This is a genomic window from Streptomyces sp. NPDC001135 (assembly GCF_053598395.1).
Genome location: NZ_JBSFKD010000004.1, coordinates 1 through 54,786, shown reverse-complemented (window position 1 = coordinate 54,786; position 54,786 = coordinate 1). Strand labels below are relative to the sequence as shown.

At 72.3% G+C, this 54,786-nt stretch carries 55 protein-coding genes, 2 pseudogenes and 1 riboswitch (1 of these 58 only partly in view); of the genes and pseudogenes, 24 read left to right on the top strand and 33 right to left on the bottom strand.

All coding sequences use genetic code 11. The features are described 5' to 3' along the window. The 14 genes and pseudogenes from ACWC94_RS07285 to ACWC94_RS07220 form a co-directional block, all read right to left on the bottom strand. Positions 1-202, bottom strand: partial view of an NtaA/DmoA family FMN-dependent monooxygenase gene (locus ACWC94_RS07285; protein WP_450795403.1) — the beginning only. It extends 1,211 nt beyond the left edge of the window; 202 of the gene's 1,413 nt are visible here — the first part of the coding sequence; it begins with the start codon at positions 200-202; the stop codon falls past the left edge of the window. 26 nt (positions 203-228) lie between these two features. Further along, a complete protein-coding gene (locus tag ACWC94_RS07280; RefSeq protein WP_450795402.1) occupies positions 229-1,473 on the bottom strand; it encodes an LLM class flavin-dependent oxidoreductase in 1,245 nt (414 codons plus the stop codon). Positions 1,474-1,551: 78 nt separating this feature from the next. Continuing rightward, complete coding sequence (locus ACWC94_RS07275) at positions 1,552-1,638, bottom strand: putative leader peptide (protein WP_450795653.1); 87 nt, start codon at positions 1,636-1,638, stop codon at positions 1,552-1,554. A 59-nt stretch (positions 1,639-1,697) separates the two neighbouring features. Then, positions 1,698-2,456 (bottom strand): GNAT family N-acetyltransferase, encoded by a 759-nt coding sequence (locus tag ACWC94_RS07270; RefSeq protein WP_450795401.1) that lies wholly within the window; start codon positions 2,454-2,456, stop codon positions 1,698-1,700. A gap of 89 nt (positions 2,457-2,545) precedes the next feature. Next, positions 2,546-3,571, bottom strand: a complete 1,026-nt coding sequence (locus ACWC94_RS07265; protein WP_450795400.1) for a transporter substrate-binding domain-containing protein — start codon at positions 3,569-3,571, stop codon at positions 2,546-2,548. Positions 3,572-3,636: 65 nt separating this feature from the next. After that, positions 3,637-4,434: an amino acid ABC transporter ATP-binding protein gene (locus ACWC94_RS07260; protein WP_450795399.1), complete on the bottom strand. Its 798-nt coding sequence runs from the start codon at positions 4,432-4,434 to the stop codon at positions 3,637-3,639. Continuing rightward, positions 4,431-5,411 carry an amino acid ABC transporter permease gene (locus tag ACWC94_RS07255; RefSeq protein WP_450795398.1) on the bottom strand — a complete coding sequence of 327 codons (981 nt, stop codon included), beginning with the start codon at positions 5,409-5,411 and terminating at the stop codon, positions 4,431-4,433. Before ACWC94_RS07255 ends, ACWC94_RS07260 begins: the two co-directional genes overlap by 4 nt. Positions 5,412-5,739: 328 nt before the next feature. Further along, a riboswitch (SAM riboswitch) is annotated at positions 5,740-5,848 on the bottom strand. Positions 5,849-5,959: 111 nt separating this feature from the next. Then, positions 5,960-6,193, bottom strand: coding sequence for a hypothetical protein (locus ACWC94_RS07250; RefSeq protein ID WP_450795668.1), 234 nt, complete (start codon positions 6,191-6,193; stop codon positions 5,960-5,962). A 49-nt stretch (positions 6,194-6,242) separates the two neighbouring features. Then, a pseudogene (locus tag ACWC94_RS07245) lies at positions 6,243-6,290 on the bottom strand (hypothetical protein); the annotation flags it as partial. Between the two features lie 115 nt (positions 6,291-6,405). Beyond that, on the bottom strand, positions 6,406-7,164 hold the full coding sequence (locus ACWC94_RS07240) for a hypothetical protein (protein ID WP_450795667.1): 759 nt from the start codon (positions 7,162-7,164) through the stop codon (positions 6,406-6,408). Positions 7,165-7,534: 370 nt separating this feature from the next. After that, positions 7,535-9,022, bottom strand: a complete 1,488-nt coding sequence (locus ACWC94_RS07235) for a vanadium-dependent haloperoxidase (protein ID WP_450795396.1) — start codon at positions 9,020-9,022, stop codon at positions 7,535-7,537. A gap of 433 nt (positions 9,023-9,455) precedes the next feature. After that, positions 9,456-9,884: an ATP-binding protein gene (locus ACWC94_RS07230; RefSeq protein ID WP_450795395.1), complete on the bottom strand. Its 429-nt coding sequence runs from the start codon at positions 9,882-9,884 to the stop codon at positions 9,456-9,458. A gap of 1,001 nt (positions 9,885-10,885) precedes the next feature. Beyond that, positions 10,886-11,677 carry an anti-sigma factor family protein gene (locus ACWC94_RS07225; protein WP_450795394.1) on the bottom strand — a complete coding sequence of 264 codons (792 nt, stop codon included), beginning with the start codon at positions 11,675-11,677 and terminating at the stop codon, positions 10,886-10,888. A gap of 25 nt (positions 11,678-11,702) precedes the next feature. Continuing rightward, entirely contained in the window at positions 11,703-12,305 is a 603-nt protein-coding gene (locus ACWC94_RS07220) for a sigma-70 family RNA polymerase sigma factor (RefSeq protein ID WP_450795393.1), read from the bottom strand. Positions 12,306-13,312: 1,007 nt separating this feature from the next. On the opposite strand from ACWC94_RS07220, the gene ACWC94_RS07215 reads away from it, so the two are divergent. The 5 genes from ACWC94_RS07215 (at position 13,313) to ACWC94_RS07195 (ending at position 17,038) form a co-directional block, all read left to right on the top strand. Further along, positions 13,313-13,609, top strand: a complete 297-nt coding sequence (locus tag ACWC94_RS07215) for a plastocyanin/azurin family copper-binding protein (protein ID WP_450795392.1) — start codon at positions 13,313-13,315, stop codon at positions 13,607-13,609. Positions 13,610-13,695: 86 nt separating this feature from the next. After that, entirely contained in the window at positions 13,696-14,607 is a 912-nt protein-coding gene (locus tag ACWC94_RS07210) for a metallophosphoesterase family protein (RefSeq protein ID WP_450795391.1), read from the top strand. Then, positions 14,604-15,059: a hypothetical protein gene (locus ACWC94_RS07205; protein ID WP_450795390.1), complete on the top strand. Its 456-nt coding sequence runs from the start codon at positions 14,604-14,606 to the stop codon at positions 15,057-15,059. Before ACWC94_RS07210 ends, ACWC94_RS07205 begins: the two co-directional genes overlap by 4 nt. 148 nt (positions 15,060-15,207) lie before the next feature. Continuing rightward, entirely contained in the window at positions 15,208-15,357 is a 150-nt protein-coding gene (locus tag ACWC94_RS07200; protein WP_450795389.1) for a hypothetical protein, read from the top strand. Positions 15,358-15,658: 301 nt separating this feature from the next. Continuing rightward, positions 15,659-17,038 carry an MFS transporter gene (locus ACWC94_RS07195; RefSeq protein WP_450795388.1) on the top strand — a complete coding sequence of 460 codons (1,380 nt, stop codon included), beginning with the start codon at positions 15,659-15,661 and terminating at the stop codon, positions 17,036-17,038. 47 nt (positions 17,039-17,085) lie between these two features. Here the strand turns inward: ACWC94_RS07195 and ACWC94_RS07190 are convergent, their stop codons facing one another. The 4 genes from ACWC94_RS07190 to lnt form a co-directional block, all read right to left on the bottom strand. Then, positions 17,086-19,002, bottom strand: a complete 1,917-nt coding sequence (locus tag ACWC94_RS07190; protein WP_450795387.1) for a helix-turn-helix domain-containing protein — start codon at positions 19,000-19,002, stop codon at positions 17,086-17,088. Between the two features lie 76 nt (positions 19,003-19,078). Continuing rightward, positions 19,079-19,894 carry a 3-hydroxybutyrate dehydrogenase gene (locus ACWC94_RS07185; protein WP_450795386.1) on the bottom strand — a complete coding sequence of 272 codons (816 nt, stop codon included), beginning with the start codon at positions 19,892-19,894 and terminating at the stop codon, positions 19,079-19,081. A 54-nt stretch (positions 19,895-19,948) separates the two neighbouring features. After that, positions 19,949-20,428, bottom strand: a complete 480-nt coding sequence (locus ACWC94_RS07180; RefSeq protein WP_450795385.1) for an NUDIX hydrolase — start codon at positions 20,426-20,428, stop codon at positions 19,949-19,951. An 89-nt stretch (positions 20,429-20,517) separates the two neighbouring features. Next, complete coding sequence (gene lnt / locus ACWC94_RS07175; protein ID WP_450795384.1) at positions 20,518-22,128, bottom strand: apolipoprotein N-acyltransferase; 1,611 nt, start codon at positions 22,126-22,128, stop codon at positions 20,518-20,520. Positions 22,129-22,530: 402 nt separating this feature from the next. Here lnt and ACWC94_RS07170 point away from each other — a divergent pair, with 402 nt between their 5' ends. Beyond that, a complete protein-coding gene (locus ACWC94_RS07170) occupies positions 22,531-23,490 on the top strand; it encodes an O-antigen ligase family protein (RefSeq protein ID WP_450795383.1) in 960 nt (319 codons plus the stop codon). Between the two features lie 35 nt (positions 23,491-23,525). Here ACWC94_RS07170 and ACWC94_RS07165 read toward each other — a convergent pair whose 3' ends face one another. Next, the gene (locus ACWC94_RS07165; protein ID WP_450795382.1) at positions 23,526-24,071 is read right to left on the bottom strand and encodes a hypothetical protein; all 546 of its coding nucleotides are present in this window, start codon (positions 24,069-24,071) and stop codon (positions 23,526-23,528) included. 107 nt (positions 24,072-24,178) lie between these two features. Further along, the gene (locus ACWC94_RS07160) at positions 24,179-24,964 is read right to left on the bottom strand and encodes a glutamate racemase (protein ID WP_450795381.1); all 786 of its coding nucleotides are present in this window, start codon (positions 24,962-24,964) and stop codon (positions 24,179-24,181) included. A gap of 39 nt (positions 24,965-25,003) precedes the next feature. On the opposite strand from ACWC94_RS07160, the gene ACWC94_RS07155 reads away from it, so the two are divergent. Beyond that, complete coding sequence (locus ACWC94_RS07155) at positions 25,004-26,197, top strand: glycosyltransferase (RefSeq protein WP_450795380.1); 1,194 nt, start codon at positions 25,004-25,006, stop codon at positions 26,195-26,197. Positions 26,198-26,203: 6 nt separating this feature from the next. Here the strand turns inward: ACWC94_RS07155 and ACWC94_RS07150 are convergent, their stop codons facing one another. Beyond that, positions 26,204-27,505: a TerD family protein gene (locus ACWC94_RS07150; RefSeq protein ID WP_450795652.1), complete on the bottom strand. Its 1,302-nt coding sequence runs from the start codon at positions 27,503-27,505 to the stop codon at positions 26,204-26,206. 292 nt (positions 27,506-27,797) lie between these two features. On the opposite strand from ACWC94_RS07150, the gene ACWC94_RS07145 reads away from it, so the two are divergent. The 4 genes from ACWC94_RS07145 (at position 27,798) to ACWC94_RS07130 (ending at position 32,556) form a co-directional block, all read left to right on the top strand. Then, entirely contained in the window at positions 27,798-28,235 is a 438-nt protein-coding gene (locus tag ACWC94_RS07145) for a DUF6643 family protein (RefSeq protein WP_450795379.1), read from the top strand. A 43-nt stretch (positions 28,236-28,278) separates the two neighbouring features. Beyond that, positions 28,279-29,103: an MOSC domain-containing protein gene (locus ACWC94_RS07140; protein WP_450795378.1), complete on the top strand. Its 825-nt coding sequence runs from the start codon at positions 28,279-28,281 to the stop codon at positions 29,101-29,103. Between the two features lie 183 nt (positions 29,104-29,286). Then, positions 29,287-29,892 carry an Rv1733c family protein gene (locus ACWC94_RS07135; RefSeq protein ID WP_450795377.1) on the top strand — a complete coding sequence of 202 codons (606 nt, stop codon included), beginning with the start codon at positions 29,287-29,289 and terminating at the stop codon, positions 29,890-29,892. A gap of 228 nt (positions 29,893-30,120) precedes the next feature. Beyond that, complete coding sequence (locus tag ACWC94_RS07130) at positions 30,121-32,556, top strand: right-handed parallel beta-helix repeat-containing protein (RefSeq protein WP_450795376.1); 2,436 nt, start codon at positions 30,121-30,123, stop codon at positions 32,554-32,556. A gap of 61 nt (positions 32,557-32,617) precedes the next feature. Here the strand turns inward: ACWC94_RS07130 and ACWC94_RS07125 are convergent, their stop codons facing one another. After that, complete coding sequence (locus tag ACWC94_RS07125) at positions 32,618-34,963, bottom strand: hypothetical protein (protein ID WP_450795375.1); 2,346 nt, start codon at positions 34,961-34,963, stop codon at positions 32,618-32,620. 307 nt (positions 34,964-35,270) lie between these two features. Between ACWC94_RS07125 and ACWC94_RS07120 the strand changes: the two genes are divergently transcribed. Both ACWC94_RS07120 and ACWC94_RS07115 read left to right on the top strand, forming a co-directional pair. Further along, a complete protein-coding gene (locus ACWC94_RS07120; protein WP_450795374.1) occupies positions 35,271-36,113 on the top strand; it encodes a DeoR/GlpR family DNA-binding transcription regulator in 843 nt (280 codons plus the stop codon). A 70-nt stretch (positions 36,114-36,183) separates the two neighbouring features. Next, positions 36,184-36,645, top strand: coding sequence for an SRPBCC family protein (locus ACWC94_RS07115; protein WP_450795373.1), 462 nt, complete (start codon positions 36,184-36,186; stop codon positions 36,643-36,645). 13 nt (positions 36,646-36,658) lie between these two features. Here the strand turns inward: ACWC94_RS07115 and ACWC94_RS07110 are convergent, their stop codons facing one another. Further along, entirely contained in the window at positions 36,659-37,783 is a 1,125-nt protein-coding gene (locus ACWC94_RS07110; RefSeq protein ID WP_450795372.1) for a PLP-dependent cysteine synthase family protein, read from the bottom strand. A gap of 319 nt (positions 37,784-38,102) precedes the next feature. Here ACWC94_RS07110 and ACWC94_RS07105 point away from each other — a divergent pair, with 319 nt between their 5' ends. Together ACWC94_RS07105 and ACWC94_RS07100 are read left to right on the top strand one after the other, a co-directional pair. Further along, positions 38,103-38,426, top strand: a complete 324-nt coding sequence (locus ACWC94_RS07105; protein ID WP_450795371.1) for a hypothetical protein — start codon at positions 38,103-38,105, stop codon at positions 38,424-38,426. A 275-nt stretch (positions 38,427-38,701) separates the two neighbouring features. Continuing rightward, a complete protein-coding gene (locus ACWC94_RS07100; RefSeq protein WP_450795370.1) occupies positions 38,702-39,370 on the top strand; it encodes an ATP-binding protein in 669 nt (222 codons plus the stop codon). 283 nt (positions 39,371-39,653) lie between these two features. Here the strand turns inward: ACWC94_RS07100 and ACWC94_RS07095 are convergent, their stop codons facing one another. The 3 genes and pseudogenes from ACWC94_RS07095 to ACWC94_RS07085 form a co-directional block, all read right to left on the bottom strand. Then, on the bottom strand, positions 39,654-39,788 hold the full coding sequence (locus ACWC94_RS07095) for a hypothetical protein (protein ID WP_450795666.1): 135 nt from the start codon (positions 39,786-39,788) through the stop codon (positions 39,654-39,656). A gap of 4 nt (positions 39,789-39,792) precedes the next feature. Then, positions 39,793-39,983, bottom strand: a pseudogene (locus tag ACWC94_RS07090) (ABC transporter ATP-binding protein); the annotation flags it as partial. Then, on the bottom strand, positions 39,980-40,270 hold the full coding sequence (locus ACWC94_RS07085) for an SHOCT domain-containing protein (RefSeq protein ID WP_450795369.1): 291 nt from the start codon (positions 40,268-40,270) through the stop codon (positions 39,980-39,982). The gene ACWC94_RS07085 and the pseudogene ACWC94_RS07090, both read right to left, overlap by 4 nt. Before the next feature lie 175 nt (positions 40,271-40,445). Here ACWC94_RS07085 and ACWC94_RS07080 point away from each other — a divergent pair, with 175 nt between their 5' ends. The 4 genes from ACWC94_RS07080 to ACWC94_RS07065 are packed head-to-tail and all read left to right on the top strand — an operon-like array spanning position 40,446 to position 42,939. Further along, on the top strand, positions 40,446-41,036 hold the full coding sequence (locus tag ACWC94_RS07080; RefSeq protein WP_450795368.1) for a TetR/AcrR family transcriptional regulator: 591 nt from the start codon (positions 40,446-40,448) through the stop codon (positions 41,034-41,036). A gap of 5 nt (positions 41,037-41,041) precedes the next feature. Then, positions 41,042-41,431 (top strand): (R)-mandelonitrile lyase, encoded by a 390-nt coding sequence (locus ACWC94_RS07075; RefSeq protein WP_450795367.1) that lies wholly within the window; start codon positions 41,042-41,044, stop codon positions 41,429-41,431. Between the two features lie 15 nt (positions 41,432-41,446). Continuing rightward, positions 41,447-42,031, top strand: a complete 585-nt coding sequence (locus ACWC94_RS07070) for a DUF4865 family protein (RefSeq protein ID WP_450795366.1) — start codon at positions 41,447-41,449, stop codon at positions 42,029-42,031. After that, the gene (locus ACWC94_RS07065; protein ID WP_450795365.1) at positions 42,028-42,939 is read left to right on the top strand and encodes a phosphotriesterase family protein; all 912 of its coding nucleotides are present in this window, start codon (positions 42,028-42,030) and stop codon (positions 42,937-42,939) included. The genes ACWC94_RS07070 and ACWC94_RS07065 overlap by 4 nt, the downstream gene beginning before the upstream one ends. Positions 42,940-43,091: 152 nt before the next feature. Here ACWC94_RS07065 and ACWC94_RS07060 read toward each other — a convergent pair whose 3' ends face one another. The 3 genes from ACWC94_RS07060 to ACWC94_RS07050 all read right to left on the bottom strand — a co-directional run bounded on the left by ACWC94_RS07060 (position 43,092) and on the right by ACWC94_RS07050 (position 45,890). Continuing rightward, positions 43,092-43,817, bottom strand: coding sequence for an NUDIX hydrolase (locus tag ACWC94_RS07060; protein ID WP_450795364.1), 726 nt, complete (start codon positions 43,815-43,817; stop codon positions 43,092-43,094). Next, complete coding sequence (locus tag ACWC94_RS07055) at positions 43,814-45,052, bottom strand: ROK family protein (protein ID WP_450795363.1); 1,239 nt, start codon at positions 45,050-45,052, stop codon at positions 43,814-43,816. Before ACWC94_RS07055 ends, ACWC94_RS07060 begins: the two co-directional genes overlap by 4 nt. Before the next feature lie 193 nt (positions 45,053-45,245). Next, positions 45,246-45,890 carry an alpha-ketoglutarate-dependent dioxygenase AlkB family protein gene (locus ACWC94_RS07050; RefSeq protein ID WP_450795362.1) on the bottom strand — a complete coding sequence of 215 codons (645 nt, stop codon included), beginning with the start codon at positions 45,888-45,890 and terminating at the stop codon, positions 45,246-45,248. Between the two features lie 68 nt (positions 45,891-45,958). Here ACWC94_RS07050 and ACWC94_RS07045 point away from each other — a divergent pair, with 68 nt between their 5' ends. Further along, positions 45,959-47,092 carry a methyltransferase gene (locus ACWC94_RS07045; RefSeq protein ID WP_450795361.1) on the top strand — a complete coding sequence of 378 codons (1,134 nt, stop codon included), beginning with the start codon at positions 45,959-45,961 and terminating at the stop codon, positions 47,090-47,092. Here the strand turns inward: ACWC94_RS07045 and ACWC94_RS07040 are convergent. After that, the gene (locus ACWC94_RS07040) at positions 47,089-47,937 is read right to left on the bottom strand and encodes a class II fructose-bisphosphate aldolase (RefSeq protein WP_450795360.1); all 849 of its coding nucleotides are present in this window, start codon (positions 47,935-47,937) and stop codon (positions 47,089-47,091) included. The two genes, ACWC94_RS07045 and ACWC94_RS07040, sit on opposite strands and share 4 nt — an antisense overlap. 31 nt (positions 47,938-47,968) lie before the next feature. After that, positions 47,969-48,850 carry an SIS domain-containing protein gene (locus ACWC94_RS07035; RefSeq protein WP_450795359.1) on the bottom strand — a complete coding sequence of 294 codons (882 nt, stop codon included), beginning with the start codon at positions 48,848-48,850 and terminating at the stop codon, positions 47,969-47,971. Between the two features lie 125 nt (positions 48,851-48,975). Between ACWC94_RS07035 and ACWC94_RS07030 the strand changes: the two genes are divergently transcribed. After that, positions 48,976-49,755: a DeoR/GlpR family DNA-binding transcription regulator gene (locus ACWC94_RS07030; RefSeq protein WP_450795358.1), complete on the top strand. Its 780-nt coding sequence runs from the start codon at positions 48,976-48,978 to the stop codon at positions 49,753-49,755. 12 nt (positions 49,756-49,767) lie between these two features. Here ACWC94_RS07030 and ACWC94_RS07025 read toward each other — a convergent pair whose 3' ends face one another. Continuing rightward, the gene (locus ACWC94_RS07025; RefSeq protein ID WP_450795357.1) at positions 49,768-50,163 is read right to left on the bottom strand and encodes a luciferase domain-containing protein; all 396 of its coding nucleotides are present in this window, start codon (positions 50,161-50,163) and stop codon (positions 49,768-49,770) included. A gap of 340 nt (positions 50,164-50,503) precedes the next feature. Here ACWC94_RS07025 and ACWC94_RS07020 point away from each other — a divergent pair, with 340 nt between their 5' ends. Further along, positions 50,504-51,682 carry an MFS transporter gene (locus ACWC94_RS07020; RefSeq protein ID WP_450795356.1) on the top strand — a complete coding sequence of 393 codons (1,179 nt, stop codon included), beginning with the start codon at positions 50,504-50,506 and terminating at the stop codon, positions 51,680-51,682. 199 nt (positions 51,683-51,881) lie between these two features. Then, complete coding sequence (locus tag ACWC94_RS07015) at positions 51,882-52,622, top strand: maleylpyruvate isomerase family mycothiol-dependent enzyme (RefSeq protein WP_450795355.1); 741 nt, start codon at positions 51,882-51,884, stop codon at positions 52,620-52,622. A 7-nt stretch (positions 52,623-52,629) separates the two neighbouring features. On the opposite strand, the gene ACWC94_RS07010 is transcribed toward ACWC94_RS07015, so the two are convergent. Next, positions 52,630-53,025 carry a MarR family winged helix-turn-helix transcriptional regulator gene (locus tag ACWC94_RS07010; RefSeq protein ID WP_450795354.1) on the bottom strand — a complete coding sequence of 132 codons (396 nt, stop codon included), beginning with the start codon at positions 53,023-53,025 and terminating at the stop codon, positions 52,630-52,632. Between the two features lie 85 nt (positions 53,026-53,110). Between ACWC94_RS07010 and ACWC94_RS07005 the strand changes: the two genes are divergently transcribed. Beyond that, positions 53,111-54,601 carry an MFS transporter gene (locus ACWC94_RS07005; protein WP_450795353.1) on the top strand — a complete coding sequence of 497 codons (1,491 nt, stop codon included), beginning with the start codon at positions 53,111-53,113 and terminating at the stop codon, positions 54,599-54,601. Positions 54,602-54,786 lie beyond the last annotated feature (185 nt).

The window sequence follows — 54,786 nt, the reverse complement described above, 5'->3', positions numbered from 1 at the left end:
ATATTTGCCCGCCCTGTTCACGCAGCCTGAGCCCCTCGGCGAGGAACAGGAAGTCGAACTTGGCGCGTTCGGCGGTCCGCGCGAAGTGCACGAAGGAGCTGAACTCGATGTGGCTGCCGGCGGCCGGGTCGCTCCACACGGTGGTGTTGTTGACTCCCGGGAAGTGCGCGGCCAGGTGGATCTGCTTCAGCGGCTTGCTCATGGGGTGCGGTCGTCCTCTCCGGCTGCTCAGGCGATGGCTGCTGCGTAGCGGTTGGCGGGGCGGGCGAGGCCCAGCAGGCCGCGCAGGGTGGAGGCCTCGTAGGCGTCCCGGAAGCGTCCCCGGCGCTGGAGTGCGGGGACCAGCCCGCGGGTGATGGCCGGCAGGTCGTGTCCGGCGACGGCGGGGCGCAAGCGGAAGCCGGTCAGCCCGGCGCTGTGGAGTTCCAGGAGCAGATCGGCGAGTTGGGCGGGGGTACCGGCGAAGATGCGGGCGTCGCTGGTGTACGGCTCCCCCGCGAGGGTGTCGAGGCGTGCGCGCCGGTCCTCCGCGGCGGCCTGCTCGGCGTCCAGGAAGACCACCAGGTCACCGAAGACGTGCAGGAGTTCACCGGCCCGCCCGGCCGCCTCCTGCTCGGCGCGGATCTCGGTGACGATCGCGCGGGCCTGCTCGGCGTCGTGCGGGGTGACGTAGCCGACGTCGGCCTGGCGGGCCACCAGCCGGTACGGGACGGTCTGGTGGGCGAGAGCGGTGACCAGCGGCTGGCCCTGGGGCGGGCGTGGAGTGATGGAGGGTCCCTTGACACTGAAGAAACGGCCCTCGAAGTCGATGTAGTGCAGCTTGTCCCGGTCGATGAAGCGGCCGGTGGCCACGTCCCGGATCTCGGCGTCGTCCTCCCAGCTGTCCCAGAGACGGCGCACGACCTCGACGTAGTCGGCGGCCTCGTCGAACAGGTCGGTCAGCCGCTGCTGTCCGGCCGGGGTCCGCAACTCCTCCACGCTCAGCGGCGGGAAGGTGCGGCGGCCGAAGTGGTCGGCCTCGTGCGGGCGAGCGGTGATCTGCACCCGCAGGCCGGCCCGGCCGGTGCTGACGTAGTCGAGGGTGGCGATCGCCTTGGAGATGTGGAAGGGCTCCGTGTGAGTGGCGATCACGGTCGGCACCAGACCGATGTGCCGGGTGAGGGGTGCGATGCGGGACGCGATCAGTACGGCGTCCAGACGGCCGCGGACCTGGTCGGTGCGGCCGTCCAACTCGCCGATGGGGGTCCCCCCGGTCGAGCGAAGTCGAGACTGGGGGAGCGAGGACTGCAGGCCGAGTCCGTCCTCGAAGGTGACGAAGTCGAGCAGGCCGCGCTCGGCCTCGGCGACCAGGTCGGCCCAGTATCCGGCGGTGAACAGGTCCCGGGGACGGGCGACCTGCTCGCGCCAGGAGGCGGGGTGCCAGCCGGTGCCGTCGAGGGCGACGGCAAGGTGCAGCGAAGGAGAAGGGGACACGGATGGATGCCTTCCTGGAGGTCCGTACAAGATCGCCGGCCCACGGGAATCGGGGCGCACGGCGCTGGGGAAACGGGGTCAGGAGCTACAGAGGGAGCCGGCCACGCGCTGCAGGTCGATGTGGGGCCGGGAGTGGAGGTGGACGGCGCGGCGTACACGTGTCACGTGTGGCACCTCCGTCCGAACGGTCCGGGCAATCACCTTCGACAAGCACAACGGCACAGCTATGCCGTTTCTTCCAGAGCGGCGGCGCCGGTGTGCCGTACGAGCGAGAAGACCGTACGTCGGCGCAGGGTGAACCCGATCGACTCGTACAGCCGGATCGCGTTCGCGTTGGTGGCCACGGCGTGCAGAAAGGGGTGTTCACCGCGCTCCTTGATGCCCGCGGCGACCGCGCGGACAAGGCGGGTGGCCAGGCCCCGGCCGCGGTGGTCCGGATCGGTGCACACGGCGCTGATCTCCGTCCAGCCGGGCGGGTGCAGCCGCTCGCCGGCCAGGGCGATCAGCCGGCCCTGGTGGCGGATGCCGAGGCAGGTGCCCATCTCGACGGTGCGGGGCAGATAGGGGCCCGGCCGGGTGCGGGCGACCAGGTCGAGGATTTCGGACACGTCGTCGGGGCCGAGCCGTACGGCCTCCCGGTCGGGCTCCGAACGCACGCCGGTGTCCACGAACTGGACGCCGTGTCCGGTGCCGACCACCTCCCAGCCCTCCGGTGCCTCGGTGACGCCCCGCACCGAGGCGGTGCCGCCGGGGCCGACGAGCGCGGCGAGGTCGGCCCAGGCGCGCGGGTCGTCCTCGTCGGAGACGGCGCAGAAGGGAGCCACGTCCCGGTGATAGCGGGCAGCGTTGCCGATTCGTTCGGCGATGGGGGTACCGCCCATGCCCTTCAGGCTATGGGGGAGGGCGTGGGGGCCGGTGAGCGCGGCCCAGGCGGGGTTGTCCAGGATGTGCGAGGAACTGGGGTCGCGGGTGGTGACGGACATGGTGTGGCGGTCTCCGGGGTGCGGCTCGGGCTGTGCGGCGCGAGGGGACTCCATCGCGGGGCGGCGGTGGAGTCCCCGGCCCGCACTGGTCAGGAGTTGTCGAGCGGCAGGCCCGGCGGGTTCACCTCGGACTTGGCGACGGCCTCGTTGGAGAGGTTGTACGCCTTGAGCCACTCGGCGTACTGACCGTTCTTGATCAGGTAGTTGATCGCGTCGGCCAGCGGCTTGGCGAGTCCGCTGTCCCTCTTCGCCGTTGCCGCGATCAGGCCCTGCAGGCTCGCGCCCGCACCGGAGTAGGTGCCCGCGGTGCGGGAGGCGTTGGGCGTGTTGGCCACCTGACGGTTGTGATACGCGAAGCCGGGGTTGGGACCGAAGGAGGCGTCGATCTTGCCGCTGTTCAGGGCGAGGTAGGTGCTGGGGCTGTCCTGGAAGTACTTGACGGTGAGCTTCTTGCCCTCCTTGGCCAGCTTGTCCTTCCACTCCAGGAGGATCTTCTCCTGGTTGGTGCCGGAGCCGACGGCGATCGTCTTGCCGGCGAGGTTCTCGTAGTTGCCGTCGAAGTTCCAGGTGCTCTTCTTCGGCACGATGAAGGCGAGGTTGTCCTGCCGGTAGGAGGCGAACTCGTACTTCTTCTTGCGCTCCTCGGTGTCGGTGACGTTGGAGAAGGCCACGTCGACCTTGCCGCTGTCGATGCCGACGAAGAGGTTCTCCCAGGTGGAGTTCTTGACCTCGGCCTTGAGCCCGAACACCGCGGCGACCAGGCGGCCGAGGTCGGGCTCCGAGCCGGTGAGGGTCTTCTGGTCGTTGCCGACGTACGCCAGCGGCGGGAACCCGGCGGGCAGGGCACCGATGCCGATCTCCAGCTTGCCGCTCTTCTTGACGGCGGCGGGCAGTTCGGCGCTGATGGACTTGACCTCGGAGACCTTGATGGTGGTCTGGGTGGCGGCGCCGTTGGAGACACGTCCGATGACGACCTCGCCGGACTTGGCGGCTTCGGTGGTGGTGGCCGCGTCGCTGTTGCCACCGCAGGCGGCGAGCCCGGTGGCCAGGGAGGCGACGGCGGTCGCCGCGGTGATGCCGCGCATCAGGCTGCGTCGGGAGAAGTGGGTGGGCATGGCCGTTCCTTGTCGCTGAAGGTGATGAGGGTGGCGTGGGGGGGAGGTCTGGGGGATGCGGCGGATCAGAGGACCTTGCTGAGGAAGTCCCGGGTCCGCTCGTGCCGCGGCTTGTCGAGGACCTCGGAGGGCGGGCCCTGCTCGATGACCTTGCCGCCGTCGATGAAGACGACCCGGTCGGCGATCTCGCGGGCGAAGCCGATCTCGTGGGTGACGATGACGAGGGTGGTGCCGCTGCTCGCCAGGTCCTTGATGACGGCGAGGACTTCACCGACCAGTTCGGGATCGAGGGCGGAGGTGGGCTCGTCGAAGAGGATGACGCCGGGGCGCAGCGCGAGGGCGCGGGCGATGGCGACGCGCTGCTGCTGGCCGCCGGAGAGCTGGCGCGGGTAGGCGCCGGTCTTGTCCGCGAGACCGACCCGGACGAGCAACTCGCGGGCCAGTTCCCGAGCTTCGGGCTTGGTGAGCTGCCCGGTCGCGACCGGGGCGGCGGCCACGTTGTCCCGCACGGTCAGATGCGGGAAGAGATTGAAGTTCTGGAAGACGAAGCCGATCCGGCCGCGCTGGGTGAGGATGGCCCGCTCGCTGAGCTCCTTGAGCCGGTCGCCCTGCCGCTTCACGCCGACCAGCTCGCCGTTGATACTGACGTACCCGATCTCGGGCTTCTCCAGGTGGTTGATGACGCGCAGCAGGGTGGACTTGCCGGAGCCGGAGGGGCCCAGGATGACGGTGACCTCGCCGGGGCGGACGGTCAGGTCGACGCCGTCCAGTACCCGGTGGGTGCCGTACCACTTGTGCACGTCGTGGACCTCGACGGTGGCGGCCTCGACGTCCGCCAGGGCTTCGAGCGTCTCGGCGGTCATACGGCGGCCTCCCGGCGTATACGGGCCCGCAGGTCGGAAAGACCGGTGCGGAGTTTCTGCAGCGGCGTCGGCGGCAGGCTGCGGGTGGCACCGCGGGCGTAGTACCGCTCGACGTAGAACTGGATGACGGACACGATGCTGGTCAGGATCAGGTACCAGACGGTGACGACCAGCAGCAGCGGCACGATGTCGCCGGGGTAGGTGGCGCCCATGGTCTGCGCGGAGCCGAACAGGTCGAGCAGGGAGACGTAGAAGACCAGCGAGGTGCCCTTGATCAGGCCGATGAGCTGGTTGACGTAGTTCGGGATGATCGTGCGCAGCGCCTGCGGGAAGACGATCCTCCGGAACTGGTAGCCCTTCGGCAGGCCGAGCGCGGCGGCCGCCTCGTGCTGGCCCTGGTCGACGGAGAGGATGCCGCCGCGTACCACCTCGGCCGCGTAGGCGGCCTCGTTGAGGCTGAGGCCGACGACGGCGACGGCCATGTCGGTGGCGAGTCTCGACTCGTCGAAGGAGAAGAAGGCCGGGCCGAAGGGGATGCCGACGCTCAACGTCTTGTACAGGGCGCTGAAGTTGTAGAGGAAGATCAGCACCACGATGAGCGGGATGGAGCGCAGCGCCCAGACGTAGGTCCAGCTGACCGCGCGCAGCACCGGGCTCTTCGAGAGCCGGCCCAGTGCGAGCACGATGCCGCCGACAAGGCCCAGCACCGCACTGTAGGCGGTGACTTCGAGGGTGATCAGCAGGCCGTCGAGGATGGTGGGGCGCAGGAACCAGTAGCTCCAGCGGTCCCACTGGTAGAAGGGGTTGGTGACCAGTCCGTGCGCGAACTGGGCGACCAGGACCAGCACGACCGCGGTGAGGATCCAGCGGCCTGGCCGCCGCAGCGGAAGAACCCGCTGGGCCGTGAGAGCTTTTGACGGTTCGTCGATGGTCGGCGCCTCGGCGAGCGTGACGGTGGCACCAGGGGGTTCACTCATGGTGGGCTCCGGCTGGGGTGGGCACACACCCCGGAAGCACGGCAGCATGCGGCGGGGCACACGACGGCTAGGTACCGGGGGCGGGGAGGGCAAGGGGGCACACCGCGAGCGCGGTGTGGGTCAGGACGTGCGGGGGCTGCGGGGAGGTGTCAGCCCCGACAGCGGGCGCGGCCCGGTGCGGTACACAGTGCGCTGCTCACGCGGAGCAGATCGACGGCACGATCAGCGACGAGCAGGTTCGCGTACGACGGTACGCAGCCCGGGGAGCGGCGGGCGGCCGTCCTGGGAGCTGCGTACATGGCGTCACCGTCACTGTTCCGGCCCTGGGGCCTCGCGCTTACCGAAACTTCATCGGCCGGGTCGTCACCTGGGGCACCCCACCGCGGCGGGAGGGTTGCCGGTCAGCAAGCCAGGGCTTGTCGCTGACGCTCATGACCGTTCTGGGCAGTAGTTAAGGCAACGGCCCGAACTTTTGTCAACGCCGGTCCACCAGGTGAACGGCCGGCGGTAAGGAGTCTGGGTATTGAACCTGTGCCGGCCCAGGCCGGTCAGTCCGGATACTCCGGTCCGACCGCGGTGCGGGCACCGAGCGCCTTTCCCCTGCCCCGGCCGAGTTCACGCCGGTACCCGCCGAGCAGACCGGATTCCTCGAGCTGTGTCACCTCACGGAAGCGCGAGCCCGGAGCGACGGCGGTCACCAGCGGGGCGACGAACAGCGCGTCGGTCGGGCAGTACGCCTCGCACTGGAAGCAGGTCTGGCAGCTGTCCTGTCGCGCGATCAACGGAACGCCGTCGGCCGCGATCGAAGACGCGCGTCGGGCACACCTCGATGCACCGGTCGCAGGCGATGCAGCGGTCCGGCTCGGCGATCCCGATCACGCGGCTCGCCCTCCGCTCGTGACCAGCGCCCGCGACGCCGGCTCCGGACCTCGTCGAGCCCACCGTTGAGCAGCCGACAGTGCCGGGCCGGATCCTGCGTCGGCCGGTCGGCCCGCTAGTGCATGCCGCGCGATTCGGTGCGCTGCAGTGCCGCGTGGTACGTCCAGCGGCCGTGGGCCGCCATCGCGGCCGCTTCCCTGGCCCGGAGGAGTTCCTCACCGCTCGCCCCCGGCCCTTCGCGGACCGCGGACCGCGTCCCGTGCAGCGACCGCAGAGCCGGCTCGAGACGGTCGGTGTGCCGCAGGGAGGTGCGGTCGTACGGCAGGACCTCGCGCTGGACGGCGGCGACGACCTCGCCGTGACCTACGTTCACGGCACCGGTCGGGCGGAGGCCGGCCGTCCCCACGGCCGCCCGCAGCCCACGGCCCGGACGGACCCGCCGGGTGGCGAACTCGGCGGCGCCCCGGCCGGCCCAGCTCCCCGAGGACGCCGCCCACGCGGCGTCGTGGCTGCCGCCTACGGTGAAGCCGCCGCAGATCAGCCCGCGGGTCGCGGTGTCGCCGGCCGCGCACAGGCCGGGGACGTCGGTCGAGAGATCGACTTCGATGTAGATCTGCGGGAGCTCCAGGGCCAGGAGCGACTCGATCTCTTCTGCCGTTTCCTGCGGGACATCGGTCGACGGCTGGGAAAGCCGGTACTGATGGATTTGGAGGGCGATTACGGTCCGGCTCGTCGTCTGCCGAGGCAGAGCAGGGCTTGGGTGTGGCGTTTGCGCCGCCAGCTGGTCGGAGACGCCGAGGTTGCCTTCGGGGATCCCCGGGGAACGCAGACAGCCGAAAGCGCCGAGCCGGTAGTCGACCGAGACGACGATCATGGCGTCTGACCGACTGGTCGGGCGATCCGATCGGCGGTTCGAACCTCCTGCAGGCCCACGGTGTGGAGGTACCCACGGGGACTCGAGCGAGGCCCCCGGCTGCGGGTCCGTCGACAGTGACGGGCCCGCGCTCAGCGACCTGGGGCGACCCGGTGGGCCCGACCGCGACAGTCATTCAGTCAGTGCGTCGCGGGGACAGGAAGCCAGGACTTCCTGCGGGCAGACATCCTGCCTGCCGGCGAGCAGCTGCGGGCCCTCGGCGCGGAGGATGGCCGCCCTCTGAGCATGGCCCGAGCCAGTGGTACCCGATGCGCCGGGACCACTGGCTTCTCAGCCCTACCATGTGCATGGTTGCAGCGTGGCGGTGCGGTCAGAGCCGACCCGCCACGAAGTCGGCCACCTGGGTGCCGAGTTGCTGGCCCGCGCGGTTGTCGAGGGAGGTGTGCTGGCCGGACCAGATCCGGCTGAGCCACGCTTCGGTGGCGGCGTCCTGGAAGCCGGTGAAGGTTCGGGTGACGCCCTTCGAGGTCACCGCGAAATGATGCCGCGCCCCGTAGAGTCCGGCGAGCGTCGTTGCCGCAGCCTGGCTGAGAGCGCCGTGAGCCCCCGGATAGGACGGATCCGGTGCGGTCGGCAGCAGAGGGGTCCAGCTGGGATCGCCGACGATGCCCGGGTTGTAGTGCGTACCGCCGAGCCTGATGGCCGTGACGGGCCGCCAGACGTGGTAGGCGTACTTGGCGTCGTACATCGCGATCGCGGTGTCGGCGAGGGACAGGTCGAGCCGGGCGAAGACCTTCACCGCCTTCTCCAGGTTCGCGTTCTGGGAGGTGACGAGGTTCTGCGTGATCTGGTTCCAGACGTTCCATACGGGTGCCGCCGCCCAGAACTTCGCGGCTGCCGTCTGATCGGGAGTGCGGGTGGTGCTGGTCTTGCTCCCCAGGCTCTTGACCTCGTTCAAGGCGGTGGCGTAAGCGGCGCTGCTCACGGCCGGCGGCGGTGCCGGGCGGAACTGCCGTCCGTCGGCCAGTACGAACGGCTTGACCGATCCCCAGTCGGTGAACACCGGTGTCGGGAAATCGGGAGGGGTGGGCCGGTAGTCCCCGGCCTTGTCGCCGGGGCGGAACCGCGGCGGCTCGGCTGAGGATCCGTCATTGGACCGCAGGGTGATCAGCCTGCGGGCGACCTCCGCCCCCACAGCAATGCCCGCCTGCTTGCCCGAGCCGTCGGAAATCGCGGACAACTGGCTGCTCAGCCGCTGGTTCAAGCCCGCGCGCCTGGCCGGGTAAAGGGCCACCAGCACATCGTGGGCTGCCTGGTCCGCTGCGGCGTCCGCACGAGCGCCTCTTGGCGCCGTCACCGAGAACACGTAGGCCGGGCCGGCCCGGGTGATCGATACCACCGCGTCGTACTCGGCAGCCTGCAGAAGCGCGAAGCTGCGCGTGGGTTGGACGGTGGACGGCTGCGCCTTCGGATTGCTGAGGATGGTGACGAGCTCGCGGTTCCACTCCACGACCGACATCCCTGCCCCCGTCGCGGCGGTGCGCAGGGCCGGCGAGTGAGCGGTGGTGGACCCGAAGGCCGGGCCGGCGAGTCCGGCTGCCAGCGCGGCTCCGGCAAGTATGGCGAGTGTCTTCTGCTTTCCACCCATGTTCTGTGGCTCCTTGTCGCTGGTGGCGGGTTGTGACAACTGGCGGTCATGCGCGTGGCTCATCTGTGTCGGCCACGCGAGCGTGATGGTGTCGGGGTGGTGCGGGCCGGCAGCCAGGCCGAGATGGCGGCGGTCGTGGAGGACGAGTAGCTCGGCGGGTTCCGCGGCAGCTGCGACGGGGCCGGGGTAGTCCAGGGCCCTCCGGTCCATGAGGGCCTTCCGGCGTAGCAGCCGGGCGCGTTCGGCTCCGGGGGCCAGCACTTGGTGCATCTCGCGGCGCAGATCTGGCGCATGTGTATATGCCTCGTGCGGGGGTGGGGCGTCGATGCCCTTGCCGCTGTTCGGGGTGACGTCCACGCTCACACCTCCGCCGGTACGCAGGGGCCGGCGCCGCAGCGTTGACACAGGACCGTGTCGTCGTGGGGGCCGCCGCGATCGAGTGCCGATGGGTGGGCCGCGGACCGCATGGGCACCCGGGCCGGGCCCGGGCAGCCGTCGATGGGACACGGCTTGTGGGTCGCGAAGGACCACTCGGCGGGGGTGTCGGGTGGCCCTTCGCCACGGCCGCCCCCGGTGGCCCGTCGCTGTGCTGCAGTGCCGGCCCCGGCAGGGGGGCGCAGCTCGTGCGGAGCGGCCGGCCCGGTCATGGCGAGCACCTCAGGCAGGCGCGGACTTCGCGGCCGCTGCGTGTCTGGCGAATCTCGGTCGACTGGGCAAGGAACTGGACGATGCCGGTGCCACGGCCGTGTTCGTCGGAGGCGATGCCGGGGCGGTGACGCTCCACGGCCGCGCCGGAGTCGGTGACCACGATGTGCAGAGTTTCGTGGTCGAGGGCGAGCAGCAGGCTCATGCGCTCATGGCCGTACTGGGCAGCGTTGGCGGCGAGTTCGTCGACGATGAGAACGGCGGAGTCCCGCTCACCCGCGGGCACACTCCAGGTCTCCAGCAAATCGGCTGCGAAGTGACGAGCGGCGGAGACGTGCGCCTCCTGCGCCGGCAGGGTGAGCAGTGCATGACGGCGGCAGGGCCGGCCGAGCAGTGAAGTCGGGCTGGGGGAATCGGTCACGAACATGGTTTTCTGGCTCTTCTGTCGATGTGCGGAGACCGGAACGGGTGACCGCAAGCAATTCGGGGGTGGTCGGTGAGCCGGATCCTGATCCTGCGTGGGCGCGCTCAATCAGTTCCACGGACGACACATGCCGGACGGTTCGAGCCGTTTGCCTTTTTCGTTCCGATTCTTGCGAGTCATGTCAATGTCGGTGCATGTCTGGGCTCAGCCGCCTCTGTCCTGAGCTGGCCGTTGCGCGGCCGGCACCCGCGGGGCCCGGCGCGGGATGGCCGACCGGCCCCTGCGGAGGACGCGTGACGGAGGCAGGCCAGAGCTCCACGACCGAGCTGCAGAACTGCCCCGGTACCGACACAGCCGCCCAAGACAGGTCGCGCAGGGGAAGCAGCCGCCGCAGCTGACCGGCCCCGCGACGTGTGACACCACCGCGGACACATCGATCGGACGGCTGCTTCAGCCCACCCCTCGGCCCTCGACCTGCTGGTCGCGTACCCGGCGGCCTTCACCTTGATCAACCTGGCCCGGGGTGATCCTTCCCGGCCGGCGGCGGCCGACTCGACCATCAGCCGCCCCCGCGCGCCGGCTGTCGCTCAGCCCCTCGGCCATACAGGTGCCGGTGGCGGCCTCCGAGGCCGCCACACTCATCGGCCGTGAGCCCTCGTCGGAGGGTCCCGCCGATCCCGGAGCCACGCGGTGCGGCGGGATCGAGGGGCTACGGTGATCACGAGCGTGCCCGTCCAGCCGGTGTCACGCGCAGAAACCTCTTCCATGGCCATCAGGTGGACGTCCTGCGCGCCCCTCCAGCTCGGTCCACCGGTCTTGAGGCGGCGCGGTTCTTGTCTGATGTCCCGGGTCCCTCGCCGTCCGGGGTCCCTCACCGCGGAGCGCCCGGCCTTTCGAAGGCGACGTCGCCTTGGCCTCTTGTGCCACCGATCCTCACGCCCTGCTGCTGCCGTCATGCCACAGGGCGACCGGCCGCCCAGTGGCATGACCGCCATGGTCTGGCCTCACGCTCGGATGGTGACCAGCTTCTGACCGTTGCCTGCGAGGATCTCGAAGTGCTCGATGGCTCCCGGAGCCATGGCGACCGCTCCTGGGATCGTGGTGCCGCGAGGGTACTCGCCTGCCCGCCAGGTAGCGCCGTCCGTCCTGGCCCCGCCGGGCCCGACCGCCTGCAGCCGACAGGTGATTCCGGCGGGTGCCCCTCCTGCGGAGATCTGCAGGACACTGCCCCAGGCAGAGGGCGAGACCTTCACCGAGGCGGAGACGCCGGTGGTGGGATCGCTCCCGGAGAAGGTACGCCAGACAGTCGGCGCGGTCGGCCCGGGCGGCCTCGCCTGACTGCCCACGGATCCGATGGCCGCCAGCCATGTGCCACCGGCCGCTGCCGCGATGAACGTCAGCGAGACTGCGGCGCCGGCCAGTTGCAGACGCCAAGACCTGCGGCGCCTGGCCGCAGCCTGCTGGAGCAGCCTCTCCAGCACACCCCCCTCTGGGGTCTTCGACACCGCGGGCGCGGCGGGCCGTTCGGGCAGCGGGGAGCCCTGCACGCTTTCGGCTGCCCGTGCCACCAGTCGGTCGGTCAGGCCCGTTTCGGCCGCCGGCACCGTCTGGCCCGAGGCTTCGGCTTCGGTCACCGTCGCCAGCAGCGCGGGCAGTCCCGCCAGCTGGGCGTGTTCGGCCTGGCATTCGGTGCATGCCGCGAGGTGGATGCGCACCTGTTCCCTTTCCGCCGAGGGCAGCGTGCCCAAGACGTAACCTCCCAGCGTCAGCCGGAGGGCGTCGTGCTCCGCACTCATGGTCGCCGCCTCCTGCCCGCCACGGTCATGGCTCGATCCCCCGTTCCTGCAGCGCCAGCCGCAGGGCGTGCAGGGCGTAGTACGTCCGCGACTTCACTGTGCCCAGCGGGATGCCCAGCACCTGTGCGGCCTCCGCCATGGTCCGGCCCCGGTAGTAGGTCTCCAGCAGGACGGCGCGGTGGTCCGGGGACAGTGACCGCACGGCTTCGGCAACCGCCCAGCTCTGCAGTGCCTGCTCGATCTCGTCCTTGCCCGGCTTCTGCTCGGCGGCTCGCTCCAGCACATCGCCGCCGGCCTCGGCCGGCCTGGACTGCCGGGCCCGGTGGGCGTCGATGACCAGGTGTCGGGCGACCGTATACAGCCATGCCCGGGCCGGGCCGCGTGCGGGGTCGAATGCGGCGGGGTGCTGCCACGCTCGCAGCAGTGTCTCCTGTACCACGTCCTCTGCCCATTGCCAGTCTCCTGAGGTCAGTCGCAGCACGTAGTGAAACAGGGCTCCTGCGTGCTCCGCGTACAGAGTGCGCAGCAGTTCCTCATCTGCGGTCGAGAGGGTCCCTCTATCAGAGACACGGTGCGCGGAGCGATCCGGATCGGTCCTTGGACCACGTTTTCGGGAACTCCAGGGCATAACACGATCATCAGGCATATGCGCCGCTTTGTCCTGTACGAACAGCTCGGTACCGGTCACGCGCTGTGACTGCTGCAGGCGGTACGCCCTTGCGGCGTTACGACCTCACCGTGATCAAGCATGCGCGGATCCGGGGCCGGCTGAACTGCAGCGATCCCATGAAGTCCCACAAAAGGTGCGTATCCATCGAACCGCAGGAGCCACGCCGTCCGTGGAGGCGGACAAGAACCGGCTTACGCGCAACTCCTCATCGCTTCCCTCACGGCAACGGATGGAACAGGGGTGACCGAAATGCACCACGCGACGCACGCGCTCTCGCCACCGGCCCCGCTCCCCTGCCCCCGCGCATCGAAGCCGGTGCCACTCCGCAGCCCCGACCGATGTCCAGCACACACCACGCCGATGGCGCTACGCACAGTGATCGGTGGCTGTGCGGTGACCGGGGCAGAGCTCCATCCGGGCCAGTGTGCCCATCACCCGTATGGGCGACGCCGACCTACCCCGAGTCGCTCGCGGCTGCCTGCTCGGGCGAACTGCCGCGTGCCGCCTTCATCTTCGTGGCGCGGCAGGGCGGATACGCAGCGCGGAGCACCTCGAGGCGGGCAGTCGGCACGGTGCGCCACCCAGGCTCGCTCGCTGGGTCCGTGAGGGACGCGTGCCCATGAACGCGGCATCCACCACATCCCTGCGGTCGCGTGCGCCCGAGCCGGCGCAGTCCCCGTCTCCGCCTGATCAGTGAGGAACGCACACATGTACGTGAACCTTCGCCCCCCACTCGGCGATCCCGTGCTGCGGCCGGGCTGGCCGTCGCCACCCTCGCCACTGCCGGTGCGCTGGGGCTCCTCAGCTCATGCGGCCCGTCGTCGCATTCCTCGTCCGTCGGGGCCGGCGCCATCACGCCCGGTCCGGGTCAGCACCAGGCGGCCGGAATGCCCGGGGCCACGGGGTCGGGGAAAACGGCGGGCTCCGCTCCCGGCGCCTCCCCGATGCCCAGCATGAGCATGCCCATGAGTACCTCGAGCACGGGCGCGGCGACCGCGTCGGTGACCGGGAATGCCGTCGCGATCAAGAACTTCGCATTCTCTCCGGCCACGCTGCGGGTCAAAGCGGGCACGACGGTGACGTGGACGAACCAGGACACCGACGCCCACACCGTCACCAGCGCCGCATCGGGTGGCCCCCTGCACTCGGCCGCCCTGGCCGTCCACGCCGCCTACAGCTACACGTTCACCACGCCCGGCACCTACGCCTACCTCTGCACCATCCATCCGTTCATGACCGCCACCGTGGAGGTGACCCGATGACCGACTACTACGACCGTCACGACGGAGAACCGGCCGACGACGCCGGCCGGCCTGAAACCGAACACGGTATGACTCGGCGTCAACTCATGCGTCACGCAGGGTGGTTCGGCGGCGCGGTGGTGCTGACCGTGGCCAGCGGAGAGGTGATCAGCCACATCGCGGACTCCCGGGACACCAACGCCGGGGCCGCCGCCGGGGCCGTCGCAGCGGGAAGCGGCGCGCTGCGGTTCGTGCAGGTCTCCGACAGCCATATCGGGTTCCAGGGCCCGGCGAACATGGACGTGGCCGGCTCATTCACCGAAGCGATCAACCAGGTCAACTCACTCGGATTCAGACCGGACTTCGTCATGCACAGCGGCGACCTGACCCACCTGTCCACGGCCGGGCAGTTCGACCAGGTCAAGCAGATGATGACCGGAATGAAGACAGACCGCGTCTTCACCGTACCGGGCGAACACGACTCCATCGGTGATGCTGGCCGCGCCTACCGGCGGACCTTCGGCATGGGCACGCTCGGCGACGGCTGGTACAGCTTCGACACCCACGGCGTGCACTTCATCGCCCTGGTCAACACCCTGAGCCTGGAGAAACTCGGACACCTCGGCACCGCGCAGATCGACTTCGTCCGCAAAGACCTGGCGGGCCTGTCCTCGGACACCCCCGTCGTGGTCTTCAGTCACATCCCGCTGTTCGCCATGTACCCGAAGTGGGGCTGGAGCACTGACGACGCTCTCAAAGTCATCGCACTCCTGCGCCGCTTCTCCTCCGTCACCTGTCTCAACGGACACGTCCACCAGCTGTTCACCAAGACAGAGGGCAACATCACCTTCCACTCCGCCACCACCACCGCCTACCCGCTGCCCAAGCCGGGCCGCGCCCCCGCCCCCACGCCCCAGGTCGTCCCCGCCCGGCAACTCAAGGACGCACTCGGGATCCGCAGCGTCGGCTACCGCCAAGGCGACCGCGAACTGGCCATCAAGGACCAGAGGCTGGCATGAACACCCAAAGATTCCTCGTCCCCACCCTGCGGGCGGCGACCGCCGCAACCCTCGCCGCGGGCGGATACATCCACGCCCAGCTCTACATCGACGGGTACCGCTTCATCCACATCATTGGCCCCCTGTTCCTGCTCCAGGCCAGCGCATCCTTCGCCTTCGCTGCCCTGCTGCTGATGGGGACACCACCCCTGCTGCTGAGGATCTCCGAGGCAGGCGTCGCGCTCGGCGCCCTCGTCGGCTTCACCGCTTCGCGCACCGTAGGCGTGTTCGGATTCACCGAGCGCGGTCTGCAACCGGCACCACAAGCCGTCCTCAGCCTCCTCGCCGAAACGGGCACGCTGCTGCTCCTCGCCATCTGGCAAGTCAGCGCGACCAGACAACGCCGCGCTGCCCGACAGCCCGTCAGTACACCCATCCGCAACCGATCCATCACCCGTACACCACCCAACTGAACCACCATCACGACGGGTCACGTCCGCTCGCTCCTGTGTCAAGCGGCTGCTGCGAGGTGGACCGGCTGCTCAGCGGCGAGGTTAGCGTCGTGGCGTAAGGCCTGGTAAGGCGTAAGGCCCGGTAAACGGCATCAGTTTTCTGGGAGTGGTGGCCACCGACCTGCCGACCCTCGGCCGCTCGGTACGCGAGGCCATCGGCGAACCGCACGGGGTGCGCGCCATCCGCACCCAGCTGGCCATCACCCCGTACGGTGAGGGCAGCGACTGGCGGACCCGGGCCATGGCATCGGCCGATTGAGTCGGCCTGTCCGAGCCACACTCGTCGGAGTGACACAGCCACTTCTACGCAGCGTAGTCAGCACCAAACCAGCACGGGAGTCAGCACCGCACCGTCAGATCGCCCTGAACTACGCGTCCCGGACGGTGCTGGTTTTGATCACTTGCGAGCCCCTGAACCGCTCTTCCGTGAGCCGGCATGGTGGCCGCACGCATAGCCAATACTCGAACTATGTTGTCCCACCACATGGGCCCCTGACCTGCATCTTCCTACCGTGTGCCGACACGTACCCGTCCCCACCGCACACGAGGAAGTGGCGCACATGGCCTCCGAAGCAGCAACCGCTCCCCCGCCCCCCGCCAGCCTCCCCCGCATCGTCGCCGCCAGCCTCATCGGCACCACCATCGAGTGGTACGACTTCTTCCTCTACGGCTCGGCCGCCGCACTGGTGTTCAACAAGCTGTTCTTTCCGGGTTCCGACCCGCTCGTCGGGACGCTGCTGTCGTTCCTGACGTACGCCGTCGGGTTCGCGGCCCGCCCCTTGGGGGCGCTGGTGTTCGGGCACTACGGTGACCGGCTCGGGCGCAAGAAGCTGCTGGTGCTGAGCCTGGTGATGATGGGCGGGGCGACCTTCGCCATCGGGCTGTTGCCCACGCACGCCACCGTCGGGTCCGCCGCGCCCGTGCTCCTCACCGTGCTGCGGCTGGTCCAGGGGTTCGCGCTCGGCGGCGAGTGGGGCGGTGCCGTCCTGCTGGTGTCGGAGCACGGGGACGCGCGGCGGCGCGGCTTCTGGGCCTCGTGGCCGCAGACCGGCGCGCCGGCCGGGCAGTTGCTCGCGACCGGTGTGCTCTCGCTGCTGACCGCCGTGCTCTCCGACGACGCCTTCGGGACATGGGGCTGGCGGATCCCGTTCCTGCTCTCCGGCGTGCTGGTGCTCGTGGGTCTGTGGATTCGGCTGTCCGTCGATGAATCGCCCGTGTTCAAGGAGGCGTTGGAGCGGGCCGAGGCCCGGCGCGCGGACGAGCCGGAGAAGCTGCCGCTCGTCTCCGTACTGCGGCATCACTGGCGGGACATACTGGTGGCGATGGGCGCACGCATGGCCGAGAACATCAGCTACTACGTCATCACCGCCTTCGTCCTCGTCTACGCCACCACCTCGGCCGGCGTCTCCAAGCAGACCGCGCTCAACGCCGTGCTCATCGCCTCCGCGGTGCACTTCGCCGTCATCCCGGCCTGGGGCGCACTGTCCGACCGGGTCGGCCGGCGGCCGGTGTATCTGTTCGGCGCGGCCGGTGTCGGGCTGTGGATGTTCCCGTTCTTCTCGCTGGCGGACACCGGTTCGTTCGGATACCTGGTCCTGGCCGTAACCGTCGGGCTCGTTCTGCACGGCGCCATGTACGCGCCGCAGGCCGCCTTCTTCGCCGAGATGTTCACCACCCGCGTGCGGTACTCGGGCGCGTCCATCGGCGCCCAGTTCGCCTCCGTCGCGGCGGGCGCACCGGCGCCGCTCCTCGCCACCGCACTGCTCGACGACTACGGCAGCTCCACCCCGATCGCCCTGTACGTGATCGCCGCCGCGGTGCTGACCCTGGTCGCCGTGGGTGTGGCGCGGGAGACGCGGCACCGGGATCTCGCCCGTGCCGAGGCCGAGGGCGGCGAGTCCACCGGTGCCAGTCCTGCCGCCGAGGCGCGGACCGTCTGACCGGGGTTCCGCGCCCCTGACCCCCGTACGGCAGTCCCGTACGGGGGTCAGCGTCTGTCCGGGGTCGCCAACCGGTGCAGCCTCAGGGCCAGTTGGATCTCCAGGGCGCGGGCCGGGGTCTGCCAGTCCTCCCCCAGCAGCCGGCCCACCCGCTCCAGCCGCTGGGCGACCGTGTTCACATGGACGTGCAAGGCGTCCTTGGTGCGGGCCGGGCTCATCCCGCAGGCGAAGTACGCGTCCAGGGTGCGCAGCAGTTCCGTACCGCGTCGCTCGTCGTAGGACACCACCGGGCCGACGGTGCGGTCGACGAAGCCGGTGACGTCCCGGTCGCCCGCGAGGAGCAGACCGAGGAAGCCGAAGTCCTCGGCCGCGGCGCCGTCCCCGGCCCGGCCCAGCAGGTGCAGCGCCTCCAGACAGCGACGGCCCTCGGCGTAGGCGGCGGCGAGGGTCTCGGGGTGGGCGGTGAGGTCGGTGACCGGGGCCGAGGCACCGACCGTGACGGGTTGGTGGACGGCCGTGCCCAGATGGCGGGCCGTGCGGCGGGCCACCTCGGTGGCGGTGTCACCGGCGGTGAGCGGCAGCAGCACGACGGTGCCGCCGTCGCGTGCGGCGGCCAGGCCCTGCCGGGTCGCGGCGAGGTGCGAGGCGGCCGACCACAGGCGACGGCGGGCCGCGGCCTCCTCGTCGGCGTCGGCCGCCGGGCCGTCGAGGCGGGCGGCGAGCACCACATGGGTGGCGTCCAGGTCGGCGTGCAGCCGGGCGGCACGTTCGCGCAGCAGGCGCGGATCCCGGTCGCGCGCGTCCAGCAGGTCGTCCAGCAGTTCGCCGCGCACGCGCTGTTCGGCCTCTGCCGCCGAGCGGCGGGCGAGCAGGAGCAGCGAGGTGACCATCGCCGCGCGCTCAAGGGTGCGCTGGTCGACGGGGTCCAAGCCGGGGTGGCCGCGCAGGACCAGCGCGCCGAGGAGTTCACCGCCGGCGGCGACGGCGGCGATCCAGTCGCCGCCGTGCCGTACGGCGTGTCCCTCGGCTCGGGATGCCTCGAGCGCCGAGGCCGGTGCCGCCGTCTCGGTGAACTCGACGGTGCCGTCGAGGACTTCGGAGACGGCGGCGGCCACGTCGTGCACCCCGCCGCCGCGCAGGACGAGTTCGGCGAGCCGGTCGTGGACGTCGGAGGCGCGCTCGATGACGGCGCTGCGGTCCCGGATGATCTCGTTGGCGCGCTCCAGGCCGGCCAGTGCCGCGCGGGTCTCGGTGAGCAGATTGGCGGTGTCGAGCGCGGCGGCGGCGAGCGCGGCGAAGGAGCCGAGCAGGGCGATCTGGGCGCGTTCGAAGACGCGTTCCCTGCGGTCGGCGGCGAAGAGGACGCCGATGACGTGCGGGCCGAGCATGAGGGGGACGCCGAGGATGGCGACCAGGCCCTCGTCGCGGACACCGGAGTCGATGGTGAGGGTGTGCTGGAAGCGGGCGTCCTTGAAGTAGTCGTCCGTGACGTACGGCCGGGTCGTCTGGGCGACCAGGCCGCCGAGGCCCTCCCCCATGCCGAGGCGCAGTTGCTGGAACCGGGCGGAGACGGAACCCTCCGTGACCCGCATGTAGGTGTCGCCGCGTGCCGGGTCGTTCAGGGTGAGGTAGGCGACGTCCGTGGCGAGCAGGGAGCGGGCGCGCTGCACGATGGCCTGCAGGACGGCGTCCAGATCACGCAGGCCCGCGAGGTCGTGGGCGGTCTCGAAGAGCGCGGACAGCTCGGCCTCGCGCCGCCGGCGTCCCTCCAGCTCGGCCCGCACGCGCAGGGCGAGCCGCTTGGCCTGTTCCAGCGCGGCGATCCGGTCGGCCGCTCCGCCCTCGGCACGGGCGAGGAGCACCGGCTGCTCGTACGCCTCCGGGGAGGCGTCGCGTGCCAGCAGCTCGAGGTACGCGGCCTCGGCGCTGTCGCTGGGTGCCGACTGAACGTGATCGCGAGACATGGTCACAGGATTCCGCATCGGCCGCCCGTCCCGTCAGGCCTGTGGAAAACACCGGGGCCGGGCGCCGGCGGGCCCTTCAGTGGGCCGTCCATCCGCCGTCGAGCACCAGCGAGGTGCCGGTGACGAAGGACGCCTGCGGGCTGCACAGGTAGGCCACCGCCTCGGCGACCTCCTCCGGTTCGATGAGCCGACGCACCGCGCTGTCCTTCAGCAGCACCTCGGACAGCACCCGCTCCTCGGGAATGCCGTGCGCCTGCGCCTGGTCGGCGATCTGCTGCTCCACCAGGGGCGTGCGCACATAGGCCGGGTTCACACAGTTCGAGGTCACCCCATGAGAGGCGCCTTCCAGGGCGGCCGTCTTCGACAGGCCCTCGAGACCATGTTTGGCGGCCACATAGGCGGACTTGAAGGCGGAGGCGCGCAGCCCGTGGACGGAGGACACATTGACGATCCGGCCCCAGCCCTGTGCGTACATGTGCGGCAGGGCACCGCGGATGAGGCGGAACGGCGCCTCCAGCATCACGGTCAGCACGGTGTGGAAGACCTCGGGCGGGAACTCCTCGAGTGGGCGGACCAGTTGGAGTCCGGCGTTGTTGACCAGCACGTCGGTGCCGGCGGCGGCGCGCTCTGCGGCGTCGAGGTCGGTGAGGTCCACGGCGTGCGGTACGACGGTGCCCGCGAGGTCACCGGTGCGTTCCACCTGCTCGGCCAGCTCCGCCAGACCCGTCTCGTCCCGGTCGACGGCGCGCACCCGCGCACCCGCGGCGGCGAGCCGCAGGGCACAGGCGCGTCCGATGCCGCCGGCGGCACCGGTGACGAGGGCGGTGCGGCCGCCGAGGTCGAGGGCGAGGGGCTGCGGGCGCAGGCCGGGCAGATGGCTGGGCGAGGTCATGTGCCGACCCTAAGAGGAACCCAGCTGTCACCACATGTGGTGGCCACCCATACTTCAGCGCACAGCCGTAGGGGCAAACCATGTGGGTGCCTCGGACATGGCCTGCTTGATCCGGAAGCGGTCGACCTCATGGAGATCGGGCAGCGCGTCGACCTCGAACCAGCCCACGTCCAGGGACTCGTCGTCGTTGACCCGGGCCTCGCCGCCCACGGCCCGGCAGCGGATGGTGATGTCCATGAACTGGCAGCGGTCACCGTTGGGGTAGGTGATCGGATCCAGGGCCTGGACGAGGACGACCCGCTCGGCCACGCAGTGGACCGCCGTCTCCTCGAAGACCTCCCGCTCGGCACAGACCGCGGGCTGCTCGCCCGGCTCCGGGATGCCGGCGATCACCGCCCACTTGCGGGTGTCGGACCGCCGACCCAACAGCACCCTGCCCTCGTCGTCGAAGACGATCGCGGTGATCCCGGGAAGCCAGAGCAGCTGCTGGCCGGCGGAGGCCCGGAGCGTGCGGATGAAGTCAGGAGTAGCCATGGCCCCGACCCTAACCGGCCGGGCCCGCGCTCTCCGGGCAGTTCAGGGAGCGTACGCACCAATCCGGAGAGCGCGTGCCGGTCGTACGGCTACACGCCGCCCGCGCGGCGACGGCGCAGCCCCGACCCGATCGCCCAGCCGGTCCCGCCGGCCGCGACCAGCACCAGAGCGATCTCCGGAAGGATGCCCAGCTCGGTCGCCGGGGTCTTCGACGTGCGCAGCGGGACCTTCTGCACGAGATAGCCGGGCACGAACATGCCGGTCTTCTGGGTGATCTTCCCGTCCGGCATGATGATCGCGCTCACGCCGCTGGTCACCGGCACGGTCACCGTGCGGCTGTGCTCGACGGCGCGGATCCGGGACATGGCGAGCTGCTGGTAGGTCATCTCACTGCGGTCGAAGGTCGCGTTGTTGCTCGGCACGGAGATCATCTCGGCGCCGTGCGTCACGGTGTCCCGCACGGCCCAGTCGAACGCGGCCTCGTAGCAGGTGGCGAGGCCCACCTTGGCGCCGTCGACGTCGAACACGCCCGGCGTGCCGCCCCGGCTGAAGTCCTGCCGGACCATGCTGGTCCAGTTCTTGTTGACCGCGCCGACGAGCCCGCGCAGCGGGAGGTACTCACCGAACGGCTGGATCTGCCGCTTGTCGTAGGTCTGCGTGGGGCCCTTGACCGGGTCCCACAGGATCTGCTCGTTGAGCAGTTTGCCGTCCTTCTCGACGACGCCGCCGACCGAGACGGGCACACCGACCGCCTTGGCCGCGCCCTCGATGACGGCAGCCGCGTCGGGATTGGTGTAGGGGTCGATGTCGGAGGAGTTCTCCGGCCAGAGCACGTAGTCGGGCTTCGGGGTCTTGCCCGCCTTGACGTCGGCGGCGAGCTTGAGCGTCTCCCGCACGTGGTGGTCCAGGACGGCCCGCCGCTGGGCACTGAACTCCAGGCCCGAACGCGGCACGTTGCCCTGGATGACCGCGACGGTCCTGGTGCCGTCCTCGGCCTTGTCGCTCACCAGCGGCCGGGCGGCGACCGCGCCCGCCACCGGGACGGCCACGCTGAGCAGCGCGGCGGCAGCGGCCCCGCGCCGTACGGCCTGTGTCCGGCGCCGCTCGGCGACCAGCCGGCCGGCCTCGTACAGGCCGAATCCGCACAGCACGACCGCGAAGCCGAGCAGGGGCGTGCCGCCCACCGCGGCCAGCGGCAGGAAGACGCCGTCCGCCTGCCCGAACGCGACCTTGCCCCAGGGGAAGCCTCGGAACGGCGCACGCGCGCGTACCGCCTCGCCCGCGATCCAGACGGCTGCCGCCCACACCGGCCAGGCGGGCAGCCTGGAGACGGCCGCGACAGCGGCACCGACCAACCCCATGAAGACCGCCTCGATGGCGACGAGGGCCAGCCAGGGACCGGGACCGACCTCCACGCCGGTCCACACCAGCAGCGGCAGCAGGTAGCCGAGCCCGAAGAGGTAGCCGAGGCCGAGGGCCGCCTTCCAGCCGCGGCCGCGCAGCACCCAGCCAAAACCGGCGAAGGCGGGCAGCGCCAGCCACCACAGGGGGCGCGGCGGGAAGCTGACGTAGAGCAGCACTCCGCAGAGCGCGGAGGCGACGGCCGGGGCCAGGCGCAGCAGCCGGCCGCCGCGCACGCCGGAGGCGGAGGGCGACGGGAGCTGGTCCGACTGGTCCACGGAAGTTGCGGTGACGGTCACCCGGGTGAGTGTACGGCGGGGAACTGTGCCGCCGACAGCGCGGTACGGGCGCCGGTACCGGCCCCGTCGCCCTCGGTTCTCCCTGGTCGCCGCGCTCCCCCGCTCTCCGGTACGCCGGCGCGGGCGCCGCAGGCCCCTCCCTGAGTCGGGGGCCGTCACGGGCTCCCGGCACCCGCGCGAAAGAACCGTTCCGTCGCATCTCGTCCCCAAACCGGTCATCAGCCGCTACGGTGTGCCCAGCCTCGGCAGCGCGGCCGTATCCGGCGCCGTGCCCTGTCGTGGCCGGACACAGGTCGGGGACACGGGCGAGGGGCGGCAGTGGGGGCGACGGAGACGAGGCCCGCGGCCGGGGTGGACGAGGACGGGGCCGACGTCGGACGAAACGTTTCTGACGGCACGGGCATGATCCTGCTCGGCGCCTGCGCCGCATGGTCGCTGATCACCGCGGCGGCCCACGACGGACGACCCGAGGGCGTCCTGCTCGCGGTGCTCGCCGTGGCCGCCGGTCACGCCGCCGGCCGGGTCTCCGGGGCCCTGCTGCCGGTGGCCGCGCCCTGCGCCGGTGCGGCGGTGGGGCTCGCGCTGGCCGTGGCCCTGCCCGGACTGACCGCGGGCCCCCGGTACGCCGCCCCGCTCGGACATGCCGGCGGTACGGCCGCCCTGCTGACGCTGGCCGCCGGAGCCGCGTGCTGTGCCGCCTGGTCGACATCCGTACCGGGGCTGAGGCTGCTGCTGCGGGTGCTCGCCGCCGGGATCGTGCCGGCCGGCGCGGTGCTGGGGTCGGCGGCCGGTTGCGTGGCGAGTGCGGCCGTGCTGCTGTGTTCGCTGGCCGCGGGCTCGGTGTCCCGCCGTGGCGGGTGCCTGCTGGGCCTGGCCGTGGCGTCGGCCCTGGTGGCCGGGACGACGTGGGCGCTCGCCGCGGACGTGCTGCCGGGCGGCCTCGCCGGGGTGCTCGAGGGCCGGCTGACCGGGCACCGGGTGGCACTGTGGCAGGAAACCCTGCGCCTGGCGGGCCGGAACGCGGGACTCGGGGTCGGTCCGGGACGGCTCGGCGGGCTGGGCGGCACGGCGTCGCAGACGCTGTCCGCCGACGGCAAACCGCACTCCGCCCTGCTTCAGCTGGCGGCGGAGCAGGGCCTCGTCGGGGTCTTCCTGGTCGCCGCCGCGTTCTGCTGGGTGCTGCACGCGCTGTGGCGCTCTCCTCGCTCCACCCCGGTCGCCCTCACCGCCGGTGCCGCGCTGACGGGGCTGGCCGTGTGCGCCACGGTGAGCAACGCGCTGAGCTTCACCACGGTGACCGTGGGCGCGGGGCTGCTCGCGGGGTGGGCGACGGCGCGCCCGTGGCCGCGCAACGGCACATAGCCCCTGCTCCGAGCGGTGTCCCGCGGGGCGCGGCCTCAGCGGGACGAACGCGGGCCGGTCGCCCGCAGCCGGGCCCTGATGACCCGTACCGCCGTCTCCGCGTTGTCGACGGTGATCGTGAAGGTGTGGCCGTCCCACAGGCGCAGCACGATGCCCTCGCCCCGGCGTACGACGACGGCGGTGCCCTTCTCGGGCCGCCACCGGTAGCCCCAGCCGCCCCAGTGCCTGGGGGTGACGAGGGCGGTGAAGTCGGCACCGGCCACGTGCGAGAGCGGGATGCGGCGGCGCGGCAGCCCTATGTGACCGCAGCGGATCTCGAGGGACTCCTTGTCGAGCTTGAGGTCGACGTGCACGAAGGCGAGCGTGCCGAAGAGGACCAGCAGCCCGGCGGCGATGCAGCCCACGACGGACATCGCCAGCGGGGCGACGCCGGAGGTCCACGCCGAGTCCACCGCCAGGTCGATACCGAGCGCCAAGCAGGCCGCGCCGACCAGCGCCAGCAGCCACTGGACGCGGTTCGTGGCACGCCCGGTCCAGACGTCGGGGTTCGGTCCGTCGTCGGCGGGGAGGTGGTCCCTCATGTTTACGAGGTTACTCAGGTTTCGCTGCGCGGGTAGGGCGTGGCGGAGGGTGACTGACCCGAGTGGGCCAGGGCGGATCCGGGCCTGGCCCTCGGTCGTGCGGCCGGTCAGCGGACGGGGCTGACCGCCTGCAGGAAACGGCCTTCGTCGTAGGACAGGGCCGTGTCCGGGAGCGTGGCCTCGCGACCGCTGAGCAACACGGTGAGGGTGGTGTCGGCGACGGCGGCCGGGTCCGGTTCCGCTCCGATCCGGCGCAGGGCCTGTGCGGCCACCGCCCCGGCGGAGCCGTGCAGTATGAGCGGCGGACGGCCGGGCCGCTGGACGGCTTCCCGGATGCGCTCGCCGACCAGTTCGTAGTTGGTGCAGCCCAGGACGACGGTGGTCACGTCCTCGGGGGTGCGCGCGGCGGCCGAGGCGATGGCGGCCTCGATCGCGGCCTCGTCCGCGTGGTGCACCGCGTCCGCGAGGCCGGGGCAGGCCACCTCGGTGACGGCCACTCCGGTGGCGAACTGCGCGATCAGGTTCCGCTGATAGGCGCTGCCCGTGGTGGCGGGGGTGGCCCAGATCGCGACATGGCCGCCGCCCGCCGCGGCCGGCTTGATCGCCGGCACGGTGCCGATGATCGGCAGATCCGGTTCGAAACGGGCCCGCATCTGCGGCAGGGAGTGCACGGAGGCGGTGTTGCAGGCGACGATCAGGACATCGGGCTCATGGGCGGCGGCGGCCCCGGCCACGGCGAGGGCCCGCTGCGTGATGTCCTCCGGAGTACGTGGCCCCCAGGGCATCCCGTCCGGGTCCCAGGAGAGCACGAGATCCGCGTCGGGCCGCAGCCGCCGTACCGCGGCGGCGGCCGGGAGCAGGCCGATTCCGGAGTCCATGAGCGCGATCTTCACCCGGCCACGATAGACGATCGGGCGTTGCGGTCCTCTTGGGTGGGGCAGACTGCGGGGGTGAGCGCCCTGCTGTGGATCACCGTCGTGTCGCTGGCCGCCTGGTGCTGGCTGCTGCTGTGCCGGGGCTTCTTCTGGCGCACGGACGTCCGGCTGCCACCGCGCCGGGAACCGCGGGCGTGGCCGTCCGTCTGTGTGGTCGTACCGGCCCGCGACGAGGCCGCCGTACTGCCCGCGAGCCTGCCGTCGCTGCTGACGCAGGACTATCCGGGCCGGGCCGAGGTCTTCCTGGTGGACGACGGGAGCTCCGACGGAACCGGGGAGCTGGCGCGCGAGCTGTCCCGGCGGCAGGGCGGGCTGCCACTGACCGTCACATCACCAGGCGAACCGCCTGCGGGCTGGACGGGGAAGCTGTGGGCGGTGCGGCACGGTATCGGTCTCGCACGCGCGCGTGACCCCGAGTATCTGCTGCTGACGGACGCGGACATCGCGCACGCGCCGGACAGTCTGCGCACGCTGGTTGCGGCGGCCGGCGCCGGAGGCTTCGACGTCGTGTCGCAGATGGCCCGGCTGCGGGTGGAGAGCGCGTGGGAGCGGCTGGTGGTCCCGGCGTTCGTGTATTTCTTCGCGCAGCTGTACCCCTTCCGGTGGATCGGCCGGAAGGGGTCGCGTACGGCCGCGGCGGCGGGCGGCTGCGTCCTGCTGCGCACCGGGGCGGCGGAGAAGGCGGGCATCCCGGAGTTCATCCGGCACGCCGTCATCGACGACGTCGCGCTCGCGCGTGCGGTGAAGGGCGCCGGTGGCCGCGTCTGGCTGGGGCTGGCCGACCGGGTGGACAGCGTGCGGCCGTATCCGCGGCTGCACGACCTGTGGCGGATGGTCTCGCGCAGCGCCTACGCCCAGTTGCGCCACAACCCGCTACTGCTCCTCGGTACGGTCGCCGGCCTCGCGCTGGTCTACCTGGTGCCGCCCGCCGCGGTGGCCGTGGGGGCGGCGGGCGGCGGTACGGCGACGGCCGTCACCGGCGCTGCGGCCTGGGCGGTGATGGCGGGGACGTACCTGCCGATGCTGCGCTACTACCGGCAGCCGCTGTGGCCGGCGCCGCTGCTGCCGTTCACCGCGTTGCTGTACCTGCTGATGACGGTCGACTCGGCCGTGCAGCACTACCGGGGGCGCGGAGCCGCCTGGAAGGGCCGCACGTACGCGCGTCCCGACGCCGTGCCCGACGAGGGCTGAGCCGGGTCACTTGCGGCCGGGCGTCCAGTTCATGCCCCAGCCGTAGGCGCGGTCTATGGTCCGCTGCGGGCTGACCCCGCGCTCCGGCACCAGGTACCGCGCCTCACGCCGCACGAGGAGGTCGCCGCCCGTGTTGGTGATCAGGGCGAGCGCGCACACCGTGGAGGGGACGGTGCACTCGTCGAGCGAGAAGTCGATCGGGGCGCCGTGCTGCGGCTGGAGGGTGACGGTGGCGTGCAGGTCGGCGAAGGAGCTGGCGCCCTGGTAGATGGTGACGAAGACGAGGACGCGCCGGAAGTCCCGGGTGTGGTCGAGGTTGATGGTGAGGTTCTCGCCGCTCGCCACGGCACCGGTGCGGTCGTCGCCGTCGAGGTGGATGTACGGCGGCCGGTGCAGCGACCCGAAGGCGTTGCCCAGGGCCTGGACGACGCCTTTGCGGCCGTCGGCGAGTTCGTACAGGGCGCACAGGTCGAGGTCGAGGTCTCCCTGCCCGCCTCCCCACCGGCCCCAGCCGGAAAGCTCGGTGCGCATCCGCCAGTTGAGGTTGACCCGCATGGCTCCGGAGGTGCCACCCTGCTTGGCGAGCGAGACGGACGGCGCCGTCTTCGTGAGTGTGACCTTGGACAGGCGGACCGGCTGGGGCGCGGGGGCCGCAGGAGTCGCGGGAGGGGCCGGGGGTGCGGGCGGCAGGGTCGCCGGCACCGCAGGTGGCGGCGGTGGCGGTGTCGGGGCCGTCGCCGGCGGCGGTGGCGTGGCCGAGGCCGCCGCGGCGGGCGGAGCGGCGTGCTGGGACTCGTCCACGGTGATTCCGAAGTCCGTCGCCAGGCCTTGGAGTCCGCTGCTGTAGCCCTGGCCGACGGCGCGGAACTTCCACGCGCCCTGGCGGCGGTAGAACTCGCCGAGCACGAAGGCCGTCTCGACGGTCGCGCCTGGATTGTCGAAGCGGGCGACCGTCCGGCCGGTCACGGCCTCGGTCACCTCGATGTAGAGGCCGGGGACCTGCCCGAAGGTCCCGCCGTCGGCGGAGGCGGCGAGGACGATCCGCTCGATCGTGTCCTCCACGCGCGCGAGGTCGACGCAAAGGGTGTCCGTGACCCCCGCGCCGGTCGTCCTCTTGTCCTCGTGGCGCACCGCGCCGGAGGGGTGGGCGGGCTGGTTGTAGAAGACGAAGTCGGCGTCGGAGCGGACCTTTCCGGTGGCGAGCAGCAGCGCGGAGGCGTCCGCGTCGGGCACCCCGGGTCCCGGGCGCCAGCCCAGTTCGACGCGCAGGGCCGCGGTCGGCACCGGCGTGTTCGACCCTTTCGGCATTGACATGTCCGCCCCCATCCGTGTCGGCTTCCGGGCACCCCCGGGTCCAGGTGATCGCTACCGCACAACCTATTCCCGGGTGCGGCACGCTCTCCGCCGGGCCGCGCAGGAAGATCGCCGGTCAACCGGCGGTAACCCCGCAGGAGCCCGCCCTTTACACGATTAAAGCGTCGACCGACGTCCATTTTTGCCGAGTTCGCTCGGATTGGGGATCCCCGGTCACTCCAGGCACGGAAAACAACCCTCTTATCGGTCTCCCCAACGAGCACATCGTGGGCTTAACTTATGTGCCATGACCTCCCCCCGCTCCACTTATGGTGGCGGCTACTACTCCGCCTCCTTCCCGGACACCCCGATCTACGACTCGCTCGTGGCCGAGCGGGGCACCCCGCAGATCGCCCCGATCCGGGTCCCCGCCGCCTACGACACGGGCAGCAGCCTGCCGGCCCTGCCGTCGGCACTGCCCGCCCTCCCGGCGGCCCCCTCGCCGCAGGTCCCCGCCTACGGCTATCCGCAGACGCCGCAGCCCGCACCGCTGCAGCAGGCGCCCACGGCCTACATCCCACAGCAGGCGAGCGCCCCGCGGGGCTACCCCGGCCCGCAGGCTCCGCAGCAGCAGCGCCCGATGGGGATGGGCACGGGATACGAGGCGATGCGCCCGGCCGCGCCGCGGCCCGTGCCCGCCCCCTACCAGGACCCGTACAACAACCAGCAGTACCGCGGCTACTGACCGGCGCACCAGCGCTGTCGGTGCCTCCTGGCACGATGGCGTCATGGAGAACGCCGAAGTGCAGTCGATCCACGTCCATCCGGTCAAGGCGTTCCGGGGTCAGGCACCCCGGGAGGCCGTGGTGGAGCCCTGGGGGCTGGCCGGAGACCGGCGCTGGACACTGGTCGACGACGGGGGAAAGGTCGTCACACAACGCGAACAGCCGCGCCTCGCGCTGGCCGCCGCCGAGCTCCTGCCCGGCGGCGGCGTTCGACTGTCCGCACCCGGTCGGGCACCGCTGACGGTGCCGGTGCCCGAGCCGGCCGGCACCGTGCCGGTGAGCGTCTTCGGCACGAAGGTCGAGGCGGTCCCGGCGGCCGAGGCCGTGCACACCTGGTGCAGCGCCTATCTGCGGACGGACGTCCGCCTGGTCCACATGGACGATCCGGCCACCCGCCGCCCGGTCGATCCCGAGTACGCCCTGCCCGGAGAGACGGTGAGCTTCGCCGACGGCTACCCCTTGCTGGTCACCACGACCGCCTCCCTCGACGCCCTGAACTCCCTGATAGCCGAGGGCGCCCAGGCCCACGAGGGCCCGCTGCCGATGAACCGCTTCCGGCCCAACGTCGTCGTCACCGGCACCGATGCCTGGGCGGAGGACCACTGGTCGCGGATCTCCGTCGGCGACGTGGTCTTCCGCGTCGCGAAGGCGAGCGGACGCTGTGTCGTCACCACCGTCGACCAGGACACCGCCGTGCGCGGCCGGGAGCCCCTGCGCACCCTGGCGCGCCACCGCAAGGTCGGCACGCGCCTGATCTTCGGCCAGAACCTCGTGCCCCTCTCGACCGGCACGATCAGGGTCGGGGACCCGGTCCGGGTGCTGGAGTAGCACCCGTCTCGGCGCGATGAGGGGGAACCGGGGGTGGGTCCCCGTCGTTGGCAGGACACGAGGTGTTCCTGAGAGGCCGCGTGCGGGTCCGTCCGCGGCTGACGTGATGTCGCTCTCTCTTGCGCCGGGCCGCGGATGCGCGCCCGCGCGGGGGGTTATGACGGAGCGGGAGGGGGTGGGGAGATGCGGGCGATCAGTGGCCTGTGGCGCTGGCGGCACAATCCGCTGCGCCGCACGACCGATCTGGCCGAGGCGTGGGTGGCCCTCGTGACCCTCGTGCTGATCGCCATGGCCGCGCCCGTGACCGGATGGCGGGTCGGCACCGCCGCCCAGCACTCGCTGCAGCGCGCCGTTCGCGAACAGCAGCGCACCCGCCACCTCGTCACGGCCACGGTGCTGCGTGATCTGGGCGAAGTCCCGCTGGAGACCGACCCCGACACCTCGACGGCGCGCGAGACCCAGCGCCGTGTTCTCGCGGACTGGACCGCACCGGACGGCAGCCACCGGCACGGCCCCACCCTGGTGGACCTCAAGTCCCCGCAGACGGGGGACCACTTCAGGCTCTGGACCGACCCGCAGGGCCGAATAACGACCCGCCCGCTGGACTCCCCCACCGCGACGACACACGCGGTGCTCGCCGGGATCGGCGCGGCCCTGCTGGCCACCGGCCTGGTCGAAGCCGCCCGGCGGCTGACCGTCTGGACCATGGTCCGCAGGCGGTACGCACGCTGGGACCAGGCCTGGGACCGGGCCGGCCCGGACTGGGGCAAGGCGGGCACCGGCAGCTGACGGCCTTCCGGCTCTGGTCAACCCACCCTGCACGCACACGCTACGGTGGACCGGCCGAAGCTCTTTCGGCGACAACCCGCGGACGGGCGAACCGCACAGGCACGCAGCTTCGGGAGCGCGAACGCGCACCAGCCCCAGGGGCTGAGCACGGTCGCGGTCCCGGCACCGGCGGCGCGGCCCCTGCGGGAGCGAGCCGTCCGGACGACGAGGTGGGGGCACAGCAACGCCATGGCACAGGGCACGGTCCAGGTGACGCACACCGGTACGTCGCGGTGGCGGCGCCGCACGGGCGAGTACGCCTCGCTCGCCGCCGCCCTGGAGGCCGCCGCCGACGGCGACGTCCTCACCATCGCCCCGGGCACCTACCGGGAAAACCTCGTCGTCCAGCGGGCGGTGACGCTCCGTGGCCCCGAGGGATCACCCGGCTCGGTGCGGATCGCGCCGGTCGACGGTGTGCCGCTCACCGTGTGCGCCTCGGCCGTGGTGCAGGACCTCCATGTGGAGGGGCAGGACGCGGCGGCGCCCGCGCTGCTCGTCGAGGAGGGCATGCCCGAGCTGATGGACGTGCGGATCGTCACCCGGTCCGCGGCGGGTATCGAGGTGCGCGGCGGTGCCCGTCCCACCGTGCGCCGGTGCACCGTCGACAACCCGGCCGGTATCGGCATCGCCGTCCTCGACGGTGCGGGCGGGGTGTTCGAGGAGTGCGAGGTCGTCGCGGCCGGGCAGGCGGGCGTGGCCGTGCGTGGCGGTGGCCGCCCGCGCCTGGAGCGCTGCCGCGTGCACCACGCCTCCGGGACCGGGCTGACCGCGACGGGCGAGAACTCGTCGCTGGAGGCGGTGGGTTGTGAGATCTACGAGGTCCGTGGCTCCGGCGTCCAGGTCACCCACCGGGCGACGGCGCAGCTGACCGACTGCGATGTGCACCGCACCACCACCGACGGCGTCACCCTGGACACGGACGCGGTGCTCACCCTCGCCGACTGCCGCATCCACGACATCCCGGAGAACGCGGTCGACCTGCGCTCCCGTTCGGTGCTCACGCTGACCCGGACGACGGTCCGTCAGTTCGGGCGCAACGGCCTGTCGGTGTGGGACCCGGGGACCCGGGTGGACGCCAACCAGTGCGAGATCTTCGACAGCACCGGGGACTATCCGGCGGTGTGGGTCAGCGACGGTGCCACCGCCGTCCTCGAGTCCTGCCGGGTGCACGACGTGCCGGACGCCCTGTTCGTACTGGACCGCGGTTCGCGCGCGGACGTCGTGGACAGCGATCTGTCGCAGGTGCGCAACACGGCGGTGTCGGTGAGCGACGGGGCCACCGCGCAGCTCGACGACTGCCGGATCCGGGAGGCGGCGACCGGAGCGTGGTTCCGCGACCACGGCAGCGGCGGCACGCTGAACAACTGCACCCTGGACGGCACCCAGACCGGTGTGATCGTCACCAAGGGCGCCGACCCGGCCATCGAACGCTGCACGGTGGACTCCCCCGCCGAGGCGGGGTTCTACATCTCCGCGGGCGGTCGCGGAAGCTTCCTGAACTGCCGGGTCAGCGGCAGCGGCGGTTACGGCTTCCATGTGATCGACGGCTGCCGTGCGACGCTGCGCAGGTGCCGCACGGAGCGCTGCGCGCGCGGTGGTTACGAGTTCGCGGACGCGGGCCCGGACGCCGGGTCCGGGACAGGCCCGGTGGTGGAGGACTGCACCAGCGACGAGAGCGGCGGTCTGCGGCCGTCCCCGGCCCGCGAGACCGCCGTACAGACGGTGTCGCACTCCCCCGGGCTGCTCGGTTCGATCCCGGGGCAGCGCAGCACGGAGCAGGAGCCGCTGGTCGCCGCCGCGCCGGACAAGCCGGTGCGGACGTCGAAGGACGTGCTCGGGGAACTGGACGCGCTGGTGGGCCTGGAGAGCGTCAAGCGCGAGGTGCGGGCGCTGACCGACATGATCGAGGTGGGCCGGCGGCGGCAGCGGGCGGGTCTGAAGGCGGCCTCGGTCAAGCGGCATCTGGTCTTCACCGGTTCCCCCGGCACCGGCAAGACGACGGTCGCCCGGCTCTACGGCGAGATCCTCGCCTCGCTCGGCGTGCTGGAGAAGGGGCACCTGGTGGAGGTGTCCCGGGTCGACCTGGTCGGTGAGCACATCGGCTCCACCGCGATCCGCACCCAGGAGGCGTTCGAGAAGGCGCGCGGCGGTGTGCTGTTCATCGACGAGGCGTACGCGCTGTCCCCGGAGGACGGCGGGCGTGACTTCGGCAAGGAGGCCATCGACACGCTGGTGAAGCTGATGGAGGACCACCGGGACGCGGTAGTGGTGATCGTCGCCGGCTACACGGCGGAGATGGAGCGGTTCCTGTCCGTCAACCCCGGTGTCGCCTCCCGCTTCTCCCGCACCATCACCTTCGGCGACTACGGCCCCGAGGAGCTGCTCAGGATCGTGGAGCAGCAGGCCGACGAGCACGAGTACCGGCTGGCGCCCGGCGCGTCCGAGGCGCTGGTGAAGTACTTCACGGCCCTACCGAAGGGCCCGGCGTTCGGCAACGGCCGCACCGCCCGGCAGACCTTCGAGGCGATGGTGGAACGGCACGCGGGCCGTGTCGCCCAGCTGGACGACCCCAGCACCGACGACCTGACCCTGCTGTTCGCTCAGGACCTGCCGGAGCTGCCCTGAGCATCCGGCCGCACGCGTTTCCCGGTCATCGACTGCGCCGAGCACACGGCCTGGCCGGGCGTCACCGCGAGGCCGGCGGCTCCGGGCGCGGTCCCGGCAGTTCCGGGCGCAGCCGGCTCAGCAGGCGGGCCCGTACGCGGCCGAAGGCCGGGTCCGCCTGGTAGTCGGAGTGACCGAGGATGGGCGCCGGGAGGGGGTGCTCGGGTGTGCGGCCGTAGGCGAGCGGGTCCCGCAGCGGGGCGTGGTCGACCTCCGGGGTCGCGTCGTCGGGGACCCGGACGGGGCCGCCGATGGGGTCGGTACGGCGGTAGAGATTGCCCCAGCAGGCGACGTCGCGGTGCAGGGCGGCGAGCGCGGGCGGCCCGAAGTGGGCCGGGAACCAGCGGCCGTACAGGCGCTCCAGCGGGGAGCCGTACGTCAGAAGCGCGATCCGGCGGCGCACGGACGGGGGCAGCTGCCAGGCGGCGGCCGCGGCCAGGACACTGCCCTGGGAGTGGCCGGAGAGGACCAGACTGCCTCCGGTGCGGTGCGTCCAGGTGGCGATGTGCCAGGTCAGGTCCGGTACCGCGCGCTCGGCGTAGCACGGCGGCGCGAACGGGTGCGCGGCCCGCGGCCAGAAGGTTCCGACGTCCCACAGGATGCCGATCGTGCGCCGTGCCGAGGCGTCCTTGTAGGCCCGCCTGCCCCAGGTCACGAAGAGCACGAAGCCGAGGCCGACCAGCCAGGATCCCAGCGCCTGCGAGGTCTCGGCGACGGCCTGGAGGGTGTCGTAGGTGTGGTGGGCCGCTCCGTCGGGCGTCGTCCGCGTGGTCAGCGCCCCGGCCAGCGCCACACCGCCGAGGAGCAGGGTGGTGGCGGTGAGCACGGCGACGACGAGGGGTGCCCGGTCGGTGAGGGTGGCCATCGCGCGGACCTGGGCGATGGCGCGGGTCCTGCCCGGGTCCTCGGGTTCGCCGGGGTGCTCGTGACGGACGCGGGCGCGTTCGGCGCGGGCCAGGCGGGCGGTTTGCGTCCCCAGGCCGGCGGCGAGGAGCAGCAGGACCGCGAGCACCGGCGGGATCGTCGACGCCTGCCAGGTCAGCAGGAGGGGCGGTCCGGGGAGCAGGGCACGGGTGCCGTCCAGCCAGTCCCCGACGCGCTGCGCGAGCCCGCCGGACATCACACCGGCCAGCGAGCAGGCGAGCAGCGCGACGGCCGGTCCGCCGAGGCCGCGCATCCCGGCGCGCGGATCGGGAGTGCGCCGGTGCAGGTGCCGGGCCACCACGGCGAGCGCGACGACCAGCACTCCCTGGGTCAGCATCAGGGCGCCGAAGGCCGGATCGCCCGGCAGCCGCCCGGTGGACCGCCAGCCGGGGCGGGCCCAGCCGGCGTAGACCGCGGTGAGCAGCAGCAGGGCGAGCGCGCCCAGCGGCAGGAGCCGTACGAGGTGCCGGTCGGCCTGCTGATCGAGGCGCCGCTCGCTGCGGCCCCGGCGGCAGACCACTGCGACCACCGCCGCCGCCCAGGCCAGCAGGGCCGCGGTGAGCAGCCGGCCCACGGACTCCAGGGCGGCGGGGCCGCCCGGCCGGTGGTCGAAGCGGGCCGCCGGGGCCGCCAGGGCGGCGGCGACGGTCAGCAGGGCCGCCGCGGTGTGCGCGGCGCGCAGCCGGGCCACGAGGCGGCGCCCGTACCAGAAGCCGGGCATGGCCAGCGCGCTGCCGTCGGTGTCCGGTTCGGGGTCGTGGGACATCGGCTGGTGGGACTCGTACGCGCTCCAGGTGCGGTGCGACAGGTACCAGAGCAGGCAGGTCAGCGCGGTCGGCACCAGCGCGGCAAGGGCGAGCCGGCGGCCGGGCAGGCTCCACCAGGTGCCGTGCCCGTCGAAGGCCGCGGGGAAGGCCAGCCAGGAGTGGCGGCGGACGCAGTCATGGACGCCGGCGCACTGCCAGGCCACCAGGTCCAGAGCCACCTCGCAGACGGCGGCCACCAGCAGCACGGTCAGGGTGAGGGCGGCCAGCCGCACGAGGAGGCCGTACAGACGGACGCTGCGGTGACGGCCGGCCGCGGCGGGGCGCATCCAGTGGGCGAGGTTGACCACCATGAACGGCAGCAACACCAGCCACAGGGCGCGGCTGCCGTCGCCGGAGGTGAGGTTGCACCAGACGTACGCCTCCCGGACCGGCTCGTCCCGGGATCCTTCCCCCGCCGCCATGTCCTCGGCGCGCCGGAAGACGGCGGCCGTGTCGTCACCGGTGACCCGGACGGTACGCGGGTCGCCGAGCATCTCCTCGGGGGTGGTCCCGCCCACCCCGTGCACCAGCAGTTCCAGCTCGGTCTCCGGCGCGGGGAGGGGGGCGGCACGGCCGTCCTCCCGCCCCGCGGCCTTGTCCGCCTGCGCCCCGCCGGGGCGTTCCTGCGCGCGGTCCACCGTTCTCGCACCCCCGTGACGCGCCCGAAGCCTGTGCCGATGCCGTCACCAGGATCTCGGCTGCGCCGGCCGCGTGCACCGCTCGTCAGGGAATCTCCCCGATCCGGGTGACGGTGGCGGGACCGCAGGGGCACAGGTGGCACACCTGGCACAGGCGTCACATGCGGGTCTGACAGGTGGTGGCGCACCCCGTACCGACCCGTGAAAGGATGGGACGCCCGCGCATCTCCGGCCGGACGGAAGCTCCTGGTCGGGGGCGGTGCGCCGGGCGTGTCGGACGGATGGCGGCGAAAGGACCGGAGCGTACGTGAGTGAGAATCAGAACCTCCTCGCGGAGCAGCGCCGCGCCCTGATCCTGGACGAGGTCCGGCGCCGGGGTGGTGTGCGGGTCAACGAACTGACCCGCAAGCTCGGGGTGTCGGACATGACCGTACGCCGTGACCTGGACGCCCTCGCCCGTCAGGGGGTGCTGGAGAAGGTGCACGGCGGCGCGGTGCCCGTGGTCGAGGCGAGCACCCACGAGCCGGGGTTCGAGGCCAAGTCGGGTCTGGAGCTGACCGCCAAGGAGGACATCGCGCGGGCCGCCGCCAAGCTGGTCACCCCGGGCACGGCCATCGCCCTGTCCGGTGGTACGACGACGTACGCGCTCGCGCAGCAGCTGCTGGAGGTGCCCGACCTGACCGTGGTGACGAACTCGGTGCGGGTCGCGGACGTCTTCCACGCGGCGCAGCGCACCTCCGGCCAGCGGCAGGGCGCGGCCACGGTGGTGCTGACCGGCGGCGTGCGGACCCCGTCGGACTCGCTGGTGGGACCGGTCGCCGACCAGGCGATCGCGGCCCTCCACTTCGACCTGCTGTTCCTCGGGGTGCACGGCATATCGGTCGAGGCCGGTCTGTCCACACCGAACCTCGCGGAGGCGGAGACGAACCGGCGGCTGGTGCACTCCGCACGCCGGGTCGTGGTGGTTGCCGACCACACCAAGTGGGGGACAGTGGGCCTGAGTTCGTTTGCCGCGCTGGAGCAGGTGGACACGCTCGTCACCGACGCGGGCCTGCCGGCCGAGGCCCGGGCGGAGATCTCGGAGCATCTGCCGCGGCTGCTGGTGGCGGGCGAGCCGGACGCGGACGGCGGGTACGCCGAAGACATCTGACGGTGTGCCAGTTAGGCTGGCGGCTCAACACCCCGTTCCGCACAGGGGCTTTACGAGGGGGTTTGGCACCATGGCTCACCGTCTGCGCCCGGTCGGTACCGACTTCGTCGAGACCGCCCCGGTACGCCTGGTCTTCGCGCGGGAGATCGCCGCGGATCCGGAGAAGGTCTTCCGCTCGCTCGCCGAGGACCCGGCCGGCTGGTCGGAATGGTTCCCCGGGGTGGCTTCCGTCCGGCCGGCCGGCGCAGGCCGCCAGGTGCGGCTGCGCGGCGGCGGCCGCTTCGAGGAGTCGGTGGTCGCGGCCAAGGCGCCGGAGCTCTACGCCTATCGCGTCGACGTGACGAACATGCCGGGGGCGCGCGCCTGGGTCGAGGAGTGGCGACTCGTCCCGGCCGGCACCGGGACCCGGGTCCGGATGACCTTCGCGCTCGACGGGACGGCCGCGTTCCGTCTGCTGTGGACTCTCGCCCGCCCGGGGGTGGGCCGCGCCTTCCGCGGTGCGGTCGCGAAGTTGGAGAGGCGCCTCGGCTGACCCGCCCGCCGGCTCAGTCCGGCCACACCCCCGTCGTCAGCAGGGTGTCGATCGCCGCCGTGTACGGCGTGATGTCCAGGCCCTGCTCCGCGAGCCAGGCGTCGGAGTAGTACTTGTCGAGGTAGCGGTCGCCCGGGTCGCACAGCAGGGTGACGACGCTGCCGGTACGGCCTCCGGCCACCATCTCGGAGACGATCTTCAGCGCGCTCCACAGTCCGGTACCCGTGGAGCCGCCCGCCTTGCGGCCGATGGCCCGCTCCAGGGCGCGTACGGCGGCGACACTGGCCGCGTCCGGGACCTTCATCATCCGGTCGACCGCGCCGGGCACGAAGCTCGGCTCCATGCGCGGGCGGCCGATGCCCTCGATCCGGGAGCCGCAGTCGCAGGTGACGTCCGGATCGCCGGTGGTCCAGCCCTCGAAGAAGCAGGAGTTGTCCGGGTCGGCGACGCAGATGCGGGTGTCGTACTGCATGTAGTGGACGTAACGGGCGAGGGTCGCGGAGGTGCCGCCGGTGCCGGCCGTGGCGACGATCCACGCGGGCTCCGGGAACCGCTCCAACTCCAGCTGACGGAATATGGATTCGGCGATGTTGTTGTTGCCGCGCCAGTCGGTGGCCCGCTCGGCGTAGGTGAACTGGTCCATGTAGTGGCCGCCGGTCTCCACCGCGAGGCGTGCGGACTCCTCGTACATCTTGCGGGAGTCGTCCACGAAGTGGCACTGGCCGCCGTGGAACTCGATCAGGCGGATCTTCTCGGCGCTGGTCGTGCGCGGCATCACCGCGATGAAGGGCACGCCGATCAGCTTCGCGAAGTAGGCCTCGGAGACGGCGGTCGAGCCGCTGGAGGCTTCGATCACCGGCCGGCCGGGACGGATCCAGCCATTGCAGAGGCCGTAGAGGAACAGGGAGCGGGCGAGGCGGTGCTTGAGGCTTCCGGTCGGGTGCGTCGACTCGTCCTTCAGGTAGAGGTCGATGCCCCAGTGCTCGGGGAGCGGGAATCGCAGCAGGTGGGTGTCCGCCGAGCGGTTGGCGTCGGCCTGGACCTTGCGGACGGCTTCTTTCAGCCAGTCGCGGTAGGCGGTGTCGCTGCGGTCGACATCGAGGGTCGCGCCGGTCCGGGTCTGGTGGGTGATGCTCACGGCGGTGCTCCTTACGCTGAGCGCCGACGACGCCTCGCGCGGCCGGCACCCTCGAGCATAGGCATCTTTCAGACAGCTTCCCACCTGCATAAACGCATCTTTGAGCCGCCCAAAGCCGCCCTGAGGCGAGGTGCGCGAGGTGTTCGGGGGCGCATGTGGCGGGAGTGCTCCGGGCGGCTGTCGCAGGCGCCCCGCGTGTACTGGTGCTCCCGGCCGCACGGAGGCAGACTGCACGCGACGGGACGATCGTCCCTCGAGCAGGCCCTGACGGGGGCGCACACTGGATCACGGAAGCACACGGGCAAGGGGGCGGCGAAGGATGGCGGAGCCTGAGTTCACGGCCAGGGGCGTGCGGATCGGCAAGCGGCTGCGTTCGCTCACCCGGGCCGGGGAGGTCCGGATCAACGACGGCAGGGTGGAGTTGCTCACCAGCTACGGCAGCGAGATCGACAGCGCTCCCGTGCAGGCGGTGCGCGCGTCCAAGCCGTGGTTCGGGCCGGACGACAAGGCGTTGGCCGACCTCAACGGCAAGCGGTACCTGCTGACGCTGGGCGAGCGCGACCCCGCTCCGGGCGAGCCGGGTCCGCCCGCGGCACGGCGGTTCATCGAGGCGGTGCGGCGCGCCGCCGGGCGCGGCGGCTGAGGAACGCACGACCGCACACCGCTGAGCCACGGCCGCACACCGCTGAGCCGCACGGCCGCGCAGCGGTGAGCAGTGGTCCGTTGCGGCGAGTTGCGGGCGGACAGCCACTGCGTCACGCTGGTCTCACGTCACTCTGGGTTTACCGGCGATAACGCTGCGAACCAGCCCGCCGGCCATGACAGCAGGCGGACGTTTGGACGCAAGCACCCTGCTGGATCCGTTGTTCTCCGTGTTCTTCCGGTCCGTTCGGACCTCTACATCGGGGAGTCGCAGCCGTGATCAGTCACCCGAGCAGGCACTGCACGGTGGAGCTCCAAGCCCTGCCGTCGCGGATCGGCCAGGTCCGCAGAATCGTATCTGCGCAGTTGCGCTACTGGCACATGGACGCGTTGATAGACCGGGCCGCGCTCGGTGTGACGGAGCTGCTGAGCAACGTCCACCGGCACGCAAGGCCCGACAAGTCGTGCACGGTCGAGCTGGAGCTGGCACCGGACCGGCTCACCGTCTCGGTGCGCGACAACGATCCACGGCTTCCGGTGCCCGCCGACGCCGCGGTCCCGCCCGACGCCGGCCCGCTGGCCACCTGTGGTCGGGGGCTGGCGATGGTGGCGGCGGTCAGCGAGAGCTGGGGGGCGCGGCCGGACGGCGAGAACGGCAAGGTCGTCTGGTTCACCCTGTCCGCACCGGCGGTGGTGCGGCCCCATCCGGCGAGCGTGCCGCGCCGTCCTGCGGAGCCGCGACCGACGGCCAGGGTCACCCCTGTCCACTCCACGATCCCGGTGGCCGCCGCGGCGCCTGTCAGTGCGGCAACACCCATTGGTGCCGTCGCGCCGGTCGCCGCAGCGTCCGTGGGTGCCGTCGCGCCGGGTGCCGCCGGAACTCCGGTCGGCGCCGCGGCTACCGGCCCCGCGGTGGCACACGTGTCGGGCGTGTCCGGGACATAGGCTCCCGCCCGGCCGGCGATTCCCAGCCGACCGGGCAGGAACCTCGCGGTACGACGGTGGGGGCGGGGGTCGGCCCGCCAGCCCCACCGCCCGCCTGTGCCGCCCCAACGGCACGACTGCCCGCAGCCAGCAGCCACGGCGCGATGCGCGCCACCGCACCCTCAGGAGCGCGGGCCACTGCCCCCAGGGGCGCGGGGAACGGCGCGACCAGCCACAACGGACCCGCACCCGCACGCGGTCCCGAGCGACCCGGCACGTAGGCGCCACGGCCGGTGCGACGCGGTCACTGCGCGGTGTCGTTCGTGCCGCCCGAGGCCCACACCAGCACCCAGCCCAGGAAGGCGGGTGTCCGCGTCCTGGGTGCGGTGCGGCCCAGGCCGCGCGGGTAGTCGCCGGCGAGTTCCGACCGCCCGTACACCGCCCGTGTCGAGGCCGGCCGCGCAGTGCATGAGGGTGGACTTGCCGGGGTCCGAGGGCCCCGTGATCGCCGTGAAGCGTCCCGCGGGAAGGAGACGTCGACGCCGTCCAGGGCGCGTACGGCGGTGTCGCCGCCGTATACCTTGACCGCGTCGACCACGCGAGCCGCGGCGCGCGGTGCTGTCGTCGTGGTCATGCCGCGCCCCCCTTGCCCGTGCGGCCGAACCGCTCCTCCAGGACCGACAGGCGGCGCCAGTACTCGTCCTCGTCGATCTCGCCCGAGGCGAAGCGGCGGCCGAGCACCGCGAGCGGCGAGTCCCCCGCGGGCCGTCCGCCGTCCGTCGAACGCCAGGGGCCGCCGCGGCGCAGGCCGGTGCGCCGCAGGTACGTGACGGCGCCGATCACGACGGCCGCCCAGATCAGCGGGACGAACAGGATCCACGGGCCGGGTCCGCCGGCGCCCCAGTCGGCCAGGTTCTGCATCTCGGGTCATCTCCGTTGTCGGCTCGGCCTTCCCCGGTCTTCGGGGATGTCAAGAGACTCCCTCCGGCGCAGGGTCCGGGTCGTCGTGCGGCCGGCGGCAGTGCGCGTACCTCCGCGGGAGTACGACGGTGGGGTGCGAGTGCTCCCACCGAACTGGCGAGTTGTAACTACTAGTATGTACAGTAGGCCCATGAGCACCTCGGAACGCTTGATCGAGTCCACCCGCGAGCTGCTGTGGGAGCGCGGGTACGTGGGCACGAGCCCCAAGGCGATCCTGGAGCGCGCGGGCGCCGGCCAGGGCAGCATGTACCACCACTTCAAGGGCAAGCCGGACCTCGCCCTGGCGGCGATCCGGCGCACCGCCGACGAGCTGCGCGCCGCGGTGGAGCGCGTCCTGAACGGGCCGGGCACGCCCTACGAGCGGATCGAGGCGTACCTGCTGCGCGAGCGCGACGTGCTGCGCGGCTGCCCCGTCGGCCGGCTGACCATGGACCCGGACGTGATCGCCAGCGACGAGCTGCGCGCACCGGTGGACGAGACGATCGCGTGGCTGCGGGAGCGGATCGCCGGGATCGTCGAAGAAGGCAAGCGACAAGGGCAGTTCGCGCCCTCGCTGGACGGAGAGGAGATCGGCGCGGCCGTCCTCGCGACCGTGCAGGGCGGCTACGTCCTCGCCCGCGCCTCCGGCTCCCCCGCCGCCTTCGACGCCGGGGTGCGCGGTCTGCTCTCCCTGCTCGCACCCCGGACTCCCGGACAGGAGAACTGAGTCACGTGCACATCACCAGACGGCGTCCCGACACCCGGCAGGGCCCCGCGGAGAACTTCACCGGCACGGTCTGGCTGGACGAGACAGCCGCACCCCCGGCCCCGTCCCGGCTGCGCATGTTCAACGTCCACTTCGCCCCGGGCGCCCACACGGCCTGGCACCGGCACCCGCACGGGCAGGTGCTGCACGTGCTGGAGGGCGAGGGACTGGTGCAGCGCGAGGGCGGTGAGGTGGAGGCGATCCGCGCGGGCGACACGGTGTGGATCGAGCCGGGCGAATGGCACTGGCACGGCGCCGCGCCCCGCACCTTCATGACGCATCTCGCGGTCGTGGAGGCCGCCGAGGACGGCACGACGACCGAGTGGCGCACGCACGTGGCCGACTACCCCGCCTGAGAGAGGATTCGCGAGATGCACGCCATGCAGTACGAGTTCACCCTGCCCGCCGACTACGACATGGGGATCATCCGCTCCCGCGTCGCCCGCGTGGCGCACCTGTTGGACGACTGGGACGGCCTCGGCATCAAGACGTACGTGCTGCGCGAGCGCGGGGTGCACGGCTCGCCGGTGAACCAGTACGGGCCGTTCTACCTCTGGAACACGATGGAGGGCATGAACAGCTTCCTGTGGGGAGGGGCCTTCCAGGGTCCCGTCGACAGCTTCGGGCGGCCTGCGATCCGGCAGTGGACCGGCCTGGCGTTCGAGGAGGGCGCCGCCACCGGTTCCGCACCCTCGTTCGCCGTGCGCCGCCGCCAACCAGTGCCGGAGGGCGTGGAGTTGGCGGCTTTCATGGCGGACGCGGCGGCCGAGACCGAGCGGCTGGCGGTGGAGGACGGTGCGGTGCTGGCGGCGTCCGCCGTGGACACGCGCGCCTGGGAGCTGGTCCACTTCTCGCTCTGGGAGCACGACACTCCCAAGGCCGACGGTGACCTCTTCCAGGTGCTGCACCTGTCCGCACCCGGCCGTGACCGGCTCCCGCGCGGGCGGCAGTGGTGAGTCACGTCCGTACGGTCCTCGGCGACATCCGGCCCGAGGAGCTGGGTGTGTGCGACGCACACGATCATCTCTTCCTGCGCAGCCCACAGCTGCCCGGACAGGAGCTGGACGACCTGCCGGCCGCGCGGGCCGAGCTGGCCGCGTTCCGGGCGGCGGGCGGGGCGGCCGTCGTGCAGTGGACGCCGTACGGCATGGGACGGCGGGCGGCGGACCTGCCGGAGCTGTCCCGGGCCACTGGTGTGCGTCTGGTGTGCGCCACAGGACTGCATCAAGGCGCCCACTACGACGCCGACTTGCTCGGCAGGGTGCGCGGTGCCGGCCTCGCCGGACTGTTCGTGTCGGAGCTGACCGACGGCATCGGTACGACCGGGGTGCGCGCCGGTCTGATCAAGGTGGCGGGCGGCTTCCACACGCTCGACGCGCACGCCCGCTGGACCATGACGGCGGCGGCCGAGGCGCACCATGCCACCGGCGCGCCCATCGCCGTGCACCTGGAGCTGGGCACCGGCGCGCTGGACGTACTCGACCTGCTGTGCGGCGCGTTGGACGTGCCCGGCGACCGGGTGATCCTCGGCCATCTGAACCGCTTCCCCGACCCGGTGGTGCAGCGCCAGGCCGCCGCGTCGGGCTGCTGGCTGGCGTTCGACGGGCCCTCCCGCGCCCACCACGCCACCGACTGGCGGACGCCGGAGGCGGTACGGGCCCTGGCGGAGGCCGGCTTCGGCGACCGGCTGCTGCTCGGCGGCGACACCGTGGTGCCCGGCGGCCGCTCGGTCGACGGCGGGCCCGGTATGCCGTATCTGCTGCGCGGGGCTCGGCCTCGGTTCGAGCTGGAGCTGGGTGCGGAGCTGGTGGACCGGATGCTCACCGAGCATCCTGGGCGGGCGTTCGCCGTCGACTGGCGGTGATCGTCCTTGTCCGAACGCCTGCGTGGACCGGTGGTTCGGCGGCTGCGGGCCGTCCGTGGCTGGTCGGCGCGGTTCCCCGCGCCGCTGGCGGCGCCGGCAGCTGCTCGTAGGCGGTCACCGCGCCGGGAACGAGGACCTGTCGCGCCTGAGGCTCAGACGTCCGTGTAGGCGTCGAGCACCGGTCGCAGATAGTCGACGTGCGGTCCGTCGAGCGACCCCAGGCCGGTGGTCGAGCCGATCAGCTCGATGCGGTCGAACTCGGGGTCGCGGCCCCGGGCGGTCTCCGTCTCCACCAGCTTCGCGTACCGGTCGTGCAACTCCCGTGCGGGGCGCGGCGGGGCGGTGAACACGACCCCGACGTTGCCGCGGCCGCCGCGGGTGGTCAGCCACGGCGTCAAGGCGTCGGCGGGGGTGTCGGAGCCGGTCTCCTCGGCCAGTTCACGGGCCGCGTGCGCCCGGAGGGTCACGAGGTCCAACCCACCGTCGCCGTCGGGGGGTTCGACGGTGCCGCCGGGCAGCTGCCAGCGGCCCGGAGCCGCGGTCGAGGGCGCCATCCTGCCCACCGTCAGTCGTCCGTCGTCGGCCGGCTGTGCCACGGACACGAACAGGGACGCGTACGCGGGAGCGTCGGGCACCTGACGCAGGGCACGGTACCGGTAGGTGGCCCGTGCCCAGGACAGCACCAGACCGTCGGCACCGTCCCGTTCGAGTCCGGTCAGCGCGGCCACCGGGCCGTCGAACAGGGCCGGATTGGCTCGTACGGCCTCCTCCCACGCGCGGTCCATCGCCGAGCGGTGGCGGCCCGACAGCTCGGGCAGGGCCGTCTCGACCAGGCGGATGCGGCGGGCGGGCAGGATCTCCACGGCCGAAGCGGTCACCGCAGCGCCCCCAGCGGGTCGTCCAGCACCGGCTGCCAGGCCAGTTCGGCCGCCCCGACGAGGCTGTTGTGGTCGAGCGTGCAGGGCAGGATCGGTACGCCGCCGCTCTGGCCCCACAGGCTGCGGTCGGCGACGACCGCGCGCAGCCGGCCGGGGTCGGCGTCCAGGAGGGTGCGGTGGAGGCCGCCGAGGATGATGCGGTCGGGGTTGAGGATGTTGACCAGGCCGGCCAGTCCCAGGCCCAGCCGGTCGATCAGGGCCTCGGCGGCCGTACGGACAGCCGGGTCGGTGTACTGGTTGCGCAGCAGGTCGTCGGCCTGCTGGAGCAGGGACACCTCGGGGCCCGGCTCGCGGCCGGCCTCCACGAGCAGGGCCAGCGGGTCGGCCTCGACGTCCAGACAGCCGCGGCTGCCGCAGTGGCAGGCCCTGCCCTCCGGGTTGACGGTGAGGTGACCGACCTCCAGGGCGAGACCCGAACTGCCGGTGTGCAGACGGCCGTCCAGCACCAGCGCGCCACCGACGCCCCGGTGCCCGGTGGCCACGCACAGCAGGTCCCGGGCGCCCCGCCCGGCGCCGTGCCGGTGTTCGGCGAGCGCGGCGAGGTTGACGTCGTTGCCCGCGAAGGCCGGGCCGGTGATGCCCGCGGCGCGGACGCACTCCGCGAAGATCCGCCGGACCGGGGCGCCGACGGGCCAGGCCAGGTGCAGGGGGTTGAGGGCGAGGCCGTCCGGTTCGGCCACCGCCGACGGCACGGCGAGTCCGGCGCCGACACAGCGGAGGCCGGTCGTGCGCAGCAGTTCCGCGCCCGCCTCGACGACCGAGCCGAGCACCTTCGCCGGATCCGCGTCGACGGTCTCACAGCCGGGCGCGGTCGCCACGATCCGCCCGCCGAGACCGACCAGCGCGGCCCGGAAGCCGTCGGCGTGGACCTGTGCGGCGAGGGCCACCGGGCCGTCCTCGGCGACCTCCAGCCGGTGCGAGGGCCGGCCTTGGGAGCCGGCCGCGGCGCCCGGCCGGGCGTCCACCCGGATCAGCCCGAGCGCCTCCAGCTCGGCGGCCACCGCCCCCGCCGTCGCCCGGGTGACCCCGAGTTCCGCGGTGAGCACGGCGCGGGTCGGTGCCCGCCCGGTGTGCACCAGCTCCAGCGCGGGTCCGAGCGCGCCGCGCCCCCGGTCCAGCCGCGCTCTCGAGGTGGTCCTCTCCCCCGCCGTCCGGGGATCCGCCTTGCCGCTCATGAGAGCGAGTCTCCCATGATCCGCAGGCCTGGTGGCCGGCGCCGCCGCCGGGCCTGTCCGGCGGATCGGGTCGTGGGCCGGTGACGGCGCCTCATCGGCGCGGGCGAGCGGGTCCGGTGCACCCGGTGCGGGACGCGGGAGGGCGCCGACGCGATGGGCCCCCGCGTCCGCGACTGGATCCGCCGGACAGGCCCTACAAGCCGCTCACCCGCAGGGTGATGTTCAGCCGTCCGGTCAGGCCCAGCCCCGGCGGGGCCGTCCCCGGGTGCACGCGCGGTACTCCGTGGTAGGCGAGCCGGGAGGGACCGCCGAAGACGAACAGGTCCCCGCTGCGCAGCTCGACGTCCGTGTAGGGCTTGGCGCGGGTCCTGGTGTTGCCGAAGCGGAACACGCAGGTGTCGCCGAGGCTGAGGGAGACCACCGGCGCGTCCGCCTTCTCGTCGCTGTCACGGTGCATGCCCATGCGGGCGTCGCCGTCGTAGAAGTTGATCAGCGCGATGTCGTACGCGTACGGCTCCTGCGGGCCCAGCGCGGTGACGGCGGCGTCCCGGCCCAGTTCGCCCAGCCAGCCCGGGAACGGTTTCACGGGGGCGCCGTCGCCGTCGACGGCCGTGCGGGCGTAGGCGTAGGGGTACCAGTGCCGGCCCAGGCAGACCTGCCGGGCGGTCATCGTGCCGCCGCCGGGGGTGCGGACGGTGCGCAGGCCGGCCGGTGGCCGCGCCCACGCGCGGCAGGCGGCGAGCAGGTCGCGCTGCCGGCCGGCGTCCAGCCAGTCCGGGACGTGCACGGCGCCCGGTGCGACCTCCGCGCGCTCCCTGGGAAACAGCTCCGCGTCCACACCCCCATCCTGCCCCACCACTCCTGAGCTGCGGCTCGGCTAGCCTGGGGGGCACGATGAGCGACCGTATGACGACACCGTGGGGCGAGATCGAGCTGTCCCGCTTCCCCGAGGATCCCCGCGACCGGCTGCGCGCCTGGGATGCCTCCGACGCGTACCTGCTGCGGCACCTGGCCGAGGAGAGGGTGCGGCTCACGGGCTCGGTCGTGGTGCTCGGGGACCGCTGGGGCGCGCTGGTCACGGCGCTCGCGGAGCACCGGCCGACGCAGATCACCGACTCCTTCCTGAGCCAGGAGGCGACCCGGGCGAACCTGGCGCGGGCCGGTGTCGAGCCCGGTGCCGTGCGACTGCTGACCACCCAGGATCCGCCGCCGGAGCGGGTGGACGTGCTGCTGGTGCGGGTGCCGAAGAGCCTGGCGCTGCTGGAGGACCAGCTGCTGCGGCTGGCGCCCGCCGTGCACGCGGGCACGGTGGTCGTCGGCACCGGCATGGTGAAGGAGATCCACACCTCCACGCTCCAGCTGTTCGAGCGGATCATCGGGCCGACCCGGACCTCACTGGCCCGGCAGAAGGCCCGGCTGATCTTCTGCACCCCGGACCCGGCGCCGTCCCGGCCCGAGAACCCGTGGCCGTACAGCCATGTGCTCCCTGACGGCATCGGCGCGGTCTCCGGGCGTACGGTCGTCAACCACGCGGGCGTGTTCTGCGCCGACCGGCTCGACATCGGCACCCGGTTCTTCCTGCGGCACCTGCCCGGACCGGGAGCGGGCCGCGTCGTGGACCTCGGATGCGGCAACGGCGTCGTCGGTACGGCGGTGGCGCTGGCGGACCCGACGGCCGAAGTGCTGTTCGTGGACGAGTCGTTCCAGGCGGTGGCCTCGGCGGAGGCGACGTACAAGGCGAACGGGGTGCCCGGGCACGCGGAGTTCCGGGTCGGGGACGGACTGGCCGGGGTGGCGCCGGGCAGTGTGGACCTGGTCCTGAACAACCCGCCGTTCCACTCCCACCAGGCGACGAGCGACGCGACGGCGTGGCGCATGTTCACGGGGGCGCTGCGCTCGCTTCGGCCGGGTGGTGAGCTGTGGGTCGTCGGGAACCGGCATCTGGGATATCACGTGAAGCTGAGGCGGTTGTTCGGCAACTGTGAACTGGTGGCGAGCGACCCGAAGTTCGTGGTGCTGAGGGCTGTCAAGAGAGCCTAGCCGAGGACCCCGATGATCCGCCGGACCTCGCAAGCCATCGCATCCCGGCCGACGCTGAGGTACTTGCGCGAGTCGACGGCCTCGGGACGGGCGGCGAGGAAGTCCCGGATCGCGCCGGTCATGGCGACGTTCAGCGCCGTGCCCACGTTGACCTTGGCGATGCCGCCGGCGACCGCCGCGACCAGGCCGTCGTCCGGTACGCCGGAGGAGCCGTGCAGGACGAGCGGGACGGACAGCGTGGCGGACAGCCGGGTGAGCAGGCCGTGGTCGAGGGCGGCGGTGCGGGTGGTCATCGCATGCACGCTGCCGATGGCGACGGCGAGTGCGTCGACGCCGGTGCCGGCCACGAAGTCGCGCGCCTGGTAGGGGTCGGTGCGGGCGCCCGGTGCGTGGGCGTCCAGCGGCGGCCGGCCGTCCTTGCCGCCGACCTGGCCCAACTCGGCCTCGATCCACAGCCCTTGGGCATGCGCCCAGTCGGCGGCGGCTCGGGTCGCGGAGAGGTTGTCGGCGTACGGCAGCCGGGCCGCGTCGTACATCACCGAGCTGAACCCGGCGTCGGGGGCCTGGCGCAGCAGATGGTCGCTCTGCACATGGTCCAGGTGCAACGCCACGGGTACGGCGGCGCGTTCGGCGGCGGCGACGGCCGCGCGGGCCAGCGGCAGCAGCCGCCCGTAGCGGAACTTGACGGCGTTCTCGCTGACCTGGAGGACGACCGGCGCACCGGACGACTCGGCGCCGGCGATGACGGCCTCGACGTGCTCCAGGGTGATGACGTTGAACGCGGCGACGGCGGAACGGGTTTCGGCGGCGGCGGTGACCAGCTCGCCGGTGGACGCGAGGGGCACGTGAGGTGTCCTTCCGGGCGCGGGTCGGGCCTCAGGGGGCGAGGATCACCGAGCGGGTGAGATGACGCGGCTGGTCGGGGTCGAGGCCGCGGGCGGCGGCGACGGCGACCGCGAGCCGCTGGACGCGGACGAGTTCGGCGAGCGGGTCGAGCCCGCCGTCGATCCACAACCCGCCGGTGGCCCGGACCTGCCCGGCGAGCCCCTCGGGTGCCTCGCCGAGCATCCAGGTGGCTGTGCCCTCGGCGGTGATGCTGATCGGACCGTGCCGGTACTCCATCGCCGGATAGGCCTCGGTCCAGGACAGCGAGGCCTCGCGCATCTTCAGCCCGGCCTCGCTCGCGAGCCCGACGGTCCAGCCGCGCCCGAGGAAGGTGAACTGGGTGCAGGTGACCAGTCCTTCGGGAAGAGGAGTGGTGAGGGCCGTGCGCGCGTCGGCGACGACGGAGTCGGTGTGCAGGCCGAGATGGGCGCGCAGGAGGGTGAGGGCGGTGGTGGCGAACCGGGTCTGGACGACGGAGCGTTCGTCGGCGAAGTCGAGCACGACGAGGTCGTCGGCGGCGCCCGCGACCGGGGTGCCGGGGTCGCCGGTGACGGCCGTGGTGCGTGTCCCGCCCCTCAACTCGCCCAGGAGGCCGAGTATTTCGGTGGTGGTACCGGAGCGGGTGAGGGCCACCACCCGGTCGTACGACCGCCCGTGCGGGAACTCGGAAGCCGCGAACGCGTCGGTCTCACCCTGGCCGGCGCTCTCCCGCAGGCCGGCCACCGCCTGCGCCATGAAGTACGAGGTCCCGCACCCCACGATCGCGACCCGCTCCCCCGGCCCCGGCAGTGCGTCCCGGTACCGCCCCGCCTCTTCGGCCGCCCGTATCCAGCATTCCGGCTGGCTGTTCAGCTCGTTCTCGACATGGGTCATGCCCACACCCTCCCCTTGCTGATTGTTCCTGCAAGATATAGCGATCTTTCGAGCACAATCAAGCATTCGTGCGCAGAGTGAGGTGCGCTAGGGTCACCGGGAACACTTCGGAACGGAGGCTGCGGATGTCCCGGGACGCCCGCTGGAAGGCGCTGCTGGAACTGCTCGTCGAACGCGGCCGGCTGGAGGTCGAGGAGGCGGCGGCCGAGCTGGAGGTGTCGGCGGCGACGATCCGCCGGGACTTCGACCAGCTCGCCGAGCAGCAGATGCTGGTGCGCACCCGGGGCGGAGCGGTGGTGCACGGGGTGTCGTACGAACTCCCGCTCCGCTACAAGACGGCCCGCCGCGCCTCGGAGAAGCAGCGCATCGCCAAGGCCGTGGCCGATCTGCTGGCGCCGGGCGAGGCGGTGGGCCTGACCGGCGGCACGACCACCACGGAGGTGGCCCGCGCCCTGGCTGTACGCGGCGATCTGTCCAGCGCCTCGCCCGCGCTGACCATCGTCACCAACGCGCTCAACATCGCCAACGAGCTCGCCGTACGGCCCCAGTTCAAGATCGTGGTGACGGGAGGGGTGGCGCGCCCGCAGTCGTACGAACTCATCGGCCCCCTCGCCGACGGGGTGCTCGGGCAGATCACGCTCGATGTGGCGGTGCTCGGTGTCGTCGCCTTCGACGTCACGCACGGCGCGGCGGCCCACGACGAGGCCGAGGCGGCGATCAACCGGCTGCTGTGCGAGCGCGCCGAGCGGGTGGTGGTCGCCGCGGACTCCAGCAAGCTGGGCCAGCGGGCGTTCGCCCGGATCTGCGGGGCGGAGCTGGTGAACACGCTCGTGACGGACACGGCGGTGACGCAGGAGACGGTGCGGCGCTTCGAGGAAGCGGGCGTCCGGGTCCTGGCGGTGTGACGGCCGACGACCTCAGAAGGCGCCGAGGTCGGCCTTCACGAACCCCGCGCCCCGCTGGTCGTTGCAGCCGAGCAGTGGCCGGTCGGCCGGGTCGGGCCAGGCCTGCTGGGCCTGGAGCGCCACGCTCACCAGCGTCAGCAGCAGGTCGACGTCGCTCGCGGCGTCGAGGCGCAGGGTCACCCACTGAGAGCCGGGCACGATCCTGATCGCCCCCGAGTCCCTGAAGTCCTTGGCGAACCGGCGGACGGCCCGGTCGGTCAGCCGCAGATCGACATCGCGGTCCGAGTGGAAGTGGGCGATCTCGCCCTGGGCCGAACTCACCGCCTGCCCCAGGCCGCAGCTCGGGACCGCCTGCCTCAGGTCGGGCCAGGTCGCCAGTTGCGCGAGTGCGCGCGAGGCCAACGTCATGGGGCCATCATGGACCGCTCACCCGTCGGCAACCAGCTCGTGAGCAAGCATTAACCGACCTGTATCCGGCGGCGGCACGGGTCCTGTGCCCGCGCACGTACGCGGAACGGAGCATACGGCTACGCCGTGTTGACGCCGCCGCCGTGCCGGGAAGGCACAAGTCGCCGCAGGTCAAGCCATGTCGGTCCCCGCATGGACGTGCGGCCCTGGCAGCGCGGTGTCCACAGCGGCGCGCCGGGGCCACGGCCGGCCACCCCCGGCATTTCGCTTGCCCACATCCCGCGTACCCCCCTACTCTGAGTTTGTGCCGCAAATAAACAAAACCCTTTCGCATAGTGTCGTGCCGGGTGACAGCCGTGACCTGACCCCCCTCCGCGCCGCCCTCACCGCGTTCTTCGCCCTGGACGGCTTCGTCTTCGCGGGCTGGGTCGTCCGAATCCCCGACATCAAGGAGCAGACCGACGCCTCCGCCGGCGACCTGGGGCTGGCCCTGCTCGGTGTCTCCGCCGGTGCCGTGGTCACCATGACCCTCATCGGGCGGCTCTGCCGCCGCTACGGCAGCCACCCGGTCACCGTGGTCTGCGCCGTCCTGCTCTCCCTCAGCGTCAGCCTCCCCCCGCTGACCCACTCGGCACCCGCCCTCGGCGCCGTACTCCTCCTCTTCGGCGCCGCCTACGGCGGCATCAACGTCGCCTTCAACAGCGCCGCCGTAGATCTGGTGGCAGCGTTGCGACGGCCGGTCATGCCCACGTTCCACGCCGCGTTCAGCCTCGGCGGCATGATCGGCGCCGGACTCGGCGGTCTGGTCGCCGGCGCGCTCTCCCCCGCCCGGCATCTGCTCGGCCTCACTCTGACCGGGCTGCTCGTCACGGCCGTCGCCGGACGCGTCCTGCTGCGGCAGGAGCCTCCCGCGCCGGCGGACCGGCTTCCCTCGCCGAAGGCGGCACCGGACCGTAACGCGCCGCGGCAGGCCGGTGGCCGTGGGCTGGTCGTCGTCTTCGGGCTGGTCGCGCTGTGCACCGCCTACGGCGAGGGCGCCATGGCCGACTGGGGTGCACTGCACCTCCAGCAGGACCTGTCGGCGTCGTCCGGCGCGGCGGCGGCCGGGTACGCGTGTTTCGCGCTGGCCATGACCCTGGGCCGGGCGACCGGCACGGCCATGCTGGAGCGTCTCGGCCGGGCCCGTACGGTGATCGCCGGCGGCACCGTCGCGGCGGCGGGCATGCTGCTCGGTTCGCTCGCGCCGTCCGTGTGGGCGGCGCTGACCGGCTTCGCCGTCACCGGGCTCGGCCTCGCCAACCTCTTCCCGGTCGCCGTCGAGCGGGCCGGCGCACTGACCGGTCCCTCCGGCGTGGCCGTCGCCTCGACACTGGGCTACGGCGGCATGCTCCTCGGGCCGCCCGCGATCGGGTTCATGGCCGACTGGTTCTCCCTCCCGGCCGCACTCACCAGCGTCGCGGCACTGGCCGCCGTCGCCGCGGTCATCGGGGTCTCCACGCGGCGTTCGATGGGCGGCTGACGCGGAGAGCCCGTGGACCGGGCGGTTGCCGGGGCCTTCGGACGCCGGCGTCGCAGCGCGAGTCCGCCGTACACACGGTGCCCGGCGCAACCTGCTCGCCACCGCGCGACCGAGCCGTACCGAGGAGGGCGGTGGCCGGCCGTAGGCCCACACAGAAAGTGCCGATCTTCGAGCGCACTCCATCCGGCACACTCACCCCATGGACACTGCCGACTTCCTTCAGACCCTGGACCGGGAGGGCCGGCTGCTCGCGGTGGCCGCCGCCGCGGCGGGGACCGACGCCAAGGTGCCGACCTGCCCGGAGTGGCAGGTGCGCGACCTGCTGCGGCACACCGGCGCGGTGCACCGCTGGGCAGCGGCCCTCGTCGCCGACGGGCACCCGGAGCCGCGGCCCCTCGGTGACCCGCCGGACCTGGACGGCGCCGAGCTGGTGGACTGGTACCGGGACAGCCACCGCCTTCTGGTCGACACCCTCGCCGCCGCGCCCGCCGACGTGCGGTGCTGGACCTTCCATCCGGCGCCCAACCCCTCACCGCTGGCGTTCTGGACCCGCCGGCAGGCGCACGAGACGACCATCCACCGCTCCGACGCCGAGGCCGCGCGCGGCGGTACGGCGTCGCCGATCGACCCGGACTTCGCGGTGGACGGCATCGACGAGTTGCTGCGCGGCTTCCACGCCCGGCCCAAGAGCCGTGTGCGCACGCCGGAGCCGCGCCTGTTGCGGGTGCGGGCACTGGACGCGGGGACGGACGCGGTGTGGACCGTACGGCTGACGGCCGAGCCGCCGGTGACCGTGCGCGAGGAGAGCGGGCAGGCCGAGGCCGAACTGTCCGGGCCCGCGGACGAGTTGTACCTGGCCCTGTGGAACCGGAGGCCCGTGCCGAGCGTGTCCGGTGATCAGTCGCTCGCCGCGCTGTGGCGGGAGAAGGGTGGGATCTGACGCCCGATCAGCCGGCGTCGCCCAGCATCCGGGCCAGCACCGCGCGCTGCACCGGCCGCACCTCGCCGTGCAGCGCGCGCCCCTTCGCCGTGAGCGCCACGCGCACCCCGCGCCGGTCCTCGGCACACATGGCGCGCTCGACCAGGCCGTCCTTCTCCAGGCGGCCGATCAGCCGGGACAGCGCACTCTGACTGAGATGGACGCGCTCGGAGATCTCCTGCACGCGGTAGGCGCAGCCGCCGTCCGCCGTGCCCTCGGCCAGCAGGTCGAGGACCTCGAAGTCGCTGGCGCACAGGCCGTGTCCGCCGAGCGCCCGGTCCAGCTCGCACTGGGTGTGCGCGTGCAGGGCGAGGATGCCCCGCCACTGCTCCACGAGCGCCCGTTCGGCCCTGTTCGACGCCATGAGCGCACCGTAGCAGAGAAACAAGATTATTGCACCGGCATTAAATGCATTTGCATTCGATGCATGCGCATGTAGTGTCCTCGGTATGACCTCTCCGCTCACCACCCCCGCGTCCCCGTCCTCAGCGGTGCGCTGGACTCCCCGGCTGTGGGGCACCCTGCTGGTGCTCTGCGCGGCGATGTTCCTGGACGCGCTGGACGTGTCGATGGTCGGCGTCGCGCTGCCGTCCATCGGCTCCGACCTGCACCTGTCCACGTCGACGCTGCAATGGATCGTCAGCGGCTACATCCTCGGCTACGGCGGCCTGCTCCTCCTCGGCGGACGCACCGCCGACCTGCTCGGCCGACGGCAGGTGTTCCTCGTCGCGCTCGGTGTCTTCGCGCTCGCCTCACTGCTCGGCGGGCTGGTGGACTCCGGTCCGCTGCTGATCGCCAGCCGCTTCGTCAAGGGCCTGAGCGCGGCCTTCACGGCACCGGCCGGCCTGTCGATCATCACCACCACGTTCCCGGAGGGCCCGCTGCGCAACCGCGCCCTCTCGATCTACACCACCTGCGCCGCCACCGGCTTCTCCATGGGCCTGGTGCTCTCGGGCCTGCTCACCGAGGCCAGTTGGCGCTTCACCATGCTGCTGCCCGCGCCGATCGCACTCGTCGCGCTCCTCGCCGGCCTGCGACTACTGCCGCGCAGCGCCCGCGAGGAGAACCACGACGGGTACGACATCCCCGGCGCCGTCCTCGGCACCGCGTCGATGCTGCTGCTGGTCTTCACCGTCGTCCAGGCCCCCGAGGCCGGCTGGGCCTCGGCCCGCACCCTGCTGTCGTTCCTGGCCGTCGCGGTGCTGCTGACCGTCTTCGTCCTGGTCGAGCGGCGTTCGCCGAGCCCGCTGATCCGGCTGGGCGTGCTGCGCTCGGGCAGCCAGGTCCGCGCCCAGCTCGGGGCGGTCGCGTTCTTCGGCTCGTACGTGGGCTTCCAGTTCCTGACGACGCTCTACATGCAGTCGCTGCTCGGCTGGTCGGCGCTGCACACCGCACTCGCGTTCCTGCCTGCGGGCGCGCTCGTGGCGGTGTCCTCCACGAAGGTGGGTGCGATCGTCGACCGGTTCGGTACGGCACGGCTGATCGCGACCGGCTTCACCTTCATGGTCCTCGGCTACGCGCTGTTCCTGCGCGTCGACCTCGACCCGGTGTACGCGGCCGTGATCCTGCCGTCCATGCTGCTGATCGGCGCGGCCTGCGCGCTGGTCTTCCCGTCGCTCAACATCCAGGCCACCAACGGGGTCGAGGACCACGAGCAGGGCATGGTCTCCGGTCTGCTCAACACCTCGGTGCAGGTCGGCGGCGCGATCTTCCTGGCCGTGGTCACGGCCGTGGTGACCGCGGGCGCTCCGGCGCACGCCACCCCGCAGGCCGTCCTCGACAGCTACCGGCCCGGTTTCCTCGTCGCCACCGGCATCGCGGCGGCAGGCCTGCTGATCACCCTCACCGGTCTGCGCAGCCGTCGTACCCAGCCGACCCTCGTGGTCGCCAGGTCCACCGTGCAGGAGGCGGAAGCGGAGCGCGTGGCGGTCCGCGACTAGGCCCTGCCGTTCGGATCAGGCCGGCTGTGAGGTGGGGTGCCTTCCAGCCGACGCCGGGATGATCCAAACGAGAGGGCCCGGGGGACGCCTCCCGGGCTTCTTCTACCGGGCGTGGCGCAATCTCACCCTGCGTGGTTTCGCCACCCGCTCCAGCCTGCAGTCGCTGCGCCAGGCACTGGAGCAGG

What these genes read in the sequence shown, in the direction of transcription:
- ACWC94_RS07270 (WP_450795401.1), bottom strand. Translation starts at nt 2,456, where the DNA reads ATGTCCGTCACCACCCGCGACCCCAGTTCCTCGCACATCCTGGACAAC.
- ACWC94_RS07265 (WP_450795400.1), bottom strand. Translation starts at nt 3,571, where the DNA reads ATGCCCACCCACTTCTCCCGACGCAGCCTGATGCGCGGCATCACCGCG.
- ACWC94_RS07260 (WP_450795399.1), bottom strand. Translation starts at nt 4,434, where the DNA reads ATGACCGCCGAGACGCTCGAAGCCCTGGCGGACGTCGAGGCCGCCACC.
- ACWC94_RS07255 (WP_450795398.1), bottom strand. Translation starts at nt 5,411, where the DNA reads ATGAGTGAACCCCCTGGTGCCACCGTCACGCTCGCCGAGGCGCCGACC.
- ACWC94_RS07240 (WP_450795667.1), bottom strand. Translation starts at nt 7,164, where the DNA reads ATGATCGTCGTCTCGGTCGACTACCGGCTCGGCGCTTTCGGCTGTCTG.
- ACWC94_RS07235 (WP_450795396.1), bottom strand. Translation starts at nt 9,022, where the DNA reads ATGGACCGGAGGGCCCTGGACTACCCCGGCCCCGTCGCAGCTGCCGCG.
- ACWC94_RS07230 (WP_450795395.1), bottom strand. Translation starts at nt 9,884, where the DNA reads ATGTTCGTGACCGATTCCCCCAGCCCGACTTCACTGCTCGGCCGGCCC.
- ACWC94_RS07225 (WP_450795394.1), bottom strand. Translation starts at nt 11,677, where the DNA reads ATGAGTGCGGAGCACGACGCCCTCCGGCTGACGCTGGGAGGTTACGTC.
- ACWC94_RS07220 (WP_450795393.1), bottom strand. Translation starts at nt 12,305, where the DNA reads ATGCCCTGGAGTTCCCGAAAACGTGGTCCAAGGACCGATCCGGATCGC.
- ACWC94_RS07215 (WP_450795392.1), top strand. Translation starts at nt 13,313, where the DNA reads ATGAGTACCTCGAGCACGGGCGCGGCGACCGCGTCGGTGACCGGGAAT.
- ACWC94_RS07210 (WP_450795391.1), top strand. Translation starts at nt 13,696, where the DNA reads ATGCGTCACGCAGGGTGGTTCGGCGGCGCGGTGGTGCTGACCGTGGCC.
- ACWC94_RS07205 (WP_450795390.1), top strand. Translation starts at nt 14,604, where the DNA reads ATGAACACCCAAAGATTCCTCGTCCCCACCCTGCGGGCGGCGACCGCC.
- ACWC94_RS07195 (WP_450795388.1), top strand. Translation starts at nt 15,659, where the DNA reads ATGGCCTCCGAAGCAGCAACCGCTCCCCCGCCCCCCGCCAGCCTCCCC.
- ACWC94_RS07190 (WP_450795387.1), bottom strand. Translation starts at nt 19,002, where the DNA reads ATGTCTCGCGATCACGTTCAGTCGGCACCCAGCGACAGCGCCGAGGCC.
- ACWC94_RS07185 (WP_450795386.1), bottom strand. Translation starts at nt 19,894, where the DNA reads ATGACCTCGCCCAGCCATCTGCCCGGCCTGCGCCCGCAGCCCCTCGCC.
- ACWC94_RS07180 (WP_450795385.1), bottom strand. Translation starts at nt 20,428, where the DNA reads ATGGCTACTCCTGACTTCATCCGCACGCTCCGGGCCTCCGCCGGCCAG.
- ACWC94_RS07170 (WP_450795383.1), top strand. Translation starts at nt 22,531, where the DNA reads ATGATCCTGCTCGGCGCCTGCGCCGCATGGTCGCTGATCACCGCGGCG.
- ACWC94_RS07165 (WP_450795382.1), bottom strand. Translation starts at nt 24,071, where the DNA reads ATGAGGGACCACCTCCCCGCCGACGACGGACCGAACCCCGACGTCTGG.
- ACWC94_RS07150 (WP_450795652.1), bottom strand. Translation starts at nt 27,505, where the DNA reads ATGCCGAAAGGGTCGAACACGCCGGTGCCGACCGCGGCCCTGCGCGTC.
- ACWC94_RS07145 (WP_450795379.1), top strand. Translation starts at nt 27,798, where the DNA reads ATGACCTCCCCCCGCTCCACTTATGGTGGCGGCTACTACTCCGCCTCC.
- ACWC94_RS07140 (WP_450795378.1), top strand. Translation starts at nt 28,279, where the DNA reads ATGGAGAACGCCGAAGTGCAGTCGATCCACGTCCATCCGGTCAAGGCG.
- ACWC94_RS07135 (WP_450795377.1), top strand. Translation starts at nt 29,287, where the DNA reads ATGCGGGCGATCAGTGGCCTGTGGCGCTGGCGGCACAATCCGCTGCGC.
- ACWC94_RS07130 (WP_450795376.1), top strand. Translation starts at nt 30,121, where the DNA reads ATGGCACAGGGCACGGTCCAGGTGACGCACACCGGTACGTCGCGGTGG.
- ACWC94_RS07115 (WP_450795373.1), top strand. Translation starts at nt 36,184, where the DNA reads ATGGCTCACCGTCTGCGCCCGGTCGGTACCGACTTCGTCGAGACCGCC.
- ACWC94_RS07105 (WP_450795371.1), top strand. Translation starts at nt 38,103, where the DNA reads ATGGCGGAGCCTGAGTTCACGGCCAGGGGCGTGCGGATCGGCAAGCGG.
- ACWC94_RS07085 (WP_450795369.1), bottom strand. Translation starts at nt 40,270, where the DNA reads ATGCAGAACCTGGCCGACTGGGGCGCCGGCGGACCCGGCCCGTGGATC.
- ACWC94_RS07080 (WP_450795368.1), top strand. Translation starts at nt 40,446, where the DNA reads ATGTACAGTAGGCCCATGAGCACCTCGGAACGCTTGATCGAGTCCACC.
- ACWC94_RS07070 (WP_450795366.1), top strand. Translation starts at nt 41,447, where the DNA reads ATGCACGCCATGCAGTACGAGTTCACCCTGCCCGCCGACTACGACATG.
- ACWC94_RS07055 (WP_450795363.1), bottom strand. Translation starts at nt 45,052, where the DNA reads ATGAGCGGCAAGGCGGATCCCCGGACGGCGGGGGAGAGGACCACCTCG.
- ACWC94_RS07045 (WP_450795361.1), top strand. Translation starts at nt 45,959, where the DNA reads ATGACGACACCGTGGGGCGAGATCGAGCTGTCCCGCTTCCCCGAGGAT.
- ACWC94_RS07035 (WP_450795359.1), bottom strand. Translation starts at nt 48,850, where the DNA reads ATGACCCATGTCGAGAACGAGCTGAACAGCCAGCCGGAATGCTGGATA.
- ACWC94_RS07030 (WP_450795358.1), top strand. Translation starts at nt 48,976, where the DNA reads ATGTCCCGGGACGCCCGCTGGAAGGCGCTGCTGGAACTGCTCGTCGAA.
- ACWC94_RS07025 (WP_450795357.1), bottom strand. Translation starts at nt 50,163, where the DNA reads ATGACGTTGGCCTCGCGCGCACTCGCGCAACTGGCGACCTGGCCCGAC.
- ACWC94_RS07015 (WP_450795355.1), top strand. Translation starts at nt 51,882, where the DNA reads ATGGACACTGCCGACTTCCTTCAGACCCTGGACCGGGAGGGCCGGCTG.
- ACWC94_RS07010 (WP_450795354.1), bottom strand. Translation starts at nt 53,025, where the DNA reads ATGGCGTCGAACAGGGCCGAACGGGCGCTCGTGGAGCAGTGGCGGGGC.
- ACWC94_RS07005 (WP_450795353.1), top strand. Translation starts at nt 53,111, where the DNA reads ATGACCTCTCCGCTCACCACCCCCGCGTCCCCGTCCTCAGCGGTGCGC.